Annotated in this window: 50 protein-coding genes and 2 tRNA genes (1 of these 52 cut by a window edge); 21 read left to right on the forward strand and 31 right to left on the reverse strand. The window is 63.7% G+C overall.

Annotation, left to right across the window (positions count from 1 at the left end; genetic code table 11):
* Window positions 1-162: 162 nt before the first annotated feature.
* Both CSQ85_RS09395 and CSQ85_RS09400 read right to left on the reverse strand, forming a co-directional pair.
* Window positions 163-1,392, reverse strand: coding sequence for a sensor histidine kinase (locus tag CSQ85_RS09395; protein ID WP_223846926.1), 1,230 nt, complete (start codon window positions 1,390-1,392; stop codon window positions 163-165).
* A gap of 116 nt (window positions 1,393-1,508) precedes the next feature.
* Complete coding sequence (locus tag CSQ85_RS09400; protein ID WP_150383857.1) at window positions 1,509-2,165, reverse strand: response regulator transcription factor; 657 nt, start codon at window positions 2,163-2,165, stop codon at window positions 1,509-1,511.
* 220 nt (window positions 2,166-2,385) lie between these two features.
* Between CSQ85_RS09400 and CSQ85_RS09405 the strand changes: the two genes are divergently transcribed.
* The 4 genes from CSQ85_RS09405 to CSQ85_RS09420 all read left to right on the forward strand — a co-directional run bounded on the left by CSQ85_RS09405 (window position 2,386) and on the right by CSQ85_RS09420 (window position 5,811).
* Complete coding sequence (locus CSQ85_RS09405) at window positions 2,386-3,015, forward strand: hypothetical protein (RefSeq protein WP_223846927.1); 630 nt, start codon at window positions 2,386-2,388, stop codon at window positions 3,013-3,015.
* A 192-nt stretch (window positions 3,016-3,207) separates the two neighbouring features.
* Complete coding sequence (locus CSQ85_RS09410; RefSeq protein WP_223846928.1) at window positions 3,208-4,125, forward strand: peptidoglycan-binding domain-containing protein; 918 nt, start codon at window positions 3,208-3,210, stop codon at window positions 4,123-4,125.
* A complete protein-coding gene (locus CSQ85_RS09415) occupies window positions 4,115-4,717 on the forward strand; it encodes an ABC transporter ATP-binding protein (RefSeq protein ID WP_150383859.1) in 603 nt (200 codons plus the stop codon). The genes CSQ85_RS09410 and CSQ85_RS09415 overlap by 11 nt, the downstream gene beginning before the upstream one ends.
* Window positions 4,714-5,811 (forward strand): hypothetical protein, encoded by a 1,098-nt coding sequence (locus CSQ85_RS09420; RefSeq protein ID WP_150383860.1) that lies wholly within the window; start codon window positions 4,714-4,716, stop codon window positions 5,809-5,811. Before CSQ85_RS09415 ends, CSQ85_RS09420 begins: the two co-directional genes overlap by 4 nt.
* A 145-nt stretch (window positions 5,812-5,956) precedes the next feature.
* Here the strand turns inward: CSQ85_RS09420 and CSQ85_RS09425 are convergent, their stop codons facing one another.
* The 3 genes from CSQ85_RS09425 to CSQ85_RS09435 all read right to left on the reverse strand — a co-directional run bounded on the left by CSQ85_RS09425 (window position 5,957) and on the right by CSQ85_RS09435 (window position 8,102).
* Window positions 5,957-6,511 (reverse strand): low molecular weight protein-tyrosine-phosphatase, encoded by a 555-nt coding sequence (locus tag CSQ85_RS09425; RefSeq protein ID WP_150383861.1) that lies wholly within the window; start codon window positions 6,509-6,511, stop codon window positions 5,957-5,959.
* Between the two features lie 76 nt (window positions 6,512-6,587).
* Window positions 6,588-7,256 (reverse strand): dihydrofolate reductase, encoded by a 669-nt coding sequence (locus CSQ85_RS09430; protein ID WP_150383862.1) that lies wholly within the window; start codon window positions 7,254-7,256, stop codon window positions 6,588-6,590.
* Window positions 7,257-7,298: 42 nt separating this feature from the next.
* Window positions 7,299-8,102 carry a thymidylate synthase gene (locus CSQ85_RS09435; protein ID WP_223846934.1) on the reverse strand — a complete coding sequence of 268 codons (804 nt, stop codon included), beginning with the start codon at window positions 8,100-8,102 and terminating at the stop codon, window positions 7,299-7,301.
* A gap of 215 nt (window positions 8,103-8,317) precedes the next feature.
* On the opposite strand from CSQ85_RS09435, the gene CSQ85_RS09440 reads away from it, so the two are divergent.
* Window positions 8,318-8,731 carry an OsmC family protein gene (locus CSQ85_RS09440; protein ID WP_150383864.1) on the forward strand — a complete coding sequence of 138 codons (414 nt, stop codon included), beginning with the start codon at window positions 8,318-8,320 and terminating at the stop codon, window positions 8,729-8,731.
* 82 nt (window positions 8,732-8,813) lie between these two features.
* On the opposite strand, the gene CSQ85_RS09445 is transcribed toward CSQ85_RS09440, so the two are convergent.
* The 3 genes from CSQ85_RS09445 to CSQ85_RS09455 all read right to left on the reverse strand — a co-directional run bounded on the left by CSQ85_RS09445 (window position 8,814) and on the right by CSQ85_RS09455 (window position 12,078).
* Window positions 8,814-9,842: a universal stress protein gene (locus tag CSQ85_RS09445; RefSeq protein ID WP_150383865.1), complete on the reverse strand. Its 1,029-nt coding sequence runs from the start codon at window positions 9,840-9,842 to the stop codon at window positions 8,814-8,816.
* 227 nt (window positions 9,843-10,069) lie between these two features.
* On the reverse strand, window positions 10,070-10,828 hold the full coding sequence (locus CSQ85_RS09450; RefSeq protein WP_150383866.1) for a C40 family peptidase: 759 nt from the start codon (window positions 10,826-10,828) through the stop codon (window positions 10,070-10,072).
* Window positions 10,829-10,935: 107 nt separating this feature from the next.
* The gene (locus CSQ85_RS09455) at window positions 10,936-12,078 is read right to left on the reverse strand and encodes a CHAP domain-containing protein (protein ID WP_150383867.1); all 1,143 of its coding nucleotides are present in this window, start codon (window positions 12,076-12,078) and stop codon (window positions 10,936-10,938) included.
* 327 nt (window positions 12,079-12,405) lie between these two features.
* Here CSQ85_RS09455 and serC point away from each other — a divergent pair, with 327 nt between their 5' ends.
* Together serC and CSQ85_RS09465 are read left to right on the forward strand one after the other, a co-directional pair.
* Entirely contained in the window at window positions 12,406-13,548 is a 1,143-nt protein-coding gene (gene serC / locus CSQ85_RS09460) for a phosphoserine transaminase (protein WP_150383868.1), read from the forward strand.
* Between the two features lie 22 nt (window positions 13,549-13,570).
* Window positions 13,571-13,861, forward strand: coding sequence for a DUF2530 domain-containing protein (locus CSQ85_RS09465; protein WP_107042494.1), 291 nt, complete (start codon window positions 13,571-13,573; stop codon window positions 13,859-13,861).
* A gap of 8 nt (window positions 13,862-13,869) precedes the next feature.
* Here CSQ85_RS09465 and CSQ85_RS09470 read toward each other — a convergent pair whose 3' ends face one another.
* Window positions 13,870-15,183 (reverse strand): sensor histidine kinase, encoded by a 1,314-nt coding sequence (locus tag CSQ85_RS09470; protein ID WP_150383869.1) that lies wholly within the window; start codon window positions 15,181-15,183, stop codon window positions 13,870-13,872.
* A 202-nt stretch (window positions 15,184-15,385) separates the two neighbouring features.
* On the opposite strand from CSQ85_RS09470, the gene phoU reads away from it, so the two are divergent.
* Window positions 15,386-16,066 carry a phosphate signaling complex protein PhoU gene (gene phoU / locus CSQ85_RS09475; RefSeq protein WP_150383870.1) on the forward strand — a complete coding sequence of 227 codons (681 nt, stop codon included), beginning with the start codon at window positions 15,386-15,388 and terminating at the stop codon, window positions 16,064-16,066.
* Window positions 16,067-16,286: 220 nt separating this feature from the next.
* Here phoU and CSQ85_RS09480 read toward each other — a convergent pair whose 3' ends face one another.
* The 3 genes from CSQ85_RS09480 to lysS form a co-directional block, all read right to left on the reverse strand.
* Window positions 16,287-17,027, reverse strand: coding sequence for a phosphoglyceromutase (locus tag CSQ85_RS09480; protein ID WP_107042497.1), 741 nt, complete (start codon window positions 17,025-17,027; stop codon window positions 16,287-16,289).
* A 193-nt stretch (window positions 17,028-17,220) separates the two neighbouring features.
* The gene (gene menA / locus CSQ85_RS09485) at window positions 17,221-18,291 is read right to left on the reverse strand and encodes a 1,4-dihydroxy-2-naphthoate octaprenyltransferase (RefSeq protein WP_150383871.1); all 1,071 of its coding nucleotides are present in this window, start codon (window positions 18,289-18,291) and stop codon (window positions 17,221-17,223) included.
* A gap of 237 nt (window positions 18,292-18,528) precedes the next feature.
* Window positions 18,529-20,205: a lysine--tRNA ligase gene (gene lysS / locus CSQ85_RS09490; RefSeq protein WP_150383872.1), complete on the reverse strand. Its 1,677-nt coding sequence runs from the start codon at window positions 20,203-20,205 to the stop codon at window positions 18,529-18,531.
* A gap of 259 nt (window positions 20,206-20,464) precedes the next feature.
* Here lysS and CSQ85_RS09495 point away from each other — a divergent pair.
* Both CSQ85_RS09495 and CSQ85_RS09500 read left to right on the forward strand, forming a co-directional pair.
* Window positions 20,465-20,538 (forward strand) — tRNA-Pro (locus tag CSQ85_RS09495).
* A 73-nt stretch (window positions 20,539-20,611) separates the two neighbouring features.
* Entirely contained in the window at window positions 20,612-21,889 is a 1,278-nt protein-coding gene (locus tag CSQ85_RS09500; RefSeq protein ID WP_190972997.1) for a tyrosine-type recombinase/integrase, read from the forward strand.
* A gap of 1 nt (window position 21,890) precedes the next feature.
* Here CSQ85_RS09500 and CSQ85_RS09505 read toward each other — a convergent pair whose 3' ends face one another.
* The 5 genes from CSQ85_RS09505 to CSQ85_RS09520 form a co-directional block, all read right to left on the reverse strand.
* The gene (locus CSQ85_RS09505) at window positions 21,891-23,111 is read right to left on the reverse strand and encodes a P-loop NTPase family protein (RefSeq protein ID WP_150383874.1); all 1,221 of its coding nucleotides are present in this window, start codon (window positions 23,109-23,111) and stop codon (window positions 21,891-21,893) included.
* A gap of 522 nt (window positions 23,112-23,633) precedes the next feature.
* Window positions 23,634-23,795: a hypothetical protein gene (locus CSQ85_RS13175; protein WP_190972998.1), complete on the reverse strand. Its 162-nt coding sequence runs from the start codon at window positions 23,793-23,795 to the stop codon at window positions 23,634-23,636.
* Between the two features lie 577 nt (window positions 23,796-24,372).
* Complete coding sequence (locus CSQ85_RS09510; RefSeq protein WP_150383875.1) at window positions 24,373-24,726, reverse strand: hypothetical protein; 354 nt, start codon at window positions 24,724-24,726, stop codon at window positions 24,373-24,375.
* 114 nt (window positions 24,727-24,840) lie between these two features.
* Window positions 24,841-25,065, reverse strand: a complete 225-nt coding sequence (locus CSQ85_RS09515) for a hypothetical protein (protein WP_150383876.1) — start codon at window positions 25,063-25,065, stop codon at window positions 24,841-24,843.
* A gap of 12 nt (window positions 25,066-25,077) precedes the next feature.
* Window positions 25,078-25,440, reverse strand: a complete 363-nt coding sequence (locus CSQ85_RS09520) for a hypothetical protein (protein WP_150383877.1) — start codon at window positions 25,438-25,440, stop codon at window positions 25,078-25,080.
* A gap of 369 nt (window positions 25,441-25,809) precedes the next feature.
* Between CSQ85_RS09520 and CSQ85_RS09525 the strand changes: the two genes are divergently transcribed.
* From CSQ85_RS09525 to CSQ85_RS09535, 3 genes are all read left to right on the forward strand, one after another.
* Entirely contained in the window at window positions 25,810-26,997 is a 1,188-nt protein-coding gene (locus CSQ85_RS09525) for an MFS transporter (protein ID WP_150383878.1), read from the forward strand.
* A gap of 103 nt (window positions 26,998-27,100) precedes the next feature.
* Entirely contained in the window at window positions 27,101-29,251 is a 2,151-nt protein-coding gene (locus CSQ85_RS09530; protein WP_150383879.1) for a DUF4037 domain-containing protein, read from the forward strand.
* A 33-nt stretch (window positions 29,252-29,284) separates the two neighbouring features.
* On the forward strand, window positions 29,285-29,941 hold the full coding sequence (locus tag CSQ85_RS09535) for a DUF4125 family protein (RefSeq protein WP_150383880.1): 657 nt from the start codon (window positions 29,285-29,287) through the stop codon (window positions 29,939-29,941).
* A gap of 2 nt (window positions 29,942-29,943) precedes the next feature.
* On the opposite strand, the gene CSQ85_RS09540 is transcribed toward CSQ85_RS09535, so the two are convergent.
* The 3 genes from CSQ85_RS09540 to CSQ85_RS13430 all read right to left on the reverse strand — a co-directional run bounded on the left by CSQ85_RS09540 (window position 29,944) and on the right by CSQ85_RS13430 (window position 34,535).
* Entirely contained in the window at window positions 29,944-31,677 is a 1,734-nt protein-coding gene (locus tag CSQ85_RS09540) for an alpha/beta hydrolase (protein WP_150383881.1), read from the reverse strand.
* 73 nt (window positions 31,678-31,750) lie between these two features.
* Window positions 31,751-32,611, reverse strand: a complete 861-nt coding sequence (locus CSQ85_RS09545) for an MntP/YtaF family protein (protein WP_150383882.1) — start codon at window positions 32,609-32,611, stop codon at window positions 31,751-31,753.
* Entirely contained in the window at window positions 32,604-34,535 is a 1,932-nt protein-coding gene (locus CSQ85_RS13430) for a PspC domain-containing protein (RefSeq protein ID WP_223846929.1), read from the reverse strand. The genes CSQ85_RS09545 and CSQ85_RS13430 overlap by 8 nt, the downstream gene beginning before the upstream one ends.
* Window positions 34,536-34,753: 218 nt before the next feature.
* On the opposite strand from CSQ85_RS13430, the gene CSQ85_RS09555 reads away from it, so the two are divergent.
* Complete coding sequence (locus CSQ85_RS09555; protein WP_223846935.1) at window positions 34,754-36,097, forward strand: ATP-binding protein; 1,344 nt, start codon at window positions 34,754-34,756, stop codon at window positions 36,095-36,097.
* 64 nt (window positions 36,098-36,161) lie between these two features.
* Window positions 36,162-36,833, forward strand: coding sequence for a LuxR C-terminal-related transcriptional regulator (locus tag CSQ85_RS09560; protein WP_395956773.1), 672 nt, complete (start codon window positions 36,162-36,164; stop codon window positions 36,831-36,833).
* Between the two features lie 22 nt (window positions 36,834-36,855).
* Here the strand turns inward: CSQ85_RS09560 and CSQ85_RS09565 are convergent, their stop codons facing one another.
* From CSQ85_RS09565 to CSQ85_RS09580, 5 genes are all read right to left on the reverse strand, one after another.
* Complete coding sequence (locus tag CSQ85_RS09565) at window positions 36,856-37,695, reverse strand: SGNH/GDSL hydrolase family protein (RefSeq protein ID WP_150383884.1); 840 nt, start codon at window positions 37,693-37,695, stop codon at window positions 36,856-36,858.
* Between the two features lie 200 nt (window positions 37,696-37,895).
* Window positions 37,896-38,051: a hypothetical protein gene (locus CSQ85_RS13180; protein ID WP_190972999.1), complete on the reverse strand. Its 156-nt coding sequence runs from the start codon at window positions 38,049-38,051 to the stop codon at window positions 37,896-37,898.
* A 240-nt stretch (window positions 38,052-38,291) separates the two neighbouring features.
* Window positions 38,292-38,376, reverse strand: a tRNA-Ser gene (locus CSQ85_RS09570).
* A gap of 251 nt (window positions 38,377-38,627) precedes the next feature.
* Window positions 38,628-39,914 (reverse strand): serine--tRNA ligase, encoded by a 1,287-nt coding sequence (gene serS, locus CSQ85_RS09575; RefSeq protein WP_150383885.1) that lies wholly within the window; start codon window positions 39,912-39,914, stop codon window positions 38,628-38,630.
* Between the two features lie 54 nt (window positions 39,915-39,968).
* Window positions 39,969-43,658, reverse strand: a complete 3,690-nt coding sequence (locus tag CSQ85_RS09580) for a DEAD/DEAH box helicase family protein (protein WP_150383934.1) — start codon at window positions 43,656-43,658, stop codon at window positions 39,969-39,971.
* Between the two features lie 215 nt (window positions 43,659-43,873).
* Between CSQ85_RS09580 and CSQ85_RS09585 the strand changes: the two genes are divergently transcribed.
* Both CSQ85_RS09585 and CSQ85_RS09590 read left to right on the forward strand, forming a co-directional pair.
* On the forward strand, window positions 43,874-44,167 hold the full coding sequence (locus CSQ85_RS09585) for a type II toxin-antitoxin system RelB/DinJ family antitoxin (RefSeq protein ID WP_150383886.1): 294 nt from the start codon (window positions 43,874-43,876) through the stop codon (window positions 44,165-44,167).
* On the forward strand, window positions 44,157-44,576 hold the full coding sequence (locus tag CSQ85_RS09590; protein ID WP_150383887.1) for a type II toxin-antitoxin system VapC family toxin: 420 nt from the start codon (window positions 44,157-44,159) through the stop codon (window positions 44,574-44,576). Before CSQ85_RS09585 ends, CSQ85_RS09590 begins: the two co-directional genes overlap by 11 nt.
* A gap of 568 nt (window positions 44,577-45,144) precedes the next feature.
* Here the strand turns inward: CSQ85_RS09590 and CSQ85_RS09595 are convergent.
* Window positions 45,145-46,365: a restriction endonuclease subunit S gene (locus CSQ85_RS09595; protein WP_150383888.1), complete on the reverse strand. Its 1,221-nt coding sequence runs from the start codon at window positions 46,363-46,365 to the stop codon at window positions 45,145-45,147.
* A 410-nt stretch (window positions 46,366-46,775) separates the two neighbouring features.
* On the reverse strand, window positions 46,776-48,239 hold the full coding sequence (locus CSQ85_RS09600) for a type I restriction-modification system subunit M (protein ID WP_150383889.1): 1,464 nt from the start codon (window positions 48,237-48,239) through the stop codon (window positions 46,776-46,778).
* Window positions 48,240-48,433: 194 nt separating this feature from the next.
* Between CSQ85_RS09600 and CSQ85_RS09605 the strand changes: the two genes are divergently transcribed.
* Window positions 48,434-49,561, forward strand: coding sequence for a diacylglycerol/lipid kinase family protein (locus CSQ85_RS09605; protein WP_190973000.1), 1,128 nt, complete (start codon window positions 48,434-48,436; stop codon window positions 49,559-49,561).
* A gap of 71 nt (window positions 49,562-49,632) precedes the next feature.
* Here CSQ85_RS09605 and CSQ85_RS09610 read toward each other — a convergent pair whose 3' ends face one another.
* Window positions 49,633-50,466, reverse strand: a complete 834-nt coding sequence (locus tag CSQ85_RS09610) for a PRD domain-containing protein (protein ID WP_150383891.1) — start codon at window positions 50,464-50,466, stop codon at window positions 49,633-49,635.
* A gap of 31 nt (window positions 50,467-50,497) precedes the next feature.
* On the reverse strand, window positions 50,498-52,624 hold the full coding sequence (locus CSQ85_RS09615; RefSeq protein WP_150383935.1) for a glucose PTS transporter subunit IIA: 2,127 nt from the start codon (window positions 52,622-52,624) through the stop codon (window positions 50,498-50,500).
* Window positions 52,625-53,039: 415 nt separating this feature from the next.
* On the opposite strand from CSQ85_RS09615, the gene pgm reads away from it, so the two are divergent.
* The 3 genes from pgm (at window position 53,040) to rpiA (ending at window position 56,723) form a co-directional block, all read left to right on the forward strand.
* Window positions 53,040-54,716 carry a phosphoglucomutase (alpha-D-glucose-1,6-bisphosphate-dependent) gene (gene pgm / locus CSQ85_RS09620; protein WP_107042284.1) on the forward strand — a complete coding sequence of 559 codons (1,677 nt, stop codon included), beginning with the start codon at window positions 53,040-53,042 and terminating at the stop codon, window positions 54,714-54,716.
* A gap of 156 nt (window positions 54,717-54,872) precedes the next feature.
* On the forward strand, window positions 54,873-55,907 hold the full coding sequence (locus CSQ85_RS09625) for a ribonuclease H (protein WP_395956776.1): 1,035 nt from the start codon (window positions 54,873-54,875) through the stop codon (window positions 55,905-55,907).
* Between the two features lie 117 nt (window positions 55,908-56,024).
* Window positions 56,025-56,723 carry a ribose-5-phosphate isomerase RpiA gene (gene rpiA, locus CSQ85_RS09630; RefSeq protein ID WP_150383893.1) on the forward strand — a complete coding sequence of 233 codons (699 nt, stop codon included), beginning with the start codon at window positions 56,025-56,027 and terminating at the stop codon, window positions 56,721-56,723.
* 124 nt (window positions 56,724-56,847) lie between these two features.
* On the opposite strand, the gene CSQ85_RS09635 is transcribed toward rpiA, so the two are convergent.
* Both CSQ85_RS09635 and CSQ85_RS09640 read right to left on the reverse strand, forming a co-directional pair.
* Complete coding sequence (locus tag CSQ85_RS09635) at window positions 56,848-56,937, reverse strand: 30S ribosomal protein bS22 (RefSeq protein ID WP_004268639.1); 90 nt, start codon at window positions 56,935-56,937, stop codon at window positions 56,848-56,850.
* 135 nt (window positions 56,938-57,072) lie between these two features.
* Window positions 57,073-57,100, reverse strand: the end of a protein-coding gene (locus tag CSQ85_RS09640) for a hypothetical protein (RefSeq protein ID WP_190973002.1). It continues 638 nt past the right edge of the window; 28 of the gene's 666 nt are visible here — the last part of the coding sequence; its start codon lies off the right edge, out of view; it ends in the stop codon at window positions 57,073-57,075.

Raw genomic sequence — 57,100 nt, forward strand, 5'->3', positions numbered from 1 at the left:
GTGCGTGAACCGCCATTTTCCGCGGATTGGCGCTATGACGCCACCGTCACGAAGAGTTCGACTCTCTCTGGGGGTACCACAATAGAGGCCTTGCGAATCGCAATGATTCCAAGGCCTCTCGCATTTCCGGCGTGCAAGTCGCCACCCCCGAATCATGCTGCACTATTCCGGTTCGGGACCTGATTCGGTCTGCGATTCCGATGACGCCGCGGGCAAGAATACGGTGACTTCCAAGCCGCCGCCTTGCCTCGGCCGCATCATCAGATGACCATGATGCATCATGACGATCTCCCGCACTATCGACAATCCCAATCCATGATGGGCCGACGCAGGTCCCCCATGCGCGGTCACCCTACTGGCGTCTCCCCTGTTGAAGGGGACCAATAAGTCATCCACGTTCGCCCCGGAAAGATCCTCACCGGTATTGGAGATTTCCATCATCACGCAGGGTTCGCCTTCGTACCGCATATCACCGGACAACCTTACCCACACTTGCGGGTGAGCATCCTGATTATGCTGGACGGCGTTCAGGATGAGGTTCGTGATCATCTGCCTGAGCAACAACCTATCGGCAAGAATATAGACACGCTCAAGATCGACATGCATCTCGACGCCATCCGCCATGAGATGCTCGTTGTCCTGAAGCACCGTACGGATGACGCCGGCCACATCGACCCGTCCAAGATCGGCGCGATCCAATTGCTGCACCTTCGACAGTTCGAGCAGATGATCGACGATCTCGACCCCGGCACTATTCGACGCCAGGGCCTTTTCGACAAAAGGCCTGCACCGCTCATCGAAAAGCCGATTGTGCAATGGGACTTCCAGCGCCGCCGCAGTGGCCGCAAGCGGGTTCTTCAGTTCATGCGAGGCATTCGCGATGAACTCCTTTTCCCGGACGATCGCGTTGTTGAGGTCCTTCAGCATGCGATTGTATGCGGCCGCGATGGTCGAGGCCTCGTCATGCTCATACGGGATGACGATGGGCCGTCTTTCCAGTCCGTCATTGGCGGAGACCATCTGAGAGGCCACGCCGTTGATCCTGCGCTGCGCCCGAGTCGCGATGATCCAGGTCACCCCTCCGGACAGCAGCCCGAAGACGATAATCGGCACTATGCTCACCGCCAATATCAGATTTCTGGATTGTTCGTCCCCCTGCCTCATCGTCAGCATAAGGGTATCCGATCCGGAATCGTATCCGGCGGAAACGTAGTCCTCATCAGCCCCGGAACGAGTATCCTGCGGATTCACCTGCGGATTCAGACCGTGCTGTTCAACGCTGCGATGCTCATCGGCATCCTCGGCCTGAGTGAAGGATCGATTGACGGTCACCGTTTCCAGTTGGCGGTTCACGACATAATATGTCGCGGCGGTCACCACGCCGGTGAGCATGACGAATACGATGACTATCGTACCGACCAATCTTCTTCTCGTGGACCAGCGAAACGGGAGGCGCAACCCTGGACGGGCAGCTTGCTCCCGGTCTTGCGAATCCTGTTTCGACGTCGTCATGATATGCGGTATCCCTGTCCCGGAACGGTCTCGATGAAATCGGGAATCCCTATTTTCGTGCGAATCGCATAGATCGTGGTCTTCACGATTCCCCTCGTGTGGGCATGGTCATCCTGCCAGATCTCGCGGTAGAGCCGCTCCGTGCTCATCACCGCGCCGCGCGCCTCGATCAGCGCTTTCAATACGGCAAGCTCCCGTCTCCCGAATGTCAATTCAGCACCGTGGACGGATATGGTCCCGGTTCGGAAATCCACCGAGAAACCATCCCGGCGGTAGACCATGTCGTTCGACAACCCCAAACGCCGACGGACCGCATTGACCCTGGCCAACAGCTCCGCGTACTCGAACGGCTTGGTCAGATAGTCATCCGCCCCAAGGTCAAGTCCACGTACGATGTCGTCGGTCTGCGACGCCGCGGTCAGCATGAGGATGTGTATGGGGTCTCGTCGCTCGCTCAATTCACGGGCGATGTCGTCACCGTGCACCCCCGGAAGATCACGGTCGAGGATCAGCATGTTCCATTCGCCGGAATCCAGCTCCTCCAGGGCATCCCTACCGTCATAGACGGCCTTGGCCTCCATGCCTTCCATGGAAAGCCCCATCCGCACCACGTCGGCGAGATTGACGTTGTCCTCGACGATCAGCACCTTCATCCGGCCCGCCCTTTCCTCAGAACAATGCGGCACACCATAGCATCCGCATCCAACTTGGTCAGGAATCGGTCAGGTTCCGTCAGCGACGGGTCAGAACCCGAGACCCACGAACATGCGCGCTGTAGCTTTGACCCCGAACGGACGGGTTTCCCGACCTGCCCTCTTCACCGGGAAGGTTCACCGGAACAAGAACGATGGCATGAACAACGAAAGGGAACATATGTCGAAAGATGCATTGCGCATGCTTGCCGCCACAGGCGTGTTGTCGGCGGTGTTGGGTCTGGGCGCCTGCTCGGCGCCCGGTTTCAGGAGCGCCGGTACGCCGAATGAAAGCTCCTCCACATCGTCTTCGTCTTCGTCGTATGAGGCGGAGTTGAAGCAGGCGTTGCAGTCGGCGTCGAGCGATTTCGAGCGCGATGTGTTGGAGCGCGCAGTCAAGGCCGGCAGGATCAGCGAGTCGGATTACCGCGAGGCGAACGAGAAGTACCGGGAGTGCATGGCAGCCAAGGGTGATGACGTGGAGTTCGACACGGACCAGTCCACCGGGTTGATGCAGGAGCACATGAACACGGACGACAACTACGATTCGGCCAAGGCGAACGAGGACAGCATGGCGTGCGCGAAGGGCACGAACCTGCAGATCCGCGACCTGTACGAGCGGATGGTGCAGAACCCGTCGAACGCGGACGAGATCGAACTGGTCGTGGGTTGCCTGAAACGACGCAAGCTGGTGCCTGATTCGTTCACGAAGCAGGATTACCTGACCGAGATGGGCAAGCCCGAAGGGTCGTCGAAGCTGGATACGTCGTCGGATGCGTTCTCACAGTGTCTGGCGAACCCAAGCAAGTAGAGAAAAAGGGTGATGCTCGTGTTTCGATCGGGAAGGAATGGTGCCCGCACGCGTCGGCGGGTGAACGGAGTGGGGTTTGTGGCGGCGTGCATGGTTGCGTGTCTGGCGGCGGGCATGGGCTTGGCTGCGGGGTTGGAGCGGACGGTGACGCCACCGTCCCTGTCGGCTTCCTCAGATGCGGGGAGTTTTGCGTTGGGGTCGGAGGAGTTCGATGACGCGCGTTCCCTGAACGTGGACGTGACGGCGTCGCCGGCCAGCGGGGTCTCGTTTCCGGTGTCGGGCAGGGTCACGTTCGCGTCGTGTCCCGCAGACGGCGTGGTGCGTTCGGGCTCGCACGAGTACGACGTGGACGGTACGCCCTTGGTGAGCCTGCATACTAACACTCCCTTATATCGTGATCTGGCGTATGGGGATAAGGGCGACGATGTGAAGGCGTTGCAGGACGAGTTGGCCGCGCTCGGTTACGGCGGTTCCCGGTCGGGCGTGTTCGACTGGGCCACGTGGGACGCGTGGCGGCGCCTGTACGTGGCGAACGCCGGCACGGCCGCGGCGGCCGAGGTCCAGCAGGGCGCGTTTTCCCGTGCGTTGGCGGTGTGGCTGCCCGCGCAGGCGATGAGCGTGTCGTGCGTGGCGTCGCTGGGTTCGACCGTGACCGGGGATTCGACGGATTCGCCCGCGTTCCGCAGTCTGGCCGGTGTCGCGTCGGTCAAGGCCGCGTCCCTGCCGGATGGCCGCATCCAGGGCGATCGCGTGGTCGAGATCAACGGTAGAGACTATCCCATCGGCGACGACGGCATCGTGTCGGATACGGCCGCATTGCAGGCGATGGCAGGATGGTCCACGTACACGGGCGCTCGCAAGGACGGCGAGGACACCACGAGCGTGACCGTGACCTACAAGCTCAAGAAGCCGGTCGGTGTGTACTCGGTGCCCGCGTCCGCCCTCACCGGGCTCAAGGGCAGCGAGGGATGCGTGGTCTCGACCGACGGCGCAAGCGTCAAGGCGCACGTGGCCGGCAGCTCGTTGGGACGCACGCTGGTCACGATCGACGGCAAGGCGCCCGCGCGCATCAAGGCCGATCCGGGACAGGCGGCGTGCGATGCGCGTTGACCTCGACCACGTCGGCCACCGGTACGCCGACGGCCCGCTCCTGTTCCGCGGCCTGACCGCGAGCCTCACGCCCGGGCGCGTGTACGCATTGACCGGGCCGAGCGGCGCAGGCAAATCCACGCTGCTCGGCATCATCGCCGGCTGGACCACGCCCGCCGAAGGCCGGGTGACCCGCCAGGGCATCGACTCAATGCGCTGGATCTTCCAGAACCCGCACGGCGTGGCCCAACGCACCGCGATCGACCACGTCAGTCTGCCCCTGCTCGCCAAAGGGCTCTCTCGCCGCGAGGCCGAGGAACGGGCACGCACGCTCATGGGCCGGTTCAACCTGACCTGGGTCGCCGACCGCAGGTTCGCGGAACTGTCCGGCGGCGAGGCCCAGCGACTCATGCTCGCCCGCGCGTTCGCGGCCCAGCCATCGCTCATGCTCGTAGACGAGCCCACCGCCCAGCTTGACATGCACACCGCGTCCACGGTCAGCGAATCTCTCTCCCATATCGCCCGCAACGACACGATCGTCGTGGTCTCCACCCATGACCCGAACACGCGCGATGCATGCACCGACATCATCGACCTGAAGAACTACCAATGAACCACACCACGATGCAAGCAACCTCCGTCATCTCCGAGGCATGGCGCTCCATCACCAGCGGCGCCGCCCGCCTCGCCCCGGCCGTCTTCGCCTTGGCCCTGACCGCCGCCGGCATGGGCGTCATGGACATCGTCGCCGGCTCGGCCATCCTCGACCAGGCAAGCGTATACCGGCAATCCGGTGCCGACATCCTCGTGCTCAACGCGCCGGACGGCATCGACGCTACATCCTGCGAACGCCTTGTCAGCCTTACGAGCGTTCAGGCCGCCGGCGCGATCCGCACGGCGGACCCGCTCACCCTCGCCGCCCTGCCCGACACCACCACTCCCCTCTACCAGATCACCCCGGGACTAGCCAAACTCCTCGACACGAAACAGGACACGAACACGACCGGGCTGATCGCCTCGCAGCAAGTCGCCGAAACGCTCGGCACTTCCACCGGCGGCACGATCGGCCTCGCCGACGGTCGCACCGCGCGCGTCAAGGGCGTCTACCAATACCCCGACGACGGTCGAACCCCCGGATACTCGTACGCGTTCATGGAGGAAACACCCGCCACCGGCACGTTCGACGCCTGTTGGGCCAAGACCTGGCCGCAAACCAGCCGGACCCGCAACTCCCTATGGTCGGCCCTCACTCCGAACGCGAAAACCACCGGCGACGACGCACCCACCCTCGGCCAGCTCAACACCACCAAAGGTGACGGTTTCGACGGACAAACTCTCTACCGGCAGCGCTCCACACGCATCCTGCCCGTTTGCGGCGCGCTCATCGCCCTCGCCGCTGGATACCTGCTCATACGCGGCCGCCGGCTCGAAATCGCCTCCGCACTGCACTGCGGCGTCCCCAAACCCGCACTCGCCACGCAGATCATCATCGAAACCAGCATCACCATCCTGCTCGTCACCGCCATCAGCCTGCCCATCGACATGACCGCCGTCAGACTCCTCATCGACACCACCGACCGAACCGCCGTCACCCTCAACGCCGCACAGACCATCATCACCGCTTGCGCCGCCTACCTGCTCGCCGTCACCGCCGCCACCCTTCATATCAAGGAACGGCATCTTTTCATCTACTTCAAAGAACGATAAAGCGCAGAAACAGCCTCCTTATGAGAAACGGACTCCCGAAGAGGTTCGGGAGTCCGTTAGATGCCGTAGATGTCGGCCATTACCGGCTGCCGCAGTCGTCCCTCAGACCTGCTTCGCGAGCCGCTTTGTCCTGTAGCCGCTGCGTTCAGGCCTCGGTATCGAGCTGCTTGGCGACCCAGTCGACGATGTAGGGGGCGACCTGTTCGATCTGGTCGATGGCGACCTCGAACTCGTGCGGGCCGCCGTACCACGGGTCGACCAGATCGATCGTGTCCTCGCGGCCGGCCGGCGGCTTGGGCAGGTTCGGGTCGAAGCTGCGGTACATGTGCACCTCGGCGCGCTTGCCCGGCGGCAGCAGTCGCAGCAGCGAGCGCATGTGCGAGGCGGTCATCGGCAGGAACAGGTCGGTGCGGGCGATCTCGTCGCGTGAGATGCGGTGCGCGAAGTGATCGCGCGGGATCTCGTCGCCGTAGCCGCGCTCGCGCAGCACATGCACGGCGCGCGGGTCGATCGGGTGGCTCCACTCCTCGTCGGAGACGCCGCTCGATTCGACGTCCACCTTGTCGCCGAGCCCACGCTCGTCGAAGTAGTGGCGCAGGATGATCTCCCCCATCGGCGAACGGCAGATGTTGCCGGTGCAGACGGTCATCACCGTGTACTTGTGGTCGTTCGTATGGTCGCTGGTGCGGTTGTCGGCCATGGGATATGTGTCCTCGTAAGTTCTTGCTGGTTCGTCGGTTCGGCGTTGCCGATTCGGTGTCGTGTTCGGTGTCGTGTCAGCGCGCGGCGCGCACGTACGTCAGGAAGCGGTAGCGGCGGATGTCCTTGCCGTCCTTCTCCTTGTCCGGCTTGAGCCACGGGGAGCGGTCGGCGACGTCCCAGTGCCCGGCCTTGGCGAGTGCGGCGATGTCGGGCGCGTACGTGTCGGCGTCCACCTTGGTGTCGAGCAGGGTGACGTACACCTTGTTGGCCTCCGGCAGGGCCTCCTCGAACAACTGCGCCCCGCCGATCACCCAGATCTCGGAGCGGTCGAGGCCGTCGTCCGGGATGGCCTCCTGACGCGCCAGATCGAGCGCGTCCTCGAGGCTGTCGACGACGGTGGCCCCCGGCGCACGGTACGAGGCGTCATGGGAGACGACGATGTTGTCGCGGTTGCGCAGCGGGCGGTACTTCGCCCCCAGAGACTCCCACGTACGGCGCCCCATGATGACCGGGTGCGAGACGGTGAGCTCCTTGAAATGCTTCATATCCTCGGCGAGATGCCAAGGCATGCCCCCATCGAAGCCGATGGCGCCCGGACGACCTTCCTTGTCGCGGGCTTCGGCCCAGATCAGGTTGATCGAGAACGTCTTGGGGAAATCGTCGCCCCAGTCCTCGGTCTCCTCAAGCCCGGCCTCCCCGGGCTCGGGTTCGTGATAGCCGCTTCGGCTACTGTCATGCTCCATTTCAAACTCCTTGAATGCTGTGGACTAGCGGCAAGTCTAGTGTCACACGGCGACGGGCGCCTTGATCGTGGGGTGATGCCTGTAGTCGATGATGTGGAAGTCCTCGTATCGGTAGTCGGACAGCGAGTCGGCCTTGTCGATCTCGATCCGCGGGTACGGGTACGGCTCACGCGACAGCTGCTCGAGCACCTGGTCGATGTGGTTGTCGTAGACGTGGCAGTCGCCGCCGGTCCACACGAACTCCCCCGGCTTCAGGCCTGCCTGCTGGGCCATCATCAGGGTGAGCAGCGAATAGGAGGCGATGTTGAACGGCACGCCGAGGAACATGTCGCACGAGCGCTGGTACAGCTGGCAGCTCAGACGCCCGTCGGCCACGTAGAACTGGAACAGGGCGTGGCAGGGCGGCAGGGCCATCTGCTCGACCTCGGCCGGGTTCCACGCGGTGACGACCATGCGCCGCGAGTCGGGATGGTGCTTGATCAAATCCATCACGTTCGCGATCTGGTCGATCGTGCGGTTCGGGTCCTCGGGCGTGGGAGCCGGCCACGACCGCCACTGCACGCCGTAGATCGGACCCAGATCGCCGTTCTCGTCGGCCCACTCGTCCCAGATATGCACGCCATGCTCCTGCAGCCAGCGGACGTTGCGCGATCCCTTGAGGAACCACAGCAGCTCGTAGGCGATGCCCTTGAAGAACACGGTCTTCGTGGTGAGCAGCGGGAAGGCCCCCTGGGACAGATCGAAGCGCATCTGCTGGCCGAACAGGGAGATCGTGCCGGTGCCGGTGCGATCGGATTTGAGCGTGCCCTCGGTCAGGATCCGGCGCACGAGGTCCTCATAGGGCATCGGGATGTCCGTGACGGGGCGCGCGGGGATGCGGGAGCGGATGTCAGCGAGTTGTTCTTCGGTCAAAGCCATGCGCACCAGTGTAGCGATGGCGTCCGAATCGCCAGCATACGACCGTGTCCCCGCCTCGGAACGCGATGTTTGGGCTAGATTGGAGATGTCGCGGCACGGTTGGCGCGCCGCACGGACAACAACGGACAACACGAGGAGTCATTATGGGCAAGCGACTGTGGGTGGAGCGCAACAAGGACGGTTCCTGGGACGCGTTCAGCGACGACGGCGCGCACATCAAGTTCGGCAAGGACCGCGGTCAGTTCACGCCCGGCGATCTGATGAAGATCGCGCTGGCGGGTTGCGCCGCGCTGTCCAGCCAGTTCGCGGTCGAGCACGCGCTGGGCGACGGCAAGGGCGCGAAGATCGTCGTGGACGGCACGTATGACGCCGACAACGACGCGTACATCAACTTCAGCGAGCAGGTCGTCGTCGACGCCACCGAGGCGGGTTTGAGCGACGAGGACGCCGACAAGCTCAAGGAGCGCATCACGCGCCACATCGACAAGGCCTGCACGGTCAAGCACACGTATGTGCAGGAGACGCCGGTGCGTATGGAGGTCACGGTCAAGCACTGAAGTGCGGGATCACCCCCTGCTCAATAACTGCCGATAATGGAAAAGCTCCCCGGGTGGGGAGCTTTTCTGGTTGTACAACGGATCAGTGCTCGGGGTCGATGGTCTTTTCGATCTCGTTGGCGACTTCGGGCTCGGCCTTCGGCACCGGGATCTCCTCGACGCCGCTGATGTCGTCGAGCGGCTTCGGCGGCACCTCGGCCGGCGAGCTCGGCACCGTGTTGAGACGGGATTCCGCGGCCTCGACGTACTTGCGCGGCACGACGTACACCGGGCCGGCGGCGTGCTGGATCAGGCCCTGGCTGGTGGAGCCGAGCAGCAGGCCGGTGAAGCCGCCACGGCCGCGGGAGCCGACGACCACGACGTCATGGTCGAAGCTGGCCTTGGTAAGCGTATCCACGGCGGAGCCGGGCACGATGCGCTTCCTGATGGCGAGGTCGGGGTACTGCTCCTCGAGCGGCTTGACGCGGGTCTCGAGATCCTCCATGTACGACTCGTACACGGCGTCGTCGGCGCCCTTGACCTGCGGGGCGGCGGAGATCACGTCGAGCTCGGCGCCCCACGCGTTGGCGAAGGACGCGGCGATCTCGAGCGCCTTCAGGCCCCACTTGGATTCGTCGGAGCCGACCGCGACCTTGGTGATCGTGTTGTTGAGGTGCATCAGGTTGCCGTCGTCGTCGGTGTAGGGCACGACGACGATCGGGCAGTAGGCGTACGCCGGCAGCGAGGACGAGGTGGTGCCGAGCAGACGCTCGGCGAGGCCGCCCTTGCCGCGGTTGCCGATGACGATCAGGTTGTAGTTGCGGCTCAGCTCGACGAACACGGACGCCGGGTCACCGGTGACGATCAGCGTCGCCGCCTCCACGCCCTGCTCGTCGGCGATCGCCTTCGCCTTGGAAAGGATCTCCTGCGCATCGGAGTGGGCCGCGTTGTCATCCCCCATCGCGGTGTACGTGGCATCGAAGCTCACGGCGGCGTAGCTGGGCAGCGAGTACGCGCACACGATCTGGAGCGTGAGCCCGGCATGCTTGGCATAGTTTGCGGCCCACCATGTGGCCTTGTAACTGGCATTCGATCCGTCAACGCCGACGAGGATCGCTTTGTCGTTGATCATGACGACCTCCTTGCAAGTGATACGCGGCGGCGTTGCGGCGCCGTCGCCCCCTGTGCCTCCCACAATACCCCGGTTTCGTCCGATGCGTGTGAACACCACGGCGAACACCATGCCCAAAAACTGCGGCGATAACGAAAAACGCCTCCCGAAGGAGGCGTTTGACAGGTGATGGTGATCAGGACTCAGACCTTGATCCGATCAACGATCGGATCAATTCGGATCAACGATCAGATGACGCGGTAGTACTCGAAGGAGGCGTACACGGGAACGATCGACACGCTCTTGCCGGGGCGCGGGGCGTGGATCATCATGCCGTTGCCGACGTAGATGCCGACATGGCCGGGGCGCCACATGAGATCGCCCGGCTGCGGGTTGGACACCTTGGTGCCGTTGGCCTGCGCCCAGACGCGCTGCTGGTTGTCGACGCGCGGCAGGCTAATGCCGAAGGCCGCGTACACGTACTGGGTGAAGCCGGAGCAGTCGAAACCGGACGGCGTGGTGCCGCCGTAGACGTACGGCACGCCTTGGAACTGGGCAGCATAGGAGACGACGGCGGCGCCGTTGCTGCTGGTCGGCGCCTCGACGGAGCCGAGGTTGAAGCTGGATGCGCCCGAACCCGCGGTGCTCAGGTTGCTGCGGGATCCGGAGCGGCTGGCGGCGGATGCGCTGGCCTGGGCCTGAGCGGCCGCAGCCGCGGCCGCGGCCTCCTGCTGGGCCTTGGCCTCGGCGTCCTTCTCGGCCTGCGACTTGGTCTTGGGGACGTCGAGCGATTCGATGCCGCCCCAGTTGGAGTCCTGCTCGACATCGGTGGAGGTCGATTCCTTGAGCAGGTCCTTGCGTGCGGACGAAGCCTTCGGGAATGAGCGTTCGGAGGAGACGACGCCGGATTCACCGGCGGCGGTGGCGGCTGGCGCGATGGAAATAAACGCCGCGCACACAGCCACGACGGCGATCACCATGGAAAGAGAGTTCTTTAAGGTCTTCATCGAGGCACCACCATAGCATCCGGGTACCCTGAAATTCAACTCAGGGTACCGCCTGCCGGGCATCGTCGCGCCGACACGCCGAGGGCCATGAGGAAGATCACAAACGATCAGTAGTGGATGTACTGGAAGTCGGAGACGTTCGTGAACGTGCGGGACACGGTGCGTCCCTGCAGGGAGGCGCCGCACTCGGACGTGGTGACGGAGCCGTCCGGGTTGATGCTTTCGACGATCGCGACATGGCCGTACACGGAGCTGGCACCCTCCTGACCGGTGCGGAAGACCATGATGTCGCCGACGTGGCGCGGGGTGTTGTCGACCCAGTAGCCGAGGGCGCGGGCGGAATCGGCCCACTGGGCGCCGTTGCCGAGATAGGAGCCGACCGGCAGCTTGAGCTCCTGACGGCGCTTGTACGCCCACCAGGTGCACTGGCTGAACGAGTAGGCGTTGCCGCTGTCACCGGTGGGGTGGTTCGGGTCGAAGCCGGCCGGCAGCAGGCTGCTGTCGCCGTCGAGCAGCTTGGCGACGGTCGGGTTGTTGGCCAGGGACTTCGACATCAGGCTGACGTTCAGGGTGTCGTTCGAATCGCTCAGCGACCAGGAACCGTTGCTGACGGTCTGCTTGGCGGTATCGGACTTGGAGTCGGACTTCGCACCGTCGTTGGCGCTGTTGGAGTCCGTGGAAGCGGTGGAGGAGGAGACCGTGTCGCCGGTCGCGGCGTCGGCGATATCCGAGGCGGTGGCGCCGTCGGAGGTCTTGGCGGCGTCGGAGGAGGAGGTGGAGGAAGCAGAGGCGGAACCCGTTGACGCGGAGGAGTCGGCGGTGCCGGCCAGCGGCACACGGGCGTCGGAACGGGAGACCGAGGAGGCGCCGACCCGCTGGATCTGCGTGGTGGTCGTGGCGAAGTCCTCGGCCAGCGGCATCAGGCCGTCGCTCGGATTGGCGAACGCCACTGCGGTGGCGGCGGTGCCGGCCAGCGCGGCGAGCGAGGCGGATCCCACGATGAAGTTGCGGCGCTCGGCCGCACGGGCGGCCTCTCGGATGGCGCGGCGCGACATGGGGGCGAGTTCGTTGAGCTTCTGGGCGACCGCCGGCTCAAGGCCGAGGACGGCGCCGTTGTTGCCAGCCATCTGCATGGCGATGACGGCCCTGCGGGAATGGGAGCCGCGAGCAGCGGTGAACAGATTACCGGAATCGGACGTACCGTTGCTTCGAATGGAAGTCTTAGCCGCGTTGCGTGCAGCATGCTTCATACAGAATCACTCCTTGCGGGCCGTATCGGACGACCCCTAGGGGACGCCTCATCACCGTCTCGATTCGCCACCATACAACGCGCCCCGGTCTTTCGCCAAACGAATGAGGCGTGTCAAACGTTTGACATAGCCGTTTAGTCACCCGTTATTCGCCTTATATTCATCGTCGATTTGCTTGCGGCGCAACGGTTCGCGGGGCCTGTTCCGGTTTCGCGACGAATTTTTCCGAGACGATCCTCCGGGGGTCAGGGAAAACCCCGAGTCGAGTCCCGCCCGCCATACGGCCGCCGGGCCACGCCATCCGCACGATTGGCTAGGGTGGTGGGCATGGCCAATTCAGTGAAGATCCCTACAGACATGCTGCCCGACGACGGTCGTTTCGGTTCCGGCCCGAGCAAGATCCGCCCCGAACAGGTCGCCGCGCTCGACGCCGGCGCCACGACCCTGCTGGGCACCTCGCACAGGCAGACGCCGGTGCGCCAGCTCGTCGGCTCCATCCGCGAGGGTCTCGAATCGTTCTTCAAGGTGCCCGACGGCTACGAGGTCGTCCTCGGCAACGGAGGCGCGAGCTGCTTCTGGGAGATCGCCTGCGCATGCCTGATCACCCGCAAGGCGGCGTTCGGCGCATACGGATCGTTCAGCTCGAAGTTCGCGACATCCGCATCCAAGGCGCCGTTCCTCGAGGCCCCGACGATCTTCAAGGGCGAGCCGGGCACCTACCGCCTGCCGGAGCTCACCGAGGACGTGGACGCGTACTGCTGGGCCCACAACGAGACCTCGACTGGCGTCGCCGCTCCGGTGCGCCGCGTGGAGGGCAGCCTCGAGCAGGGCGCGATCACCCTGATCGACGGCACGTCGGCCGCGGGCGCGCTGCCGGTGGATGTCTCGCAGACCGACGCCTACTACTTCTCCCCGCAGAAGGCCTTCGGCTCCGACGGCGGACTGTGGGTCGCGGTCCTCTCCCCCGCCGCCATCGAACGCGCCAGGCGCGTCGAGGCGAACGTGAGCCTGCCCGGCGTGAACCGCTGGGTGCCGCCGTTCCTGTCGCTGACGAGCGCGCTCGAGAACTCCCGCAAGGACCAGACGCTCAACACCCCGGCCGTGGCGACGCTCATCATGATGGAGAACCAGGTGCGCTGGCTCAACGACAACGGCGGCATGGACTGGTCGACCGCGCGCTGCGCCAAGTCCGCCTCGCTGCTGTACTCGTGGGCCGAACGCTCCGAATACGCCCGGCCGTTCGTCTCCGACCCCGCCGCGCGCTCGCACTCGGTGGTCACGATCGACCTCGATGACTCGATCAGCGCGTCGGCCGTGGTCCAGGCGCTGCGCGAGAACGGGATCGTGGATACGTCCGGATACCGCAAGCTCGGCCGCAACCAGCTGCGCATCGGCGTGTTCCCGTCCGTCGAGCCCTCGGACGTGGTCGCCCTAACCGAGTGCGTAGACTACGTTGTCGAACATCTCTGACATCCCGAAACGGAGCCGAGCCATGAGTCATCCCCGCCGCACGCCGCACCTTCGCTTCGCGCCGATCATCGATCCGTCGGTGCGTCGCCCCGCGCCCAAACCGGTGCGTGTGGACCTGCGCACCGTATTCCTCATCGGCACCGGATTGTGGGCGCTGGCGCTGGTCGTGTGCCTGATCCTCAAGGCGCTGAATTTCGACGCGGCGACCATGGAGACCGTTGAGGTCGTGTGCGCCTCGGGCGTGGTCGTCGGTGTCCTGTTGCTCATCTGGGAGCATCTGGACCGCTGGGACTACCGTCGCCTCGGGCAGTAGCCCTGTCCCTACCGCGCCAGCGGCAGGGACAGCGTGAACGTGCTGCCCTGCCCCGGCGCGGACCACACGGCGACGGTGCCGTGGTGCGTCAGCGCCACATGCTTGACGATCGACAGGCCGAGACCCACGCCGTCGGCGCTGCGCTCGTCCTGATCCCTGCCCCGGTAGAAGCGTTCGAAGATGCGCCCCTGCTCGTTTTTGGGGATGCCCTTGCCCTGATCGATGACGCGGATCACCGCGTACCGTCCCGTCGCGTCGCGCTCGGCCGACACGCCGACGTATCCGCCGCTCGGCGAATAGGCGATCGCGTTCTCGACGAGCTTGGTCACGGCGGTGCGGATCTGCTCCGCCTCGCCGTTGATGACCAGCGAGCGGTCACCGTCCACATGCAGCTGGACACGGTCGGCCTTGGCCATGCCGGAGACGCCGGAGGCGACCGAGTCCAGCTGCTCCATCACGTTCAGACGATTCGCTGCCGAGGGGACCACCGGCTCCTGCGCCTTGATGAGCAGCAGCAGGTCCGAGACCATGTGATTCAGATGCGCGCTGGTCACACGCACCTGTCTGGCGTCCTCACGCACACGCTCCGGGTCCACGCCGTCGCGCTCGAGCTCGTCGGCGAGACCGGACAGGGCCTGCGTCGGGGCGAGCAGCTGTTCGGAGACGTTGACGATGAAGGAATCACGGATCTGCGAGAACCGGACCGTCTCGCTCACGTCGTCGATCATCACGACGACGAACCGCTCATCGACGCGGCCGACCGTGACCTTGAGCCAGTTCGGTCTGCGCACGCCGCCCTTCGCGCCTCCATCGGTATCGGCACCGGCGCCGATACCGACACCCGCGCCCGAAGGCGCCGCCTGGACGAAGCGCTCGGGGGTTTCCGTCTCAAGGTCGAAACGGCGTCTGCCGCCATGCTTGCGCACGTCGCGCACGGCGTCGAGGACGGCGGGTTCGACGATGCTGTCGTCGCGCACGACACCGAGCCGGTACGCCTGCGGATTGGCCCGGACCACATCGTCCTGACCGTCGACGATCAACGACGCGCTAGGCAGGATCGACAGCAGGGATTCGGCGGACGCGTCAAGCTCGTGGTCATCGTCGGAGGAACGCTTCCTGCGATGGCGACGGAAAAACGCCCCGCTTTTGCGGTTGCGAATCTTCCCGCCGATCCACTGGGTGACCGACACGCCGTGGAGCACACGCTCGACAAGCGGTTCCACATGATCGAAAATGAACAGGATGATGGCGAGCACCATGGCCACGCCGATGATGCCGAACACCGTCGAGACGATCATCGAGGGCACAGGGGAATCGTACATGCATTCATGTTCCCACACCGGCGCCGACGCCGCGGGACGACATGCCGTAACCTGAACGCAAGGTGAACGATCCAGTGAACGGCCAACCAACATCAGATGGCGTTTGCGCTACGTTGTCGCAATCATCAATGCGGAATAATAGACTTATGAACGGTTGCTATTTCACAGAGTAATCGGAAAAGAACGAAAGGCTGAAAAGACAATGCGCGTTATCTTTAATGAGGAGCTGAAGGCCGTCGCCGACGACCTCGACCGCATGGTTCAGGGCGTGCGCAAGTCCATCCGCGGAGCGGGCGACGCCCTGCTCAAGCAGGATGTCGAAGCCGCCCAGAGCGTTATCGACGGCGATATCGAACTCGACGCCCTCGAGGAGAGCGTCATCGACCAGTGCGTCAAGCTGCTGGCCAAGCAGAACCCGGTCGCCACCGACCTGCGCGTCGTGGTCTCCACGATGCGTCTGGCCACCACCTTCGAGCGCATGGGCGACCTCGCCAAGCACGTGGCCGAGATCTCCCGCCGCACCTACCCCGCCTCCCCGCTGCCGGATTCGGCCAAGGAGACCTTCCAGCAGATGCAGGACTTCCTCGACCGCACGGCCGACAATCTGGTGAGCATGCTCGCCGACCGTGACGCCAAGACCGCCGAGCGCGTCATCGCCGGCGACGACCAGCTGGACGCCCTGCACCACAAGACCTTCGAGCTCGCCCTCGACGAGAACGTCGAGCTGACCCGCCAGCAGATCATCGATGTGGTCCTGCTCGGCCGCTTCCTCGAGCGTCTCGGCGACCACTCCGTGTCCGCCGCCCGCCGTGTGGTGTTCATCGTCTCCGGTTTCGATCCGTCCAAGGAGCCGGCTCGCGACGAGGATGGCGCCATCGAGTGAATTGCCCCGTTGCGGTTGTCGGCGATCGAGGTATGACCGCCGACAGCCGGAATCCGGCATCTCCCGATAACTGAAGATTTCTCCCCACGGGGAGGCCCGAAACGACGCAATGGCCTTGATTGGTCTTGCGTCGTTTTGTTTTAAGCCGAAACATGCAAAAGGGGGACGTTCCACTTGGGAACGTCCCCCTTACGACGCTGTGCTCAGCGACGGCCTAAACTCACTTCTGGCCCTGGGCGGCGACGGCGGCGGCACCGGCGGCGGCGGCCTCCGGGTCGAGGTACTCGCCACGCGGCTTGACCGGCTTGAAGTCCTCGTCCAGCTCGTAGAGCAGCGGGATGGCGGTCGGGATGTTGACCTTGGCGATCTCCTCCTCGGACAGGTTGTCGAGCATCTTGACGATGGCACGCAGCGAGTTGCCGTGGGCGGCGATCAGGACGGTCTTGCCGGCGCGCAGCTGCGGCTCGATGTCGGACTTGAAGTACGGCTCGACGCGCTTGACGACGTCGGCCAGGCACTCGGCCTCCGGAACCGGATCGCCCACGTAACGCGGGTCGTGGTTCTGGGCGTACTCGTCGTTCGGGTCGATCTCGGGCGGCGGGGTCGCGTAGGAACGACGCCACAGCATGAACTTCTCGTCGCCGTACTCCTCGCGGATCTCGGTCTTGTTCTTGCCCTGCAGAGCGCCGTAGTGACGCTCGTTGAGACGCCAGCTGCGCTCGACCGGGATCCACAGGCGGTCCGCGGCGTCCAGCGCGAGATTGGCGGTGTTGATGGCACGACGCAGCAGGGAGGTGAAGACGATGTCCGGAAGGACGTTCTTCTCCTTGAGCAGCTCGCCGCCGTGCTTGGCTTCCTCTTCACCCTTCTCGGTCAGCGGGACGTCGACCCAGCCGGTGAACTGGTTGGTTTTGTTCCATGCGCTCTGTCCATGACGGAGCAGTACTAGTTTGTAAGTCATACGGCCAGTCTACCGCCCAGCCGGCCCAAACACGAGTAGCGATCTTATGTTTTGCGATAACGTTTTGGGCGAGGTGGGGATAGACGGTCATAGACCTGACGGGCTCGTCAATGAGTATGCTCCCCTTGCACTACCCCTCAGCCCCGCCTCGCGGGCCGGCTCCCCCTGACAAGGGGAGCCGGGAAAAAAGACGCTACACGTCGACGGCCACGCACAGGGCGAACAGGATCGCGAAGAACAGCGTCTGATAGCCGGCCGCGCCCAGGGCCTCGCGGAACCGGTCGTGGTGCACGTCGCGGATCATGCGGACCGGCACGGCAAGCGACGAGATCAGGATGACCATGCCCCACGGCGCCCACAGGATGGTGACCAGCAGCGCGGCGATCAGCTCCTCGACGACCACGACGGCGATGAAGGCGATCCGCGCTCCCCGCTCCCCCAATCGCACGGCCAGCGTGCGTTTGTCGTGCTCCCCGTCCTCCACGATGTCGCGCAGGTTGTTGACCATCAGCAGCGCCACGGCGTTGAGCCCGCAGGCCACCGCGGCGAGCACGCCGAGCAGATCGACGTCCCCGGCGAGCGCGTATTCGGTGCCGAGCGTGGCGACGAGACCGAAGAAGACGAAAACTGATGCCTCACCAAGTCCGGCGTATCCGTATGGATGACTGCCGCCGGTGTAGAACCATCCGGCGATGACGCACAGGGCGCCCACGGCGATGAGCCAATAGTGCTGGGAGAGGACGGAGACCGTAAGTCCGCAGACGCAGGCGAGCGCGGCGGCCACGGCGGCGGCGATCAGCACATGCTTCGGCGGCACTCCGGACGCGACGAGCCGGCGGGGCTTGGGGGTACGGGCGACTCCAAGAGCGGCTGGGGCGGTGGCTGATGCGGTTGCCGCAATTCCAGAGGTTCCGTGGTTTACAGCCGCTGCGGTGGCGGAGTCCCCGTACGACGGCGATTCGTCCACATCGCGCCCTTGGTCGGTGCCGCGGATGCCGTCGGAGTAGTCGTTGGCGAAGTTGACGGCGATCTGGAGGAACAGGGCGACCATGGCGCACAGAATCGCGAGCGGCCAGAACCGGTCGATCAGCGTCGATTGCAGTGTACTGTTCGCGATGCAGCGTTGCGACACCGGATAGATCAAGGAACAGATGCCGAGCTCGGCGATGCGCCGCCATGCGGCCGCAGCGCCGACGATCACCGGGGCGACCGAGGCCGGCAGGGTCTTAGGGCGCGTTCCTTGGAGCCAAAGTCGAAGATCCATGGTTCCCAAGGGTATCAGTGCCCTCGTCAGCGTCGGTTTCTCTCGAGATCATCCCGGTTCTCGAGAAAACCTGACGCTGCCGTATCGTCAGCGACGGTTTTTCTCGGGCAATGGGGCGATTACGAGAGAACCCGTCGCTGGCGCATGGTCAGCGACGGGTTCTCTCGAAGATCGACGGATATCCGGACGGACGTCACCCGGATACTGCCCGGATACTGCCCGGATGCCGTCCGGATGTCAGCCGATGAGCGGCTTGACGAGCGGGAAGGTGATGGTCTCGCGGATCGTGGCGCCGGTCAGGGCGATGAGCAGTCGGTCGATGCCCATGCCCATGCCGCCTGCCGGGGGCATGCCGACGCCGAGGGCCTCGAGGAAGTCCTCGTCGATGTCGCACGCCTCCTCGTCGCCGGCGAGCGCGTCCTTGGCCTGCGCGACGAAGCGTTCGCGCTGCACGACCGGGTCGTTGAGCTCGGAGTAGCCGGTGGCCAGCTCGAAGCCGCGCACGTAGAGGTCCCACTTCTCGACGACGCCGGGCTTGGTGCGATGGCCCTTGACCAGCGGCGAGGTCTCGACCGGGAAGTCGCGCACGAAGGTCGGCTCGTAGAGCTTGTCCTCGTAGAAGTGCTCCCACAGGTGCTCGACGAGCTTGCCGTGGTTCTCGACCTCGTCGCGCTCGACGCCGAGCTTGTCGGCGATCTCGCCCAAGTGCTCGACGGAGGTGCCGGGGTGCTCCGGGCCGCCGTTGGGGATGATCTCCTCACCGAGCGCCTCGGACAGGGAGTCGTACATGCTGATGGTCTTCCACTCGCCGCCGAAGTCGTATTCGGTGCCGTCGAGGAGGGTGACCTTGTGCGAGCCGTAGACGTCCATCGCGGTCTTCTGCACGAGCTCCTTGACGAGCTGGCCGATGGTGTCGTAGGTGCCGTAGGCCTGATACGCCTCGACCATCGTGAACTCGGGGGCGTGGGTGGCGTCGACGCCCTCATTGCGGAAGTCACGGTTGATCTCGAACACGCGGTCGATGCCGCCGACGAGGCAACGCTTGAGGAACAGCTCCGGCGCGATGCGCAGGTAGAGGTCCAGGTCGAACGCGTTCATGTGCGTGGTGAACGGGCGGGCAGCGGCGCCGCCGTGCACGGTCTGCAGCATCGGGGTCTCGACCTCGATGAAGTCGTGGCCCGCGAAGGTGTGGCGCAGCGAGGCGACGGCCTTGGAGCGGTTGCGCACCATGTTGCGGATCTTCTCGTCGGCGATCATGCCGATGTACGGCTTGCGGGTGCGGGTGTCCTCGTTGAGGTCCTTGTGCAGGGCGGGCAGCGGCTGGAGCGCCTTGGAGGCGATGGCCCACTCGGTGGCGAACACGGACAGCTCGCCGGTCTTGGAGGCGATGACGCGGCCCTTCAGGTACAGGTGGTCGCCGAGGTCGACGAGCTGCTTGAACTGCTTCAGGGAGTCGGCGCCGATCTCCTTCTTGGAGATCATGCCCTGGATCCTCGTGCCGTCGCCCGCGGCGAGCTGCACGAAGTTGAGGCCGCCGGCGTTGCGGATGAACAGGACTCGGCCGGCGATGCCGACCATGTCCTCGGTCTCCTGACCGGGCTCGAGCTTGCCGTCGTACTTGGCGCGCACGCCCTCGATGGTGTCGGTGACGTCGAGGTGCACCGGATACGGGTTGATGCCGCTTTCGAGCATCATCGCGCGCTTGGCGACGCGCATCTGCACCTGCTCGGGGTGGGCCAGCGGGCCGAACTCCTTGTTGGAGGGGTCGACGGCCTCGTCCAGCGTGGCGCCGCCCTTGATCTTCTCGCGGATGACCGCGTCCTGCTTGAGCAGCATCTCCGCACGTTCCACGGTGGTCATTGCGGGAACGGCGTTCTCTTCCTCGATTGCTTGGGATTCTTGGGTTTCACACATAAACCCTCAGTGTAGCGATGCCGGGATACACGCCTGCCCTCCCCGCCCCGACAATCCCCGACTGTATGCCGCTGTGTATCGTAACGTGTATCGTAACGCCCTTTCATCGCGGGAAATCATCGGCCGTTTTTCGACGCGACTTTCAGTGCGACAGACCTTTCCGATTCCACAAAACCATTGGAATCACTTGCGACACGCCGTAAACCACTCCGAATTTGCGCGAGCGCGACTTGCATGTAATATAGCGGACGTTGCCAAACGGGCTGTAGCGCAGCTTGGTAGCGCGCTTCGTTCGGGACGAAGAGGCCGCGGGTTCAAATCCCGCCAGCCCGACCTCACGGGGAGGACCATTGGAATTCCAATGGTCCTCCCTTTTTTGTTGCTTGTTTTAGTGTATCGTAAAAGCATGGTGAGAAGGGCTATCGAGACCGGCGCCGTCAGCGTGTTCAAGACCCGGAACGGCAATCATGTGGTATACTGCGCGACCATGTCGCTCGGGTTCGAAGACGGCGACAAGAAAAAGAGGCGGTTCGTCCGGGGATACGGCGACACCGAGGAGCAGGCCAGATCGAGGATGACGGCCAATCTCGCACGGCGACTCACATCGCATACGCCGACCGCACGCAGGAGGAGCTCCCCGACATTGAAGGCGTTCTGCACGACGTGGACACGGCACGTCGAGGCGTCCGGCGTCAATCCGTCGTCACGACTGAAATACCAACGGGATATGGAAAATCATGTCCTCCCCCATATCGGGGACATGCACATGGAGAGCATCACGCCCGACGACATCCTGAACCTGTTCACCAACACCCTGAAGGACACTGGGGCATCGGCCAAATCGCATTCCTTCCGGGAATTGAAACAGCTTTTCATATACGCCGAGAAGACCAAGGTCATCACGTCCAATCCGATGAAGGATCTGCAAAGGCCGAGGACGACCGTCGCGATCTCCGATCAGGAGGACAGGTACATGGACAACTACATGAGCGTCAGACGCGGCCTATGGGCGTGGCTATGGCGCAGGTCATGCCCGTACCGCGACCACCGGGCAATGGTCGGACTGCTCATGCTCGGACTGCGGCGCGAGGAGCTGCTGGGACTGACGTGGGACAGGATAGCCGACCTGGACAATCCCGACAAGGCCACCGTGACCGTCAGTCAGGTGCTGAAAAGGCACGAGACCAATGAGCAGGTCTCCGGCTGGTACATCCGCAAGTCCACCAAGAACAACACCGTTAGGAGCATCCGACTGACCGGAAGATTCCGCACGGCACTGGTGGAGCACCGGGACAGGCATCTGACCGGTACGGCGGGAACGGAATGGCAGAATCTCGTGTTCCCCAATCCCCGCACGGGCAAGGCCTATACATACGCATGGCTGGACAAGACATGGCGGGACATGCTGGACGCGTACTGGCACGCGCACAATCCCAATGTGGAACGGATGCCGGACGATCATTTCTATACCGCCCACGGGAACCGGCATATCCTCGCGTCCATCCTCGCAAGGAACGGCGTCCCCATCGGCACCGCCCAGCAGATTCTCGGCCATTTGGACAAGGCGACCACGATCTATTACACGCACGCGACGAAGGCCGACCATGAGAACGCCATGCACATACTGTCAGGCACCGGCAGGGATGTTCGGGCCAATTTGATGGAATTAATCACGCAGGACTAGATCACAGGAACCCCAATTCAGGAGCCGGATTCTCAATGAATCTGTTCTTGCCGAATACCCAAGGAGCTGGAACATAACAGCCCTTTCCCCACTGTCTCTGATTCCGTTCGGCGTCAAGCATGTTGGAAAGCACGTCGTCATCCGACGCATCGAAAAATTGACGATCATTATCCATATAGGTGATATCCGTGAATCGACGCGCGAAGGAACCAGAATCGTACTGAGTCTTCGAATTGCTGTACAGCTCGGTAATTGGATAATTGCTGATCACCCATACCTCAGTCCATAATGATACCGCATTGCTATACCGACGTGATACATCCACAACAAATTTATCTAAATACGCATTCATGGTCTGCATGGGAATTTGACCTGTAAATTCATCAAAGACCAGGACTTTCTGATTCGTATATCCGTCCATCGGATGAGCATAATCGGTCACATAGCATACGTCATGACGTGCGTAATTATTCAGTACAAAGGTGGACTTACCGACGCCCGGAGCACCATAGAGATAGTGCACGGTGACATCGCGCGTAATTGAATCGGCGTACCTGCTCTTCTGATACGCGGCAAATGTCCTGTCCAGCCAGTCCAACTTGCCATGAGCAAGGATTGCGAGATGGTCATCAAGCAGAATTTCATCAGGCGTCTTCCCATCCACGGTAATCGCCTCGTATAACGTCTCAAGATCGTGCCTCTGCCCCTGTTCGGGAATCGCGTCGAAATCGGCGTCACCGTAAGGACCGAATGGCCCATCTACCCTCGTGTCCTCCTTCGTGACATAATTCGTGCAATCAGACCTACTCGCGTGAGTGTATTTTTTTCTAATATAGCCGGCGTGAATCCCCTGCTCACCCAATGCGGTGCGAATTCCACTAAGTCGAATCGAATTCGGAGCAATAAGGAAAATCTGATAATGTTCTTTTCCCGTCTCCTTGCCCTTCTCTAATTGCCCTACCCATGACCATCCATGTCCAGAAAAGATGTTGTTCAGTATCTCCGGCGATAATTTCGCCTGCACATGATGATGCTCCTCACCGGGCAATGGTTCCTTCGTTTTCTTGTCCAGATCATTCCACTCACACTCCACGTGAATACGGATCATCCATTCCCGCCCAGATGGATTATTCCCCTGAATCGTCTTGAAATTCCCGGTATCAAGTTCCTTCTTCTGGGCATCCGTCAACACCCTCTTTTTTACTGTATCCTTCTCGGTCATATTATCCTCCACTAATTCACTTCCGTTACGGTTATTTTCCCCTGTATACACGCATAAAATCGCAATCCAGCATTCCGGAATTGTCACGAAATCCTGTTACGGTTTTATACACCTGTATACAGGCATACAAATCACATTAAAGATCTGTAACGGAAGTGCCCTTAGGAAAGAAGTCGATTTCCTGCGGAAATCGACCGGACTCACTGCGTGAGTCCGCCTAAGGGCACCCATTCCTCGGGCACCTCGTTCACGGGGCGGCACTGTAAACACGCCGTGGCACCGGCACTGCGTGGGCACCAGCGGCACCTCTCACGCGCACCACTGGCACGCACCACTGGCGCGCACCATGCCCACTGCGCGTGCGCCTGCTCGGCGTCACGCTCCGTGTCCACGTCACTGCGCCCGCGAGCACTGCGCCCGTGGCACTGCGTGGGCACCATCGGCACCTCACGCGCACCGGCACCCTCGGCTATACGCACCATCCCCGCTCCCTCGACCCTCGTCACGGTCAGAACAAGGTCGTCAGAACAAGGTCTTGTTGTCCTGCTCCATCTCATGGTCGATTTGGGCCAATTTCCTATTCGTGCTCAGCTCCCATGAGATCGCCTTGAGCACCAGATCAGCAACAAGTCCAGCAATAAAAATAGCGATTAACGCCCATACCGGTACCGTCACCGAACTCATTAGAAATGCCTTAATACTATTCATAATTACCCTCGCACGTCATCTCTCGACGATCAGTCCTGATGGCTCCGGCCTCAGATACGGCTCGCAAGCTCGCCAATATCGGCCTCTTGGCCCTCCGGCCAGACCTGCACGCCAAGAAAATGCTATATACATAGCCAATGGTCACCGCATCGACGCCATTAGCCACATGCAGAAAGTGTCCGAATCGATCTGCCATCGACCGCCTATTTTTCGGCAGACTACACCGGCGTCCTGCAATTTATGATCACGGAGCATACGACGAATCGTATAATCACCGACACGTGCAATACGAGCGCATTTCGACGCCGACCAAAACTCGGAAATTCTATTATCTTCCATCATTATTCCCCTTCCCCTTCATGATTAGACCTATATAGAGATCATCCAAATTTTCAATTTCGCAATTGCTCTGCGTGTCACTATCGGACGCCCACGGGAGACTCTGAATTTCAGGAGATTCCCACAACAGTCTCGGTGGAATTCCATATGCCAGAGCTATATCCAATAACCTCACGCGCACGTAATTAGTTGGATATTCCATCATTATCACCGCCTACGCCATGTCCAAGAAATCCACATTTGATAGCCTGTGCCCGAATTCGCTCTCTTGATTCAGAGCGTCGGGCAGCAATGCGTCCGGCGACTCTGTCGCGGTCCTCCGCAATTTCTCGGAAAGATCGTGGGCGTTCTTGAGCACCTGCCTTTTCTTGCTGTTTCTGTCTAAATATTTCAAAGTCTCGTCTAAGCTCATTGGATCGTCCTTCTGGACATTGATCGCCACACGATGGATAATCCATCCGAGGACTTTCGACATTGATTGATTCCGTGCCTCGCACGCCGCCTTGAATGCTTCCGCATCTAGACGATCGACATATATTTTCAGCGGTCTCTTTTTTGGTGTCGTCATAATGAATCACCTCATAACGGTAATTGAAAGGCCATTCGGCCATATCCCACGCTATTAAAAGAAGAAAGGCTACGCCCGCGATGACGTAGCCCAAGATGAACACGACCAGCATCATCACCATTCGTGACTCAGCTCGCCCAGCCAATCGGCGTACTGGCCGACCATAGTCGCAACGCGGGTCAGGCCGTCGGCATCCTCATCAAAAATTGTCGGCTTAGTCGCATAATCTGAATACTCAATTTGCGACAAATGGCTCGCGACCTCGCCCAGCTGGTCCGAATACTGTTGTAACATCTGGGCCGCCCCATAAACTTGGTCTTCAAACTGCTCTCTATCCATAATTCATCACCCTCACTTGTTATTAGGTTCGGCAATGCCATCAAATACGAAGCTCAGACCCAGTCGATTATCATTAGTCACATACGGCGTGACAACGACCTCACCAACTGGCCTAATATCAAAGGTCTTCGGCAGTTTATTGTTGGGCAAATGTCTGATCTTAACTGATGAATTGCGAATCTCAACATCGGTAGCCCTGTCGCTCACGGTGACCTCAAGACGATAGGCCGGAGCGCCATCATACAACTTCGGGGCACCGTCACGCATAACCGGGTCAGCAGAGGCCGGGTCAAAAGCGTGCTTCAGATCGAAGCACCAGTTTTTCAGGGCGGTGTTGGCATCCATGTGAATTGCCATTGTCGTGTCCTCGCGCATGGACTTGAACATTCCATAGCGCCATACAGATATACGATCTGTATGTTCTGTACGAGGAAGATATCTGCCAGCAATCGAGGAACGGACTTAGTACGAAATGCAATAATTCTGCGCGTCCACAGGGCATTACATGGTAATCTGCGGTGTCGTAGTAATCATCGGAAAGTGGAAATGTGACGAAGATCACATTTTTTTCTTTGACTGCTGGTGGTGTATCGGAAAGTGTATCGTAAATGCGATGGACAGTCCAAGAATGGCGGAACTCCGCCATTTGATACGAATCCCGCCAGCCCGACAACTGAGGGAACCACAGATAATGAATCGGTGGTTCCCTTTTTTCATGTCCGAACACGATCAGAGGAAGAAACCATGAAGAAGAGTCTCCTGGCGCTGGCCGCGGGCGCGTTCATCCTCGGCGCGGCCGAATTCGTCATGATGGGCATCCTGCCGCAGGCCGCCAAAGCGACCGGCGTGGACATCCCGACTGCAGGCCATTACATCTCCGCGTACGCGATCGGCGTGTGCATCGGCACATTGATCCTCGTGTTCGGCCGCAAGGTGCCGCCGAAGAACCTCATCGTCCTGTTCATGGTGATCGCACTGGTCGGCAACGCGATGAGCGCGCTGTCCGTCAACGCGGCGATGCTCATCGTCGCCCGTTTCATCTCGGGTCTGCCGCACGGCGCGTTCTTCGGCACCGCCACGCTGATCGCCAAGACCCTGGCGGACAAGGGCAAGGAGGCGCAGGCCGTGTCGGTGATGGTCACCGGTCAGACGGTCGCGAACATGCTGGGCGTGCCCGCCGGCACGCTGATGGCCGAATTCATGTCGTGGCGTCTCGCGTTCGGCCTGCTCGCCGCGTGGGCGGGCATGACGATCGTGCTCACGCTCGCGTGGATCCCGTTCGTGCCGCCGGTCAAGGACACCGGCATCCTCGGCCAGTTCCGTTTCCTCAGGCGTCGCGGCCCGTGGGTGATCCTCGCCGCCGTGTTCACCGGCAACGCCGGAGTGTTCTGCTGGTGGAGCTACGTCTCCCCATGGCTGCAGAAGACCGGTGGATGGTCGGCGGGCCTTGTGCCGCTGATGATGATGCTCGCCGGGTTCGGCATGGTCGTGGGCGGCATCATCGGCGGACGCATCACCGACCGGTGGCGTCACGCCGGCACCGCGGCGCTCGGTCAGGCGATCTCCTGCGTGGGCCTGCTCATGGTGCTGCTCGTGCCGGGCAATCATGTGACGACGGCGATCCTCACGTTCTGGATCGCGTTCGGCCTGTTCTTCATCTCCGCGCCGCAGCAGCTGCTCATGACCGAGGCCGGTCAGGGCGGCGGCGAGCTGATCGCGGGCGCGGCCGTGCAGGTCGCGTTCAACTTCGGCAACGCGGTCGGTTCGGTCGTCGGTGGCGCGATGCTCACCTCCTTCGCGATGGACTACCGGTTCACCGGCCTGGGCGGCGTGCCGCTCGCGGTGCTGTCGGTCGGCCTGCTCGCCTTCTACTCGTGGAAGTACGAGGGCGACACCGAGGCGTTCCAGCGTATGCGCGAGATCCATGTGTGATCCGGTGTGATTGCGGGTGACGCAGTTCACAGCCGCCGTCCCATCCTCTCCCGCGACGTCTTCTAGACTGGGGTGATAGACGCTTTTCGACGAAGGAGACGACATGGGTGATGACGCACGGGACGACGCGAAGGACGCATTGGCCGAGCAGCTGCTGTCGGCGTTCGCGGGCGGAACTTCGGACGGCGCGATCGACGACGATGCGGACGCCGGCGAGGACGTGACGGACGCGGAGCAGCCGGCCACGTTCGACACGCAGGAGTTCCTCAAGGGGCTGGACGCGATCTTCGAGGCGCATGACGCCGCCAGCAAGGCGGGCCCGTATCTCCAGCAGGCGATGGTCGACGCGGAGAACGCGGGCGACGATGCGGGTCTGCTGACCGTGCTCAACGAGACGATGGGCTTCTACCGCTCGCAGGGGCGTCACGAGGAGAACCAGTGGATCGTCCAGCGCGCCATCGAACTGGCGCTGCGCATGGGGCTCGAAGGTTCCGAAGCGTGGGCGACGACGCTCATCAACTGCGCGACGGCGATGCGTGCCGCCAAGCACTACGATCAGGCCGAGGACCTGTACAAGCAGGCCCTCGCGTGCGCGGAGAAGAACTTCGATCCGAAGGACCGCAGGCTCGCCGCGCTGCACAACAACCTCTCGATGCTCTACAGCGAAACCGACCGCATCCATCAGGCCGAACTCGAACTGCGCGAGGCGCTGCGCGTGATCGAATCGTCGAGCGTGAACCCGGACGCGGACATCGACGTGGCCTCCTCGCACACGAACCTGGCGCTCGTGCTGCTCCAGGAGGACAAGCTCGAAGGCGCCGACTGGCATGCGTCGAAGGCGCTGGAGATCTACGCAACCGGTCATCTGGAACACTCCGCGCATTACGCGTCGGCACTGGCCGGGCTCGCGCAGGTGCGCTACGCGGAACATCGGTATGCGGACGCGGTCGAGTACTACCGTCGTTCCCTCGCGGTGATCGAGGAGTGCTACGGCACGGACACCGACTACTACCGGATCACCAAGGCGAACCTCGAGCAGGCCGAGGCGAAGGCCGGGGAACAGGCCGGAGCGGACACCACGGATACGGGAGTCGCGACGAAGCCGGCGGATGCGCCGGAGCCGTCGAATGCCACGGTGAACAGGCAGCCCGACGACGGTCCCGAGACCGCGGCAGACTCGGCCGCCACCCAAACCGTTACCGCATCCCCTGCCTCCAGCGCTTCCACATCCTCCCCCGCCATCTCCGGGCTCAAACTCGCGCGCGCGTACTGGGAGGAGATCGGCCGGCCGATGATCCGGGCGAAATACCCCGAATACGCGGATCGCATCGCCGCCGGACTCGTCGGCCACGGATCGGAATGCTACGGGTTCGACGACGCGTACTCGCAGGACCACGATTTCGGCCCGCGCTTCTGCCTGTGGCTCACCGACGAGGACTACGCGGCGATCGGCGAGCGCCTGCAGGCCGACTACGAGGCGTTGCCAGCCGATTTCCGCGGGTTCACACGCGCCGACGCCGCGACCCCGCGCGCGCAGGGCGCGTTCCGCCGCGACGGCGTGTTCCGCATCGGCAGTTTCTTCACGTCGATCACCGGCTACGCCACGGCGCCGGCCGCCGACGCGCCGCACGAGTGGATGCTGCTCGACGAGGCGACGCTGGCCGCCGCGACGAACGGCGAGGTGTTCGCCGACCCGCTGGGCGCGTTCTCGAAGGCGCGTCAGGCGTTCAAGGACATGCCCGACGACGTGAGGCTCGCATTGATCTCGAAGCGACTCGGCATGATCGCGCAGGCGGGACAGTACAATCTGCCGCGCTCGCTCAAACGCGGGGACGGCGACGCCGCGTGGATGTCGGTCCATGAGTTCGTCGACGCCTGTTCGTCGCTGGTGTTCCTCATCAACAAGCCGCTGATCGTCGGCTACGCGCCGTACTACAAGTGGCGGTTCGCGGCGCTCCGCAAGCTGTCCGGCCGGATGTTCACGCTGCTGCCGGACGTGTGCGAGCGGCTGGAGACGGTGATGCGCCTGTCGTCGGCGGCCTGCTACGGTGGCGCCGGATTCGGCGAGGGCGGCAAGGGTTCGGCGCCGGCGGCCGAGCGGATCGAGTCGATCGTCGAGTCGATCGCCCGCGATGTGGTCAAGGAGCTGCGCCGCGAGGGGCTCACGACCTCGGACGAGACGTTCCTCGAATGGCAGCGCCCGTATGTCGAGGAGCATATCGGCTCCGACGCGCCCTGCCTGCACAGCCTGTGATTGCGATTGAGGGAAAGTCCAAGGAAGATCCAAATGACGAGTGAATCATCATCGACGACGGACGAGCTCGACGACCTGCGCGAGCGCATCGTGCGGCACGAATGGGACCAGTTCCAGCGCACGAACAACGAGGGCGGCCGGGCCGCGTGCCAGGGCAACTGGCCGGTGTTCCACCAGATGCGTCTCGCGCAGTTCCTCACTTGGGACGCACCGCTGCTGGAAAGCTACGCGCGGGATCTGGACGAGGCGGACCGCGTGGGACGCAACCTCGTCACCGAAAAGTACGGGCGCATGATGGCCTCGACCGCGCCGGACGAGTTCGCGCGGACCATCGAACCGTACATCCCCCGGCTTGCCGACGATCGGATCGCACGTCAGGAACGGGTGATCGCGACGCAGGTCGGTTGGGCGCGCGACTTCCGCGGACGCTGGCCGAGGCTCGGGGTCGCGATGCGCGTGCTCACGACCGCGGAGGACACGCCCGAGGCCACGTCGTTCGAAACGTATCTGCGCGGCGAACTCGGCACGTATTCGGATGCGACGTTCGCGCTGTACGAGGCGATGATCGCCGAGCGTGCGGCGGCGGACGCGGGTGCGGCGGCGGGGCGCAACATCACCGAGGAGACGATTCTCCATACGGTGCGGTTGGGCGGTTTCGCGGGGCTCGAGGAGGCGGAGGCGGCGCAATAGGATTAAAGCGAGAACAGGCCCCAGAAGGCGAGGATGGTCAGGGCCAGCAGCAGGCCGGCGAGGACGAGCAGCGCCATCAGCCAGTGCCAGCGACCGAGGACCCACGAGGAGCGGGTGCGTCGCGCCGCGGGGTACAGGCCGTGGGTGATGTACGCGCGACGCACCCGCCACGAGTGCCACAGCCAGGTGATCAGCCACGCCGTGAGGACCGCGAGCGCCACGGACGCGACACGAAGCCCCATGAACCCGAGCGCCATGACCCGTGGATTTCGCCATTCGTACAGCGCGGCCACGCCCACGTAGGACAGGTATCCGCCGAGCGCGGCGAGGAGCAGCGTCGCGAACGTACCGCCCGCGAGAAGCAGCGTCTTCAGCCCGCGAGAATAGCCTACGTCCCGCGCGAAGCTGCGGCTGGTGCCGGGCCACGAATCAAGGGCTCGACCATGCTTGCCGACGACGGGGAACCGTCCAAGGCCGGTGCCGTTGCCGGCCGAGGAGGCGAGCCTGCGGCGGCGCATCGCCTCGGCGGCGAGGAAGAACACTCCCCCGACCACGGCGAGCGCGAAGCACAGGAACGGCGCGGCCATCAGCCCGACGAGCACGCCCAGCGAGCCGATGATGCCGGATCGCGTGGTGCTGGGCGCGGCGTAGCGCTGGTCAGGCGTCACGCCGGCCACCTGCGGGGTCGCCCAGCCGTCCGCGTCCGCGCCGGCGATGGCGACGCCGTTGACCCAGTCGGACAGCGTCTTCGTGTAGCCGTCGGCCAGTGGCAGTCCGGGTGAGAACAGTCCCCTGCCGGCGCGCATCTGGTGGTTGGCGGCGAAGTAGCGGACGGTCACGTTGCGGTTGCCGTGTCGGGCGGCCTCGTCGATGATGGTCGACGCGCCCTGTTCGATCGGCATCGCGGTGTCGTATACGCCGTAGTTGACGAGCAGCGGCATCGTGAGCCCGTCGAACGTGGATTCGGCGTCGAAGTCCGCGTATCGCAGGTCGAACGGTGCGAAGTCGAGGGAGATGAGTTTGGCGACGTCGCGGACCACGGGGTCGGGCGCGCCGGCCTCGTGCATGGTGGTGCTCAGCGCCATCGCCATCTGCTCGCGCCCCTTGAACACGGGGGCTGAGGAGAGGATGGAGAACGCGATGTCGCGGCGCTGCTTCGCCATGAGCATCGAGATCCATGTGCCTTCTGATTCGGCGTAGATGCCGGTGTGCGCCGGGTCGACGCCGGGGATCATCCTCATCAGGTCGAAGGCCGTGGAGTAGTCGCGGGCGAAGCGCGGGTAGTCGCGGTGCAGCGGCGTGTAGTCGTCGGTGCGCTTGGCCGGGACCAGGGTGACGATGCCGGCGGAGCTCATCGCGTTGGCGATGTCGCCGAAGTCCTCGTCGCTGCCGGTGCCGGAGCCGTGCACGAACAGGCACGCGGGGCGGCTGCCGGGGGCGTCGACCGGTTCGCGCAGCACGGCGGGCACGGTGGCGCCGTCGTCGAGTCGGATGGTGATGTCGCGTTCGCGGGTCCGGTACGCGCCTTCGTGCGGGATCGTCGCGGATGTCCGGGCCGATGCGGACGTCGTGGGTTTCGCGGTGACGGTCGTATCGGGCGAGACGACTTGGATGTGGTCGCGGTAGGGCGCGACGCGCCACGCGGGCATCATCAGTTGGCCGAGAACGGCGAAAACGGCGAGGAGAACGACGGCGGCCGCGACCACCGAAAACGTTCTCCTTACCGTTCGCATCATGGTTCCCTACTGTAGGCGCGTCACGTCCGCCGCGTGGCGTCCTGTGGACATATGTCGCGTGAATTCATCGTGTCTATTCGCGGTCCGCGTCCGATGCCGGCTTGCGACCGTCCGGTTTGCGGTTCGTTGCCTTGCGGTTCGAGACCGCCTTGGCGATGGACCAGATCAGGGCGATGACCAGCAGGATCGCGCCGACCGAGGCGAACAGGATGGCGGTCGCCGTCTGCGGGGTCAGGTCGTAGAGCCACGCGCCGATCAGCGTCGGATTGAGGCCGGCGAACAGGCCGATCACGCCGATCAGGAGCACGATCAGGCCGAACACGACGGTCGGCTTGCTGGCGCCCTTGGGGGGCTCGAGGGCCGTGGCCGGTGTGGCCGCCGAGGCGGCCGTCGGGACTGCCGTGGCAAGTGGCGGAATCGGCGTGGACGGGGCTGACGCTTCGCGTTGCGGGGCCGGGGTCGGCATCGGGGTTGGTGCCGGGGCGGCCAGCGGGATCGCGTCGGACAGCGGCACGTCGAGCGGAATCGGGCCGACGGCTCCCACGACCGGAGCCGGTTCGGGGGCGACGGCCTCGGTCGGCTCGACGTCAGCGGAATCCGGCAAGTCCGCCGGAGCCGCGGCATCCACGGAGTCGGCGGGCGCAGATTCCCCGGAGTCATCCGCCGTATCCGCGAAATCGTCGATTGTGGACGGGATCTGGCTGAGCGCCTGCGTGGACTGCTCGTCCTCGACGGCTTGCGAGCGCACCGCGACCGTCGGTTCCATCACCTCGGTGTCGGCGGATGCGGCCGCCGCCGCGGACTGCGCCGCCACCGGTGTCGGCAGGACGGTCGTGTCGGCCGGTTCGACCGGGTCCGGGACGGGCAGGACGGTCGTCTTCTCGTCGCCCGCATCGTCGTGCAGGGGCAGGACCTTGGTGGTGTCGTCACTCATTGCTGGCCTCCTTGTCGGCCTTGTCGGCGGTGGACGGCCCGGACCGGCCGGTCTCCACGTCGTAGTGATGTTGGGTGGTGCCGTCGATCGAACCCCAGTCGTCGTTCTTCACATGTGATTTGACGAAGTCGGTGTAGGACGGCAGGGTGCTGTCGGAGACGTATTTGACCGTGACCTTGCCGGCGTTGCCCTCCAGGAAATTGATCTGGAACGAGACATCGTCCTCGACATCGCCGTTGCTGTACCAGTCGTACCGGTAGGCGGCGCCGTCCCATTGGGACCAATCCGCTCCGGGGATGCCCATGACCGCGTTGCCGTACCGTACGACCGTTCCCGGCCCGCCGATCGCCGAGGCCCCGCTGTCCATCCCACGATCGCGGCCGAAACTGTACGGGCATCCGTCGGGCAGGGTGACCTGCACGTTCGCGTTGGTGACGATCAGGTTGATCTGGCCGGCGGGGCATCCGTCCACGTACCGGTTCCGGTCCCCGTCGGCGTGGTACCAGCGGTTGAACTGGCTCAGGTCGATGTTGGCCGTGGAGTCGAAGTAATAGTCGCCGCTGAACCACACGCCTTTTTTGAGCCGGTCATACGTCTCGGGGCTCGCGTCGGACACCCAGTAGTTGCGGCTGTTGTGCACGTCCTGCAGCTGGATCATGTCGTCCGCGTTGGAGGAGCTGTGATTGCCGCCCAACGAGACCTCCGCGTACTTGCCGGTGTTGGCGGAGGATGAGATCCCGTTGACCACGTAGCCGTAGCCGATGTTGGCGATGACCACGGCGCACGCGGTGATCCCCGCGAGGACCGTGATCGGGATCAAGCCTCCCGAACGTCGTCCGGCCGCGCCGAGGGCGAGCAGGACAAGGCCCAGCAGGATGCACACGCCGGAGATCCACACCGTCGACTGGGTGAGCACCTCCTCGACGGAGCCGTATCGGGTCATGCCTGCGCCGGTGCGAATCATCACGACGGCCGCGGAGACGAGGATCAGGCCCAGCACCGTCAGGACGATGAGCGGGCCGGCCGGCTTGCGACGGGGTCGGCGTGGGGTCGGTGGCGTCTGCGGCCGCGTCGATGCGACGACCGGGGACGCCGGGGCCGACGACCGCGAGCCGTAGGGGGTTCCGGAGACCGGCGCGTACGGGGCACGGGCGCCGGCCGGGGCGGCTGCCGGACCGGACACCGGCCCCGCCGTGGCGCCGCCCTGCCACAGCGGCGGGTTGGCGGCATTGGGGTACACGCCCGGCTGGGGCTGGGTGCCGGGAGTCGGGCCGGCAAACGGATTCGGGTTCGGGCCTTGCGACGCAGGGCCGGAGGCTTGCGGGCCGAAACCACCGTTCGCGCCGTTGCCGCCGACCGGACCGTTGTACGGACCGCCGCTAGGACCACCATTCGGCCTACCGTACGGACCACCACCATTCGGGCCACCGTACGGCCCGTTCCAGCCGCCCGGAGTCCCGGCCTGGCCATTCGGACCGTTATTCCCGTTCCTGCCACCGCCCGATCGCGCGCCGAAGCCGTAGCCGTGCTGCTGTCGCACGCTGCTCTGGCAGATCGCCCACAGCACGACGGCCGCCGCGACGATCGCGGCCCAGCCTGCACCGGGGATGATCAGGGCGACCGCGAACACGACGATCACGCCGATGCAGATCCAGTCCCACTGTCCGGCGATCACGTCCTCGGCGAGGATGCGGCCGTCACGTGAGTCGGGAAGCAGCGCCCATGCGAGGGCGTAGAGGGCCGCGCCGAACCCGAACAGCAGGGTCGAGGCGAGCAGCAGCGCGCGGGTCAGTGTCGGGTTCCATCCGAGGCGCACGGCCAGTCCGCTGCATACGCCGCCGATCCAGCGGTCGTCGCCGCGCATCACGCCGGTGGAGCGTATCCAGGAGAAGAAGCGTTCCTTGGGATTCTTGTTGTCGTTCATGCCTCCATTACATCAGCCGGCCGCTTGCACAGCCGTCCGGGAACACCCTGATTCTTCCCTGAACGCGGGCTTGAACCCCTTGGAAGCCGCCCTGAATCGGGCACAATGGGAGCATGACCTCACTTCCGACCCCATCCCCGGCCACGTACGGCGAAGCATACGGCGGATCGTACGGCGCGAACGCCGCGTACGCCCGCGCGCGCCCGCAGCTGCCTCCGATGCTGCCCGCGCAACTGCCGCTGATGCGACCGAAGCGCGGCCGCATATTGACCGGCGCATGCCGGGGCATCGCACTGCATCTGGGCGTATCCGTGGGGTGGGTCCGGCTCGCGTTCATCGCGATGACGCTCCTGTTCGGCGCCGGGATCGTGGCCTACCTGTTCCTGTGGATGTTCGTGCCGGTGGGCGATCCGGTCGCGGCCGCCGCGGCTCGGTCGCAGTCGGCCCCGACATCGGACGCACCGCTCGCGCGCGGCAATCGGAACGTGCGCACCGGCAGGACGCGGGACCAGTCGCGTGCGGAAACGGCGTCGGGCACGGCCGAGACGGTGACGGAGGCGTTCAAACGCGCCCCCAAGCCGGCCCTGCTCGCGCTCGCGGGACTGACGCTCATCGCATTGAGTCTCGTGCTCGGCGTGACGAACCACGGCGAGCTCATCCCGACGGCGCTGCTCGCCGCGGCGGGACTGCTCGTGGCGTGGTCGCGGTTCGACGCGAGGACCGGCCAGCTGCCGACAATGGTCGGCGGCATCATCCTCATCTTCCTGTCCTACGTGACGTACGTGATGAACGTGATGTATTCGGGGATGCTGTCGTATCCGAAGCGGATCATCCTCGCCGGCTTCCTCATGCTCGTCGGCGTGGCGCTGGCGATCCTGCCATGGGCCAACGCGATGCTGCGGTCGTTGACCGCCGAACGTGCGTCGAAGGAACGCGAGGAGGAGCGCGCCGACATGACCGCGCACCTGCATGACGGCGTATTGCAGACGCTGGCGCTGATCCAGCTGCACAGCACCGAGCCGGACACCGTGTTCACGCTAGCGCGCGGTCAGGAGCGCGAACTGCGCGAATGGCTGTATCAGACGCGCGTCACGTCCGACCGGTCGGTCGGCGCGGGATTGAAGGAGATCGCGGCGCATGTCGAGGACGAGCACGGCAGGCCGATCGAGGTGGTGACGGTGGGCGACGCGCGACCGAGCGCCGCGACCGACGCGCTGCTCGACGCGACGCAGCAGGCGCTGGTCAACGCGGTCACGCACGGCGGCGAGCCAGTGTCGGTCTACTGCGAGGCGGGGCCGACGCTGGTCGAGGTGTTCGTGCGCGATCACGGCGACGGATTCGATATGGACGCGATTCCGCCGGACCGGCTCGGCATCCGCGAATCGATCATCGGGCGCATCCGCCGCCGCGGCGGTAGAGTGGAGATCGTGTCGAGGCACGGCTGGGGCACCGAGGTGCGCATGCACATGCCGATCAGGGCGGATGGCAGGTCGCAGGCAGACACAATGCAAGGCAAGGAGCGAAGTGATGAACGCACAGAACCCGACGGACACGACGAGTGAGACCGGAGTCGACAAGCCCGGCATCGACAGACCGATCCGAGTGGCGGTGGTCGACGACCATGAGATGTTCCGCGCGGGCGTGATCGCGACGCTCTCGTCGACGTTCGACATCGTCGGCCAGGGCGCCGACGTGGACGGGTCGATCGCGATGATCGCCGCGACGAAGCCCGATGTGGTGCTGCTCGACGTGCATGTGCCCGGCGGCATGGGTGGCGGCGGTACGGAGATCCTCATCAAATCGCATCCGCTCTCCCCCGCCTCCGCGTTCCTCGCGCTGTCCGTGTCGGATTCGCCGCAGGACGTGGGGTCGGTGATCCGCGCCGGCGCGCGCGGCTACGTGACCAAGACGATCACGGGCGGGGATCTGATCTCCTCGATCAAGCAGGTGCATGAGGGGTATGCGGTGTTCTCGCCGAAACTGGCCGGGTTCGTGCTGTCCGCGTTCCAGGGCGGAGCGGAGACCGGCGGGGCCGGCGGGTTCGACGGCGGTTTGGGCGGCGGCTTCGGGGCCGGTCTCGGCGCACCTGACCACGACGAGGAGCTCGACCGCCTGTCGGCCCGCGAACAGGAGGTGATGCGGCTGATCGCACGCGGCTACACGTACAAGGAGGTCGCCGCCGAACTGTTCATCTCGATCAAGACCGTCGAGACGCACATGAGCTCGGTGCTACGCAAGCTGCAGCTGTCCAACCGCACCGAACTGACCCGCTGGGCCGCCGACCGCCGGATCGTGTGATCGTACATCGTGTGATCGTACGCTACGCCTGCTTGTCGAAATAGTCGGCCAGACCGGGCACGGCCTGCTCGACGACCCCGTCCGCAAGCAGCTGGTAGCAGCGCTTCGAAGGATGGAAATCGTCGTCGGCCCAGAATTCGGCGTCGGTGAGCCCCGTGTCGTAATGCGTCATGTCGACGAACGTCACCTGCCTGTCCGCGCAGATCCGGCGGCTGATCGCGGTCTGCGCGTCGGTCATCTCGAGAATCGCCTTGCGCAGCGTGCGACCGAGCGCCGGCGAACGGTACACCTGACCGGAACTGATCACCACGACGTTCGGGCACAGCGCCTTGGCCTCGTCGATGGCGGCGGTGAGGTCGGCGCTCCACTCCTTCATGCTGCGACGCGCCATCAGATCGTTCGATCCGGCGCACAGCACGAGCAGATCCGGCGTCTCCGTGACTTCAGGCAGCAGGCGGAAGCGCACACGGCGCATCGTCGCGCCGAGCTTGCCGTGGGTCGTCCAGCGCACCGGACGGCCGGTCCGGCTCGCGAGCGCGTGGGCCATGTCCGGCGTCAATCCCTCGCTCTGATTGGCGACACCGCATCCGACGGTGAGCGAGTCGCCGACCGTGACCAGCGTGAGCGGACGGATCGCCGGAGAATCGGACCGATCCGCCGAATCCCGTGACGCCCCGAACACATCGGCGACGGAGTCGCCCGCGAAGCCGGTTTCCGACTGCACGGCGTCCGCCTGCACCGAATGCGAGACGATGACGAGCCCCTCGCGCTCCCCCGCCGGTTCCGGAGCCAGTTTCACGGTGTGCTTCGCCACCAACGCCTCGGCCAACGCGATCGGCCTCTCCCACAACGGCAACGACATACCCGCTCCTTATATACCTGCTGTTCCCCTACCGATTCGACGCACTACGACTGAATGCAGATTCAAGTACCCGCGTCGCATTATATGCGCGGAAAGCCCCATGGAAAACGGCCGATTCCACCCACGGCTGTATGGTTTCGGTCCTGCTTGATTTGGTTACGGGCACGGCACCCGGTAGGGGCACCGCGCCTTAATGACCGCTACACGAGCAGTCTCAGCAACTGATAGAGCTGCCACAGGCTACGCACGTTGAAGTGCGTGCCATCAACCATGGCCGTCGCCTCGTTGTCGCCTACATGGACGATAACCGTGCGCCCGTTCACAATCAGACTGCCGTGCATCGTGATATGATTCATTTCGTAACCTTTGGTTAGGGGCGAAAGCCGATAACCACAACAAGGCCCGATGTTGCAAGCGTCGGGCCTTTTTGCTACCAGCTTCCGCCGGTAACGGCCCGTCATATCAACGGGGACACCGCATGTTACGGCGTCGCGTCTCAGTCTATCGCATACCGCTGTTAAGCCTCGCGTTTCCTATTTAGCTGGAATTCACAAAATAAGGGGCTCCGGGCGATTGGCCCGGAACCCCCTTGAATGCGGACAGAGCGAGATTCGAACTCGCGGGAGCTTGCGCTCCAACGGTTTTCAAGACCGTCTCTTTAGACCGCTCAGACATCTGTCCGTGACGCGCGCGGACCATTTCGGCACCGCGCACGACGTTCCATTATACAGATGGGATGGCCCCTTGACGCCCGATACTGAAGAATCGGACAAAAAAGTCCTTCCCGCGGCCCCGTTTCCGTCTGATCCTATAGGATCGGGCGGCAACGGCCCCGCATAACCCGCCTTTTCGTCCGATCCTATAGGATCAGACGGCAGACAAAGCGTCGCGGGGCACAAGACGCAGCCAACGGGTGCGGTTGTGACGGAAGGTCACGCCTCCCATTTCGTCGGCTCGATGGCCTCGCGGCCGCCCATGTACGGACGCATGGCCTGCGGGATCTCGATGGAGCCATCCTTCTGCTGGTGGTTCTCGAGGATCGCGACGAGCCAGCGGGTGGTGGCGAGGGTGCCGTTGAGCGTGGAGACCGGACGGGTGGAGCCGTCTTCGGTGCGCTCGCGGATGTTGAGGCGGCGGGCCTGGTACTCGGTGCAGTTCGAGGTGGAGGTGAGCTCGCGGTAGCGGCCCTGGGTCGGCACCCACGCCTCGCAGTCGAACTTGCGGGCGGCGGAGGAGCCGAGGTCGCCGGCAGCGGTGTCGATGATGCGGTACGGCACCTCGACCTTGGCGAGCATCTCCTGCTCCATCTCGAGCAGGTGCTGGTGCTCCGCGTAGGAGTCCTCCTGCTTGGCGTAGACGAACATCTCCACCTTGTCGAACTGGTGGACGCGGATGATGCCGGAGGTGTCCTTGCCTGCGGCGCCGGCCTCGCGGCGGTAGCAGGAGCTCCAGCCGCAGTAGCGCAGCGGGCCGTTGCCGAGGTCGAGGATCTCGTTCTCGTGCATGCCGGCGAGCGCCACTTCGGACGTGCCGACGAGATACTGGTCGTCGGGCTCGCGCAGGCGGTAGATCTCGTCGGCGTGGGAGTTGAGGAAGCCGGTGCCGGCCATGACCTCGGGGCGCACGAGCGTCGGGGTGATGGCGAGCACGAAGCCGTGCTGCTCGGCCTGGTCGACGGCCATGGTGAGCATGGCGATCTGCATGCGGGCGACCGCGCCGCGCAGGAAGTAGAAGCGGGAGCCGCCGACCTTGACGCCGCGGCGCATGTCGATGCCGGCCACGCCGGTGCCGAGGGTCAGGTGGTCCTTCGGCTCGAAGCCCTCGGCCTCGAAGTCGCGGATCTGGCCGACCTTCTTGACGACGACGTAGTCGTCCTCGCCGCCTTCCGGTGCCTCCGGCTCGACGATGTTGGACAGCTTCCACATCGCGGTGGTGTATTCCTCGGACGCGGCGTCGGCGGTGGCCTTGTACTCGGCGACCTTGGCGGCGAGCTCCTTGGTCTGGGCGATCAGCGCGGCCTTCTCGTCCGCCGGGGCGGCGGCGACCTTCTTGCCGATCTCCTTCTGCTGGGCGCGGGCGGCCTCGAACTCCTTGAGGGAGGAGCGGCGCGTCTCGTCGGAGCGCAGCACCTCGTCGACGAGTTCGACGGATTCGCCGCGCTTGCGCTGGGATTCCTTGACGATGTCGGCGTGTTCACGAATGAATTGAATATCAAGCATGCGCCAAGCCTACCGCCGTAAGCCGACACGCAGGACGAGCGTATCGCCGTTCCGTCACGCGGTTTTCAGCAGCGGGATGGCCGAACGCCTCACACCGTCGAGGATGTCGCAGATCACGTCGATGTCCCGTCCGTCGGGGAACACCCCTTCGGGGCCGTTCGCGTCCATGTCGATGAACGGCGATTCGTACAGCCGGCTGCCGTCCATCGCCCCGTTCGCGGTGAGCTCGCGCACGATGAGGTTCACGAAACGTATCTGCCTGGCGTTGTAGCGTTTGCCGTCAAGGAACCGTGCGAACGCCGTTTCGACGGCGTTCCGGTCCAGCCCTACGAGCGAGCGGATGAACAGGCCGAAGCCGCCGCTGAGTTCGGCGGCCGCCTCGATGTCCTGTTCGCTGCCCACGCCGTTGTCGAGCAGCATGCGTTCGAGCCGTCGGAGGTCCAGTTCGGTGAGTTGGCTTCCCATGCGCACGCGCGCGAGGGTGATGTCATTCTCCAGTCCCCTAAGGAACGCTCCGGCCTTTTCCCGGAAGCGTTCCATATCGACCGCGGCGACGTCGCCTCCGCCGGTCACGCCTGATTCCGCTTCGATGGTGAGTTCGTCCTCGAAGTCGGTGAAGACGATGTTGCGTCGTGTGTTGTTCACATAGCGTACGAGCGTGCGGATGCGTTTGCGCGCGGTCTCCAGCATCGGCACGGTGACGTCCGTCCACCAGTCCTCGCCCGCCACCGCTTCGAGCAGCTCGGCGCATTCCGCTATGCCCGGGATGTTGCGCTTCTGCGGGTCGAGCAGCTGCTCGGCGACACCGCGAATGTCCTGACACGCCTTGTCCGGGGAGATGCCCGGTTCCTCGACACCATATCCAGATGCGCCGCCGTCGCCACTGTCGGCACCGCCCGCGTCTTCCGACGCTTCGGCCTTGGCGCGCAGCAGCGCCAGCTCGTAGGTGTACACGCGCAGATCGAACCAGCGCGCCCTCGTGCGGCTCGACATCGTACCGGTGTCCTCGCCGTCGTCGAACGTGGTCGGCAGTCCGGCGAGTCCCGCCGCACGCACCGTCTTGTCGTTCGTGACCGACGCCCACCAATCCTTGTTCGAAAGGGTTTCGATGTCGAGCCGATGCGGCCTGACCAGTACGTTGCCGTCCGGGTCCATGCCGCCGACGATACCATTGAGGATGCGTACCAGCCCGCTGCGGTAGTGGGCCAGATCGTCGTCGGAGCCGCCGAACGCGGCCGATGCCAGACGCTCCGGGAGCTTCGGGTCTTCCGCCGCAGCCCGATCAAGCGTCTCCAACAACCCCAGCCGCAGCAGGAACAGGCGTTCCCTCGCGGATCGCCCTGTGTAGCCGTTGCTCTCCTCGAAATGCTCGTTGAAGAAGGCGACGTTGCGGCAGCAGTCGATGATGAGGAACTCCGTCTTGTCTTTGCCCGGCCCGAAGAGGTCCGCGCACAGGCGTGTGCCGCGTCCGAGCATCTGCCAGTATTTCGTGCGGCTCATCACCGGTTTGAAGAAGACGAGGTTGACGACCTCCGGCACATCGACGCCCGTGTCGAGCATGTCGACGCTGATGGCGATATGCGGTTCCCCCTCCGGGTCCTCGAACGACTCGATCAGCGCCTGGGCGTCGCGCGTGGCGTGCGTGATGATGCGCGCGAACGTGCCGCCGTATTGCGGCCAGCCTGCGTCGAATCGCGCCTTGATGGCTTCGGCGTGCGCCTGGTTGCGCGCGAAGATGATGGTCTTGCCGAGCGTGTCGCCGCCTTCGACGTGTATGCCGTGCGTCATGAGCGTGCCGAGGATCTTGTCGATGGTGTCCTCGTTGAACAGTACGCGGTTGACGTCGTTCGCGTCGACCTTGTCGGGGACGTCGCCGGTTTCGTCCCAGTCCTTGGAGTCCCACTCCTCCTGTTCCTCGGGCGACAGCTCGTCATAGGTGATGCCGCGATCCATGAACTTCGTATTGACCGGCAGCACCCGTGCCGGCACGAGATAGCCTTCCTTCACCGCCTGCTCGAAATCGTAGGCGAACGTGGGCACGCCTCCGGTGTGTTCGTCGTATTCCAGCCCGAACAGCCGGTACGTATTGCGGTCCACCTCGTTCTTCGGCGTTGCGGTGAGCCCCACCAGCAGCGAATCGAAATACCGGAACAGGACCCCGTATTTCGCATATACGGAGCGGTGCGCCTCGTCGATGATGACCAGATCGAAGAAGCCGGGGCCGAAGCGCAGCGACTTGCCGCGCGCACCGTCGTCACCGCCGTTCTCCCCCAGTTCACGGACGTTGACGAGGTTCATCATCGTCTGGTACGTGCTCAGGTACACGCGACCCGAAGCCGCTTTGTCATCCTCAAGCAGGTTGACGACCGGCACGGTCTTGCCCAGACCGTGGTCCTTGTTCTTGAACGCGTTCGCCGCCTGATTGACGAGCGCGGTACGGTCCGCGAGGAACAGCACGCGATAGACCCATCCGGCCTTCATCAGCTGTTCGACGAGTGACACGACGACTCGGGTCTTGCCCGTGCCCGTGGCCATGACGAGCAGCGCCGCACGCTGTCGGGCGTCGAACGCCTCGTCGACCGCCTTGATGGCCGCCTGCTGGTAGGGTCGGCCGGCGATGCGCAGGGAGATCGGCTCGGCGGACAGCACGCGCGCATCCTTCCGGCGGGCGATGAGCCGTTCCAGTTCGTCCTTCTTATAGAATCCCTCCACGTCACGCGGCGGATACCCGACCGACTTCTCGTCACCGCCAGACTTCTCGTCACCGCTGCCCCGGTCATCCCAGATGCGCGTCTTGTATCCGTTGGTCATGAAGATGACGGGACGTCTGTGGTACAGCTTCTCCAAGGCGTCGGCGTACGCTTGCGCCTGCTGCTCCCCCTCCGACGGGCTGATGGAGGTGCGTTTCGCCTCCACAACGGCGAGCGGCAGACCGTCGTCGCCCCACAGCACATAGTCGACATATCCGACGCCGCTGGGGTTCTTCTGGGTCTTCGGCATGTTCTCGACCTTGAATTCGCGGCTGCGCGCGTCCCGCAGGTCCCACCCCTGTTCGGCGAGCATCAGGTCGATGAGGGCAGTTCGCGTCTCGTCCTCTTTATAGGTGTAATCGTGCTTGTCAGGCTTGACCGTCTGCTGCATGGCCTTGATCTGCTCGCGCATTCGCTCAAGCTCTGCCTGCTGCGCGAGGATGGTCGCATCCTGCGATTTGATTCGATTGTCCCGCTCGGCGATCTCCTGAGCGTGCTTCTCACGTTCGTTCTTTATGCTCGCGATCAGCTTGTTACGCTGCTGAGGATTGAGCGCCATCGCCCGTTTGGCGAGGTTCGGATCGAACTGCCGATCCAGCGGCACCTTGTCCGGCGACACTGTGAACCGGTATCCGGTCCACAGCATGATCTGGAACAGCTCACGCGCGACGGCATTGGCCTGTTCCACGGAGATGTTCGGGTCCTCGTCATGCAGGGCGACATTGCCGATCTTCCTGACGATGTTGAGCTTTTTGATGATGGCCGAATCGACATGCTGCCTGAATTCGGGATTGTTGGTACGTCCGTCCAGATTGTCTCGATCCGGTTCGTCCAAACCAAGCACGTCGTAATGCAGGTACTCGACCAGCACGTCGATGGCACGCCGCGCATAGGCGCAGGCCGCTATCGGGTCGGAGAAGATGTACGATTCGGCCTTCATGCAGTCGTCCGCACAGTTCGGGAACACCGCACGCACGAAATCGAAGTTGCCCATCATCCATCCTTCCCCTCGCGCCGACGCCGTCATTGCGCCACCTTGCTGTTCAGTGTACGTTCCACGCGCGAGAATCGTCGCTGGATTCCCATCAGAAAAACACGAATATCAGTATGAAGCAAGGGGCTAAGCCATACATGCTGCGAATTGACCAGCGCGAGGTGTGCGAATAGACTGTCTACTATCTATATGTAGATAGTAGACAGGAGGATGTGATGGCGACCGCTACAGTCTCCGCAAGCGTCGACGCCAAGGTCAAGGCCGTGGCCAACGACTACATCAGGAAGGCCGGTCTCACCCCCAACGAGCTGATCCGCGACCTGTGGGAGAGCATCGCCAACACGGGGGTCGTCCCCGAGTTCGACGATTCGGGCGACATGCGCAGGCAGGCGCGACTGGCCGCCTTCAAGGACGCCCAGGACATCATCGCGAATCTGCCACACGGCACCGAACTGGACACCATGACCTACGACGACATGCGCAAGGAGTTCGAGAACCGTGACATCTAGGCTCCTGTTCGACACGAACATCCTTGTGGATTATGCGGTCGCGAACCGTCCGGAGCACGACACCGCCACCGCCCTCATGGAACGGGTGGCGAAGTCCGAGGCCGCCGGATACGTGACCTCCGGTTCCCTGAAGGACTTCTATTACCTGTGCAGGAAGCCGCTGGGCGAACCCGCGTGCAGGCAGCTCATCCGTCATTTTCTGGTGCTGTTGGACGTTCTTCCCGTCGGCCAGCGGGAGTGCGACGATTCCGCCTACTCCGATGAGCCCGATTTCGAGGACGGCCTGATCCGCGCCGTCGCCGAACGCAACGACATCGATTTCATCATCACCCGCGATTCCGGGGCGTTCGCCCATTCATCGGTAAAGAGCATGACCGCCCGCCAATACCTCGATCTGTTCCCCCGGTGAACCGCTTCCGCTAATTTCGGTCAAGGAAATCAGCCTGCGTATGGCCTGCGACGCCCTGCGTATGCACACGGCGCGACCATCGGTGGACTCCACGGCGGGAGAAAGGCGGGGAGAATTGTCACAACGTGCGATTCACACCAGTTCCGGTCACGTTGTGACAAGAAAAGCTGTCACAACGTGCGATTCACGTCGATTTTTTCGAGTTGTGACACGGATCGCCGGCGACGAATGCGATCACACAAATGACGCAGACTATGAAATGGCGGAATTCCAAGCGTTCTAACGATCCGGCCTCGGCCATCGATCGTCGTCAATCCGCCGTTCTTGTCACAACGTGCGATTCGCAGCGATTCCGGTACGTTGTGACAACGAAAATTGTCACAACACGTCAAAAACGCGAGCCGGAATCACGTTGTGACCGCACGTTGTGACCGCACCGTATCGGCGACGATTTCCTGGCGGCGACATCCGGCGTTCCGCGTGAGCGAATCACCTGTATGCTGCGCCCCTCGGCATGGCGAGATGGCCGCAGCCGACTCACCATGTCCATATATCAGATCCGCCCCTGTCACAAGGCGCCACGGAAGGCCCGGGACTGCAAGGCGGCGAACAGCTCGTCGTCCAAGGCCAGCGCCCGCTCGACCTTGGCCCGAGCCGCCGTAATCGCCTCCACCCGCCGAGCAAACTCCTTTTGCAGCTCAATCGGCGGCAGTGGGATACTTATTTGTGAAAGCGCCTGCTGATTGACCTTATATGTTCCATTCGTTGTCCTCGCCGACTTCTCAATTTGACCACGAACTGATCTACTGCGCCAAATCATTTCCAAAAACGGCAATAATATTTTACTCGAATCTATTCTCCCGGCAATAATTGTATCCGGAAAAACAAGACCCGGATAATTCTCACTGCTATACGCTCCAACACCAACCAACGATTTATTTCCATTTCCACGACACATCATGAAATCTTGGTCAGTTACACGTTTATCAGCAGGAGGTTCGGTATCAAAAGTACCTTCCTTCACGGCATTTACATCAAACTTTCCTTGAGTAATTGCCGATAAGGTAAGAACCCGAGCGCTTACAGTTCCACGTTTTGAAGGAGATAGTCCGTTACGCATCACTGGCATCAGATCACCCGACTCAACAATCGGAAAATCAGTACCCAAAAACATTTCATCAAACAATGACTGCTTAAGCTCGTCAAGATCCGCAAGCATCTGACGTCGCTTGGCACGAATGGCATCGGCCCGATCAAGCACGGCCACAATCCGCCTCTGCTCCTCCAACGATGGAAGGGGAACGTGGATATTCAGGAATGCTGCTTCTTTGACTCGGTTCTGTCCTGACGCCCCAGCGCTTATTCGTTCCAATTCTCCCAAAAACGACTGAGTCTGAACAAGATAGTTCAAGTACCTCGAATCAAGTTCTTCCTCATCGACATCGAATAACGGGAATTCATTCGTAACCACGACTCCATCTAGCTCTTCAGGAATAAGTGCCATGGCACCACGACGAGCCCAAATCCGTGAAAACACAAATTGACCAGCGTGGCCGCGATTACCCGTAAACGGCTTGGGAGCCTTACCATCGCCAATTTCACGGCGTACAGCACCATTTCCGTGCAGTTTCACAGAAATCAATGGCACCGAAAGCGGGTCATCAACATGGACCATATCCTTCCAATGATGAAGAACATCACCCAGTTTCACCATACGCGGCAGTGCCCCGTCACCGTTTCGCGACATATTCACCTTCATCTTCGAGGGCTTAATCATGGAATCAGTCATCGAATAACCCTTTCAATACCCACGAACCATTATTCCGCACCGTACATTTCTCAACCAACCGAACTACCCCTCAGTCCCGCTTCGCGGGCCAGCTCCCCTGACAAGGGGAGCCGATGGCCTTGGAATCACCGGCCACCCTCGCGTCGAAGCCAGCTCCCCTGACAAGGGGAGCCGAGAGAAAGTAACGAACTCTGGCGGGATGCCAGCGCAACGAAACCACGCAACGAGTGGCGGGGCGACGTATGCGATGCTCGACTGTAGGCTTGGCCGAACGGCCTTGAGTGTGTCGAGCATCGCATACGCCGTCCCGACACGGCCAACCCCGACACGGCCAACCCCGAAGGAGTTTCCTCCCCCAGTCACGCTTCGCGCGACAGCTCCCTCATCAGAGGGAGCCGGAATCACACCCGTCACGAAAGCAGCTCCCGCAATGCCGCGACATCGGCCGCAATCCCGGAATCAAGCGAGTCGATGTCATCCAAGATCTCCGAGACCGGCCGATGTTCCTCCTCCTCGTACTCGATCTCCTTGTACCGATTGAGGCTCAGGTCGTACTCCTGACCGGCGATCTCCTCCTTCGGCACACAGAACGACTGCTCCGTCCGCGCCCGGGATCGCTCGGACTCATCACGCCGGTGCGCCCAGCGCTCGAGCACGTCCGGCAGGTCGTTGGCCTCGATCGGCGAGCGCTTGTCGTCGAGGGAGTATCCGTCGGCGCGCACGTCGTAGAACCATACGTCGTCGGTGCCGCCGCCATCGGTCTTGGTGAACACGAGGATCGCGGTGCTGACGCCGGCGTACGGTTTGAAGACGCCGGACGGCAGTTTGACGACCGCTTCGAGCTTCTGCTCCTCGACGAGCGCCTTGCGCAGTTTCTTGTGTGCGCCGGTCGAGCCGAACAGGACGCCTTCAGGCACGATGACGGCCGCGCGCCCGCCAGGTTCGAGCATGCGCAGGAAGTGCGCGAGGAACAGCAGTTCGGTTTTCTTGGTTTTCACCTGACGCAGCAGCTTCGCGCTGGTCGTCTCGTAGTCGAGGCTGCCGGAGAACGGCGGGTTGGCGAGGATCAGCGAGTAGCGGCCTTCGTCCTCGTCGCCGGATGCGCTCAGCGAGTCCTTGTAGTGGACGTTGGGATCGTCGATGCCGTGCAGCATGAGGTTCATGCTGCCGATGCGCAGCATGGTGCGGTCGAAGTCGTAGCCGTGGAACATGTCGGTGGCGTACCGTTCACGCAGCAGCGGGTCACTGTATACCTCCGGGTGATGTTCGCGTACGTATTCGGCAGATGCGACGAGGAAGCCGCAGGTGCCGCACGCGGGATCGCAGATGGTGTCGCGAGGGGTCGGCGCCATCATCGCGACCATGAGCTGGATGATGTGCCGCGGCGTGCGGAACTGGCCGTTCACGCCGGAGCTGGAGAGTTTCGAGAGCAGGTATTCGTAGAGGTCTCCGTTCACGTCCGTGTTGGACATGTCGATATCGGAGAGCATGTCGACGGTTTTGGCGAGCAGCAGCGACGTGGGGATCGTGAATCGCGCGTCCTTCATCTGCTCCGCGTAGGAGGATTCCGCGCCGCCCATCGTCCGCAGGAACGGGAACACCTGTTCGGAGACGATCTCGTACATGGTCTCCGGGTCCTTCTGCGAGAAGACGCTCCAGCGCAGGTTCCGCTGATCCTCGGTGAACACCGCGTGTTCGATCGGTCGGTGGAGCCGGCGCGCCTTGTTCTCCTCGCGCTGCTGATTCATGTCGAGTCGGCGCATGAACAGCAGGTAAGTGATCTGCTCGATCACCTCGAGCGGGTTGGAGATGCCGCCGGACCAGAAAGCGTCCCAGACACGGTCGATTTTGTTGCGAACTTCGGAACCAAGCATGACATCCGATCATACCGGGACGGGGCGGCTGTGTCTGATGGTTTACGGCTTACATCACTTTGACTACCCCTCAGTCCCGCTTCGCGGGCCAGCTCCCCTGACAAGGGGAGCCAGAAAAAGCCGACGTAGAGGAATCGTTGAGTTTCGTCGTGGCGCTGCGCGTCGCGGCGGGGTTTGCGTGAACAATGGGAATCATGCCCACAGCCGTCATCATCGTCATCGCAGTTCTCATCGGCGTCGCCATCCTCGCGGCGGCGGCCGTATTGGCGTACCGGATGTACCGGCGTCGGCGTCTCGCCGAGAAGCTGGTCGAACGCGACGACGATCAGGTGCATTACGCGTTCATCGTCAACCCGTCGAAGCCGCAGGCCGAGGCGCGCAGGCGGCACATCGAGGAGTTCTGCGCGTCCAAGGGGCTGACCGAGGTCGAGTTCATCGACACGCAGCTGGACAAGGACGGCCGCGCGTGCGCGCTGGAGGCGCTGGATCACGGCGCGGACGTGGTGATCGCGGTCGGCGGCGACGGCACGGTCCGCACGGTCGCCTCGGCGGTCTCGGGCACGGGCCACGCGCTCGGCATCGTGCCGATCGGCACCGGCAACCTGTTCGCCCGCAACATGGGTATCCCCGTGGACGACATCGACGCCGCACTGACGGTGGCGACCTCGCACGGCTCGCGCACGGTGGACATGGGACGGCTCACGCTGCTCGATCACCCCGAGGAGGATCACGGACACGCGTTCCTCATCATCGCGGGCGTCGGCTTCGACGCGGCGATGATCGACGACACGGACCCGCGTCTCAAGAAGAACATCAGCTGGCTCGCGTATTTCGTGGGCGGCGTCAAGAACCTGTTCACGCCGAAGTACCGCGCGAACGTGACGATCACGAGCATGGACGGCAGCACACATTCGACGCGCGGCCTCGTATTCCGCACGTTCATGGCCGGCAACTGCGGGCAGATCCCCGTGTTCTCGCTGATGCCGAACGCCTCGTATGATGACGGCCTGCTCGATTTCGAGATCATCGACACGACCGGCGGCATCCTCGGCTGGGCGAACCTGTTCGGCGACGTGGTGCATCAGACGATCACGGGCCGCGCGGAGCAGAACCCGCTGTCGACCAATTCGACAATCGACCAGATCCAGGGGATGAGCGCCGAACTGACGCTGGAGAAGCCGGCGCTGGCGCAGGTGGATGGCGACATGCTGCCGGAGACGCGACACATCCGCTTCGACGTGGAGCGCAAGGCGCTGATCGTGCGCGTGCCGGAGGTGGCGCCGGATCTGTCCGCGACGGGCACGATTCCGCCGGTGCGGTAGGGGTTGACGGGGCCCGTTCCTAATCTCTCCCCCAGTCGGCTTCGCCGCCAGCCCGTCGTCAGAGGGCCATATTAGGAGGCGGTGACGCGGGCTACGTGGAGGGTCAGGTAGGCGATCTCGTCCTCGGTGAGCGTGGTGTCGAGACGCAGTTCGATGAGCTCGGCGATGCGTTGGGCGCATTGGGCGGCCTTCGGATACGACTGCCTGATCGATGAGACGATGGCGGCTGGCTCGCGCTCGAGCTGGCTGTGCTGGTGGATGCGCACGAACAGGTAGCGCAGATGGGTGATGAATCGGCCGACGTTGACCGAATGCTCGTCGAGCGTGATGCCGTACGCGCCCTCGATGACGGCGAGCAGCTGCTGGATGACGCCGGTCATCGCGTACGTGTGGGAGAGGTCGCCGGTGGCGAATCCGGCGTTGACCAGATGCAGGGCGAACGCCACGGCCTCGGTGGAGGGCAGCGCGCCGTTGAGCCTGCGGTTCAGAGCGGCGAGCAACGCCTCGCCCTGCGCGTATTCGTCTCCGTAGAGCGAACGCACCTCTTCGGTGAGGGGGTAGGGAACGGCGGGGATGCCGTTGCGGACGCGGCGCAGCGTGCCGCATACGTGGTCGGCGAGCGCCATGACGAGCGTCGGGTTCCTGGATGCCTGATCACCCAGTCCGAGCTCGTCCATGGCGTCGGAGACCAGTTTGATGATCTCGGGGGGAATGTCGCCCAGCAGCTGGGCCATGTGGTCGGGGTCGCGGCCGTCGGCGGGCACGAACACGCGCACCACCTTGGCCTTGTCGACCTTCATGCCGGGCCGGGCCTTGAATCCAAGGCCCCGGCCCGTGAGGATCACCTCGCGTCCTCCGTCCTTCGCCAGAACGACGTTGTTGTTGAAGACGCGAAGCACTTCCATGGCGTTCCTCCCGATCCCGGGACGGCCCGGGTTACTTCTCGATGGCGATGACCTCGTCGCCGGCCTTGACGTCCACGTCCGTCTTCGGAGTGACCGCCTTGAGCATCGCGGTGTTGAGCACCGTCATCAGGGTGGTGGTGCTGTAACCGGCTGCCTTGACCTTATCAAAGTCGACGGTCACCAGCGTGTCACCGGCGTTGACGCGATCGCCCTTGGCGACGGCCACGGCGAAGCCCTCGCCGTTCATCTTGACCGTGTCGATGCCGACGTGCACGAGCACCTCGACGCCGTCGTCGGTCTTGAGGCCGAAGGCGTGGCCGGTTTCGGCGACGGTCTGCAGCACGCCGGAGACCGGGGCCTTGACGGTGGAGTCGGACGGCTGGACGCCGACGCCCTCGCCGAGGGCGCGGGATGCGAACACCGGGTCGCCGGCGTCGTCCAGGGAGACGACGTGGCCGTTGACCGGCGCCAGCACGGCGGTGGTCGGCTCGGCCGGGGCGGCAGGCTGCGCCTCCTCGGCGGCGGCCGGAGCGGCAGCCGGGGCCGGAGCGGCGGCCGGGGCCGGGGCGGCCTCGACGGAGCCCTCACCGGACTTGGCGGCGACCGCGGCGGCGGCGCGGGCCTTGACCTCGGCCTTCTGCTCCGGGGTGCGGTAGTCGAAGGTGATGATCAGGACCATGGAGGTGATGAACGCGGCGGCGATGGACACGGCGTAGACCCACATCTGATCGAAGACCGGGATGGTCAGCAGGGAGGTGAAGGCGAACGCGGTGGTGGTCACGCCGTGGACGGTCTCGCCGGAGGCGATGGTGGACGGGAACAGCCAGCCGAGGACGGCGATCACGACACCGCCGACGCCACAGCCGACGAGCATGCGGGAGTAGATGAGCTTGTAGCGCAGGTGGATGCCGTAGAGGCTCGGCTCGGAGACGCCGCCGAGCAGGCCGGCCGCGAGGGCGCCGATGGAGGTCTGGCGCATCTGATCGTCCTTGTCACGGATGGACAGGAACAGCACGCCGGCGGTGGCGCCGAAGCAGGCGAAGTTCCACGTGCCCATCGGGCCCTGGATGAAGTCGTAGCCCATCGACTGGATGTTCATGAGCATGAGGGCGTTGAGCGGCCAGTGCAGGCCGAGCGGCACGAGGAACGGGTAGAGCAGCGGGATCGCGATGGCGAAGACGAAGGGGGCGTGGCCGTTCATCCAGGCGAGGCCGACACCGAGGCCGTTGCCGACCCACACGCCCAGCGGGCCGATGAGGAAGGCGGTCAGGGCGCCGACGATGATCAGGGAGAAGAACGGCAGGAAGACCAGCTGGACGCTTTCGGGGATGATCCGCTTCAGGCCGTGGTAGACGAGAGCCAGCACGGCGGCCATCATGAGCGGCACGAACACGTTGCCGGAGTAGTCGGACAGCTGCATCGGCAGGCCGAAGACGGTCGCGGTGCAGGAGGAGGTGCCGAGGGTCTCGTTGGTGACGCACTGCACGGCGTCGCCCCACGTCTTGGTGTCGGACAGCGCGGTGAACTGCGGGGTCATCAGCGCGGCCATGATGGAGCCACCCAGCCACGGGTCGACCTTGAGCTTCTTGGCGGCGTTGTAGGCGACCATGATGGGCAGGAAGTAGAACACGCCCTTCCACAGCGCCTTGATGAACATGAGACCGGTGTTCGCCTCGTCGTTCGGGATCACGCCGATCGAGATGAACAGGTTGACCAGCGCGATGATGATGGACGCGCCGAGCAGGACGCCCAGGATCGGGCGGAAGGAGTCGGCCAGGTACTCGAAGAAGTTGTCGAGCCACGCGACCTTGCCGCGCACGCCCTCGCTGCGCTTGGCGGCCTTGAGTTCGGCGTCGCTCATCTCGCCGTCGGCGGCGTCGGCGTCGACGGTGCCGGAGCCGAGGCCCGCCATCTCGGGCAGGTGCATGATCTCGTCGTATACGCTGGCCACCTGGCCGCCGATGACGACCTGGTAGCGGTCACCGGACTGGGGAACGGCTCCCAGCACGGTCTTGTTGGAGTCGAGCGAGGCCTGATCGACCTTGCCGGCGTCCTTCAACTCGAAACGCAGTCGGGTGGCGCAGTGCGTCAACGACTTGACGTTGGCGGCACCACCGACGGCGGTGATGATCGCCTTGACATCGTCCTGATGCGACATCGGATTCTCCATTTCCTGTTTCTTCCATCGGTTCGTGAGTTACCTCGCGTGATCGTCATCGACCCCAGATAACAAGAAAGACCTGAGGCAAGAGCTTTGGAACCGTTCAGCGGATACGCGTCACGGTATGGCTCACGCCTCAGGTCTTGCCTCGAAATCTTGAGTAGCAACCCTGCTAAGGAAACTGACGGAGGACAATATAGCACGGTCGACGACATTCAGCAAACGTTTACTGGCGTCGCCGTGTCGCGGGTGTGTCGCGGGCAGGTCGCGGGCGCGGCACCGGCGCGGCATGGGCGAATCGACCTCGAATTACGCCGGAACATCGCAATTCAACGGCTGTTCACTCACATTTCAGAACAATTGAGCACAAAATGTTACGCGTCGTACATCACGAACGCCGTAGAATGGAGGCATGGTAGCTAACAACGCGGGCAAGCCCGCCACCCCAGCAGATCTGATCAACGTCGATGAGGTCATCGGCAAGTACTATGACCTCGTCCCCGACCCGGCCGTTCCGGAACAGCGTGTCATCTTCGGCACCTCCGGCCACCGCGGTTCGTCCCTGAAGACCTCGTTCAACGAGGCCCACATCGTCGCCATCTCCCAGGCCATCGCCGAATACCGCAAGCAGGCCGGCGTCACCGGCCCGCTGTACCTCGGCTCCGACACCCACGCGCTCTCCGAGCCGGCCCGCAAGACGGCCATCGAGGTGCTCGTCGCCAACGGCGTGCACGTGCGCGTCGACTCCCGCGGCGACTTCGTGCCGACCCCGGTCGTCTCCCAGGCCATCCTGACGCACAACCGTGCGGCCGACGGCACCCAGCGCTTCGAGGGCGAGGGCCTGGCCGACGGCATCGTCGTCACCCCGTCGCACAACCCGCCCACCGACGGCGGCTTCAAGTACGACCCGGTCACCGGCGGCCCGGCCCCGGCCGAGACCACCAACGCGATCGCGGCCCGCGCCAACGAGCTGCTCGCCGACTACAAGAACGTCAAGCGCGTGCCGTACGAGGAGGCCATCAAGTCCGAGTACGTCGAGCCCTTCGACTTCCGCGAGCACTACGTGGCCGACCTCGGCAACGTCATCGACTTCGACGTGATCCGCTCCTCCGGCGTGCGCCTCGGCATCGACCCGCTCGGCGGCGCGTCCGTCAACTACTGGCCGCTCATCAACGAGAAGTACGGCCTGAGCATCGGCGTCGTGCGCCCCGAGGTCGACCCGACCTGGCGCTTCATGACCATCGACCACGACGGCAAGATCCGCATGGACCCGTCCTCGCCGTACGCGATGAAGGGCCTCGTCGACGAGCTCAACGCCGGCGCGTGGGACAAGTACGACCTCGTCGGCGGCACCGACCCGGACGCCGACCGTCACGGCATCGTGTGCCCCGACTGGGGTGTCATGAACCCGAACCACTACATCGCCGTGTGCGTCGAGTACCTGTTCGGCGGCAACCGTCCGGGCTGGCCCGAGGGCGCCGCCGTCGGCAAGACGCTGGTCTCCTCCTCCCTGATCGACCGCGTGGCCGCATCGATCAACGCGAAGGTCATGGAGGTTCCGGTCGGCTTCAAGTGGTTCGTCGACCCGCTGTTCAAGGGCGAGGTCGCGTTCGGCGGCGAGGAGAGCTCCGGCATGTCCTTCCTGCGCAAGGACGGCCGCATCTGGACCACCGACAAGGACGGTCTCATCCCCGACCTGCTCGCCGCGGAGATCACCGCGAAGACCGGCAAGAACCCGGCCGAGCTGCACAAGGACCAGGTGGCCCGCTTCGGCGAGTCCTGGTACAAGCGCGTCGACACCCCGACCACGCTCGAGCAGAAGCAGAAGTTCGGCAAGCTCACCGGCGACGACGTCACCGCCACGCAGCTCGCGGGCGAGGACATCACCGCCAAGCTCACCGAGGCGCCGGGCAACCACGCCAAGATCGGCGGCCTGAAGGTCACCACGAAGGACAACTGGTTCGCCGCCCGTCCTTCCGGCACCGAGAACATCTACAAGGTCTACGCCGAGTCCTTCGAGAGCCCGGAGGCCCTCGACAAGGTCCTCGCCGAGGCCGAGGTCGTCGTCGACAAGGCGCTGGCCGAGTGATTCGCCCCGCCGGTAGGCGATAGACGATTACCGATTCGCAAAAGGGGATTCCCGTGGAACATTGCCGCGGGAATCCCCTTTTGTATGGTGGTGGGCATGGCTAAGACGATTGTGGTGTCCACCGACGGCTCGGCGCTGGGCAATCCGAACGGACCGATGGGATGGGCGTGGGCCGATCACGACACGAACGCGGGGGGCGGCCGCATCCCCGGTCACGAGCACGACTCCAGAGGATACGACGCCGGCGGCGCCACGAACGGCACGAACCAGATCGGCGAGCTGTGCGCGGTGCTGCAGGTGCTGCGCGCGCACCCCGGCCCCGAGCCGCTGCTCATCGAATCGGACTCGCAGTACGCGATCAACTGCTCGACCAAATGGCTCAAGGGCTGGAAGAGGAACGGCTGGAGGAACTCCCAGAAACAGCCGGTGAAGAACGTCGAGATCATCAAGGCGATCGACGCCGAGATCGCGAAACGCCCCGGTCCGGTCGACTTCAAATGGGTCAAGGGACATGCCGGCAACGCGGGCAACGAGCTCGTCGACGAGCTGGCGAGGACGTACGCGCAGGGCTGCCGCAAAGGCTCCGAGGACGGCTATCTGCCGCTGGAGGGCTGGCAGTCGCTGCTCAACTCGCCGTACGCGAAAGGCACCGACGTGCCGCCGGACGCGCAACTCATGCTGGATCGCGGCACCAGTGCGGGTGCGGGTGCGGGTGAAGACAGGGGCGCAGACAGGGAGACATCGCGCGCGGTCTCGGACAAGACGGGCAGGACCGGCAAAACCGTCAAAACGACGACCGCGACGACCGCGAAGAAGCCCTCGGCGGCGTCCAAGGTGACGACGTCCGATACAACGGTGCCCGAGGTGACGCCGTCCAAAGCCGTCCGGCCTGATACACAGGCCGCCGCGCCGTCAACGCGGCAGCCGTCCACACCGGCGACAACGCAACCGGCCGCACAGCCCGCGCCGGCCACGCAGGCCACGCAGGCCACCCAGACCATGCAGGCCACCCAACCCGCGCCGGTGGCGAGCGGGCTCAAGGTCTCGGGCGAGGTGCGCTTCTCCCCCGCACCGAAGACCAGCCCGTACTTCACCGGCGAGGCGATGCACATCCGCGGGTACATCGCGGTCGACGGGTTCGTGGACGGCGACGGCAACCTCACCATCACCGACGCGGACTTCCTGCGCTGACAGGGGGGAGCCGGCGAAGCTGAACAGCCGGCGAACACGAGTGGACACGACCGCACACAATCTCCCATCCGCGTTAGGATGGGTACGGACTTTCGATTGGCAAGGAAAGGAATCACCATGGACAAGGCACAGCAGGACGCCCTCAAGAAGGCCGCCGGCATCGAAGCCGCCAAGCTCGTCGAGAACGGCATGATCGCGGGCCTCGGCACCGGTTCGACCGTCAAGTTCCTCGTGGACGAGCTCGGCCGCCGCCACCAGGAGGAGGGTCTCGAGTTCACCGGCGTCACCACCTCCCGTCGCACGCAGGCGCAGGCCGAGAGCTATGGCATCAAGATCGTCGACATCGATGACGTCGACCACATCGACCTGACCATCGACGGCGCCGACGAGGTCGACAAGAACTTCAACGGCATCAAGGGCGGCGGCGCGGCCCTGCTGTGGGAGAAGATCGTGGCGACGAACTCCAACAAGATCGTGTGGATCGTCGACGAATCCAAGGTCGTCGACACCATCGGCAAGTTCCCGCTGCCGGTCGAGGTCATCCCGTTCGGCGCCGGCCACGTCGTCCGCAAGTTCGAGGCCAAGGGCTACAAGCCGGTCCTGCGCCTCGACGCCGACGGCAAGGAAGTGCGCACCGACGAGAACAACTTCGTCGTCGACCTGCATCTGGACAGGATCGACCACCCGTACGATCTGGCCGAGGACCTCATCAACACGGTGGGCGTCGTCGAGCACGGCCTGTTCCTCAACATGGTCGACACCGTCATCGTCGGCGACCCGAACGGCCCGCGCGTCCTGACCACCTCCAATAAGTGAGGAATCGCCCCGCACTGTAGGACACGCATCCGCCGCGCGTCCTGCAGGCGCTTGGAGCGCATATGAGAAAACCCCGGAACCTTGCGGTTCACGGGGTTTTTCCATGCCTTGAATGCAGGTAAGACTACTTACGCTGGTGGCGGGTCTTACGCAGCAGTTTGCGGTGCTTCTTCTTGCTCATCCGCTTGCGGCGCTTCTTGATGACGGAACCCATCTGAAGCCTCCATTTCGATTAATCGTAAAAGTTGCAACTCGCACGAGTATACACATGATCTCGGACGATGGCACCCGGCCGGTCACCGTGGGTTCATCGCGCGGCCATATGCGGGCCGCGGATCGCGGCCGACGGTCACAGCGGGAACTTCTGGTAGAACCGC

This window comes from Bifidobacterium rousetti (genome assembly GCF_008698235.1).
Lineage (GTDB): Bacteria > Actinomycetota > Actinomycetes > Actinomycetales > Bifidobacteriaceae > Bifidobacterium > Bifidobacterium rousetti.

Coding starts and splice junctions, on each gene's coding strand:
- CSQ85_RS09395 (WP_223846926.1), bottom strand. CDS start 1,392: ATGCTCACCGGCGTGGTGACCGCCGCGACATATTATGTCGTGAACCGC.
- CSQ85_RS09400 (WP_150383857.1), bottom strand. CDS start 2,165: ATGAAGGTGCTGATCGTCGAGGACAACGTCAATCTCGCCGACGTGGTG.
- CSQ85_RS09405 (WP_223846927.1), top strand. CDS start 2,386: ATGTCGAAAGATGCATTGCGCATGCTTGCCGCCACAGGCGTGTTGTCG.
- CSQ85_RS09415 (WP_150383859.1), top strand. CDS start 4,115: ATGCGCGTTGACCTCGACCACGTCGGCCACCGGTACGCCGACGGCCCG.
- CSQ85_RS09420 (WP_150383860.1), top strand. CDS start 4,714: ATGAACCACACCACGATGCAAGCAACCTCCGTCATCTCCGAGGCATGG.
- CSQ85_RS09425 (WP_150383861.1), bottom strand. CDS start 6,511: ATGGCCGACAACCGCACCAGCGACCATACGAACGACCACAAGTACACG.
- CSQ85_RS09430 (WP_150383862.1), bottom strand. CDS start 7,256: ATGGAGCATGACAGTAGCCGAAGCGGCTATCACGAACCCGAGCCCGGG.
- CSQ85_RS09435 (WP_223846934.1), bottom strand. CDS start 8,102: ATGCCCTATGAGGACCTCGTGCGCCGGATCCTGACCGAGGGCACGCTC.
- CSQ85_RS09440 (WP_150383864.1), top strand. CDS start 8,318: ATGGGCAAGCGACTGTGGGTGGAGCGCAACAAGGACGGTTCCTGGGAC.
- CSQ85_RS09445 (WP_150383865.1), bottom strand. CDS start 9,842: ATGATCAACGACAAAGCGATCCTCGTCGGCGTTGACGGATCGAATGCC.
- CSQ85_RS09450 (WP_150383866.1), bottom strand. CDS start 10,828: ATGAAGACCTTAAAGAACTCTCTTTCCATGGTGATCGCCGTCGTGGCT.
- CSQ85_RS09455 (WP_150383867.1), bottom strand. CDS start 12,078: ATGAAGCATGCTGCACGCAACGCGGCTAAGACTTCCATTCGAAGCAAC.
- serC (WP_150383868.1), top strand. CDS start 12,406: ATGGCCAATTCAGTGAAGATCCCTACAGACATGCTGCCCGACGACGGT.
- CSQ85_RS09465 (WP_107042494.1), top strand. CDS start 13,571: ATGAGTCATCCCCGCCGCACGCCGCACCTTCGCTTCGCGCCGATCATC.
- CSQ85_RS09470 (WP_150383869.1), bottom strand. CDS start 15,183: ATGTACGATTCCCCTGTGCCCTCGATGATCGTCTCGACGGTGTTCGGC.
- phoU (WP_150383870.1), top strand. CDS start 15,386: ATGCGCGTTATCTTTAATGAGGAGCTGAAGGCCGTCGCCGACGACCTC.
- CSQ85_RS09480 (WP_107042497.1), bottom strand. CDS start 17,027: ATGACTTACAAACTAGTACTGCTCCGTCATGGACAGAGCGCATGGAAC.
- menA (WP_150383871.1), bottom strand. CDS start 18,291: ATGGATCTTCGACTTTGGCTCCAAGGAACGCGCCCTAAGACCCTGCCG.
- lysS (WP_150383872.1), bottom strand. CDS start 20,205: ATGTGTGAAACCCAAGAATCCCAAGCAATCGAGGAAGAGAACGCCGTT.
- CSQ85_RS09500 (WP_190972997.1), top strand. CDS start 20,612: ATGGTGAGAAGGGCTATCGAGACCGGCGCCGTCAGCGTGTTCAAGACC.
- CSQ85_RS09505 (WP_150383874.1), bottom strand. CDS start 23,111: ATGACCGAGAAGGATACAGTAAAAAAGAGGGTGTTGACGGATGCCCAG.
- CSQ85_RS13175 (WP_190972998.1), bottom strand. CDS start 23,795: ATGAGTTCGGTGACGGTACCGGTATGGGCGTTAATCGCTATTTTTATT.
- CSQ85_RS09510 (WP_150383875.1), bottom strand. CDS start 24,726: ATGACGACACCAAAAAAGAGACCGCTGAAAATATATGTCGATCGTCTA.
- CSQ85_RS09515 (WP_150383876.1), bottom strand. CDS start 25,065: ATGGATAGAGAGCAGTTTGAAGACCAAGTTTATGGGGCGGCCCAGATG.
- CSQ85_RS09520 (WP_150383877.1), bottom strand. CDS start 25,440: ATGCGCGAGGACACGACAATGGCAATTCACATGGATGCCAACACCGCC.
- CSQ85_RS09525 (WP_150383878.1), top strand. CDS start 25,810: ATGAAGAAGAGTCTCCTGGCGCTGGCCGCGGGCGCGTTCATCCTCGGC.
- CSQ85_RS09530 (WP_150383879.1), top strand. CDS start 27,101: ATGGGTGATGACGCACGGGACGACGCGAAGGACGCATTGGCCGAGCAG.
- CSQ85_RS09535 (WP_150383880.1), top strand. CDS start 29,285: ATGACGAGTGAATCATCATCGACGACGGACGAGCTCGACGACCTGCGC.
- CSQ85_RS09540 (WP_150383881.1), bottom strand. CDS start 31,677: ATGATGCGAACGGTAAGGAGAACGTTTTCGGTGGTCGCGGCCGCCGTC.
- CSQ85_RS09545 (WP_150383882.1), bottom strand. CDS start 32,611: ATGAGTGACGACACCACCAAGGTCCTGCCCCTGCACGACGATGCGGGC.
- CSQ85_RS13430 (WP_223846929.1), bottom strand. CDS start 34,535: ATGAACGACAACAAGAATCCCAAGGAACGCTTCTTCTCCTGGATACGC.
- CSQ85_RS09555 (WP_223846935.1), top strand. CDS start 34,754: ATGCTGCCCGCGCAACTGCCGCTGATGCGACCGAAGCGCGGCCGCATA.
- CSQ85_RS09560 (WP_395956773.1), top strand. CDS start 36,162: ATGTTCCGCGCGGGCGTGATCGCGACGCTCTCGTCGACGTTCGACATC.
- CSQ85_RS09565 (WP_150383884.1), bottom strand. CDS start 37,695: ATGTCGTTGCCGTTGTGGGAGAGGCCGATCGCGTTGGCCGAGGCGTTG.
- CSQ85_RS13180 (WP_190972999.1), bottom strand. CDS start 38,051: ATGAATCATATCACGATGCACGGCAGTCTGATTGTGAACGGGCGCACG.
- serS (WP_150383885.1), bottom strand. CDS start 39,914: ATGCTTGATATTCAATTCATTCGTGAACACGCCGACATCGTCAAGGAA.
- CSQ85_RS09580 (WP_150383934.1), bottom strand. CDS start 43,658: ATGGGCAACTTCGATTTCGTGCGTGCGGTGTTCCCGAACTGTGCGGAC.
- CSQ85_RS09585 (WP_150383886.1), top strand. CDS start 43,874: ATGGCGACCGCTACAGTCTCCGCAAGCGTCGACGCCAAGGTCAAGGCC.
- CSQ85_RS09595 (WP_150383888.1), bottom strand. CDS start 46,365: ATGACTGATTCCATGATTAAGCCCTCGAAGATGAAGGTGAATATGTCG.
- CSQ85_RS09600 (WP_150383889.1), bottom strand. CDS start 48,239: ATGCTTGGTTCCGAAGTTCGCAACAAAATCGACCGTGTCTGGGACGCT.
- CSQ85_RS09605 (WP_190973000.1), top strand. CDS start 48,434: ATGCCCACAGCCGTCATCATCGTCATCGCAGTTCTCATCGGCGTCGCC.
- CSQ85_RS09610 (WP_150383891.1), bottom strand. CDS start 50,466: ATGGAAGTGCTTCGCGTCTTCAACAACAACGTCGTTCTGGCGAAGGAC.
- CSQ85_RS09615 (WP_150383935.1), bottom strand. CDS start 52,624: ATGTCGCATCAGGACGATGTCAAGGCGATCATCACCGCCGTCGGTGGT.
- pgm (WP_107042284.1), top strand. CDS start 53,040: ATGGTAGCTAACAACGCGGGCAAGCCCGCCACCCCAGCAGATCTGATC.
- CSQ85_RS09625 (WP_395956776.1), top strand. CDS start 54,873: ATGGGATGGGCGTGGGCCGATCACGACACGAACGCGGGGGGCGGCCGC.
- rpiA (WP_150383893.1), top strand. CDS start 56,025: ATGGACAAGGCACAGCAGGACGCCCTCAAGAAGGCCGCCGGCATCGAA.
- CSQ85_RS09635 (WP_004268639.1), bottom strand. CDS start 56,937: ATGGGTTCCGTCATCAAGAAGCGCCGCAAGCGGATGAGCAAGAAGAAG.